Genomic DNA, 57,181 nt, shown 5'->3' with positions numbered 1-57,181 from the left:
GCTTCCAATGTGCGTGCAGCTTTCACCAAATCGGGTGGTGCTTTGGGTGAAACAGGTTCTGTTTCTTTCATGTTCGACCGCGTTGGCGAAATCGTCTACAAGCCAGAAGCAGGCGACGCAGATGCGATCATGGAAGCTGCCATTGAGGCAGGCGCTGACGACGTTCAGTCAAGTGAAGAAGAGCATGTGATCATCTGTGCATTCGAAGACATTGGAGAGGTCTCCAAGGCGCTGGAAACAGCACTTGGTGAAGCCGAATCTATCAAGACTGTCTGGAAGCCGCAGAACAGCACCAATGTGGATGAAGAAAAGGCGCGTTCCGTGCTCAAGCTCATCAACACATTGGAAGATGACGATGACGTGCAGAACGTTTATGCCAACTTCGAAGTATCTGATGAAGTGATGGCGAAACTCAGCGCTGAGTGATTCTTCATATAATTGATCAATAAAAAGAGTCCGGCTCTATCAAGCCGGACTCTTTTTATTGGCGGGTGCACGCATAATCAGCGCATAAAAAAACCTCGCCGGAGCGAGGTTTTTTAAACTTTTGCATTTTCGGTTTTTGATCAGCGAAGCTGTAATCCCGAAACTGCCCGAGGCATTTGAAATTAAATACCCAGATTGCCGAAGCGATTCTTGAACTTGGACAGACGGCCACCGCGGTCAAGCAAGGTCTGAGCATTACCGGTCCATGCTGGATGGGTGGTAGGATCGATATCGAGGTTCATCGTATCGCCTGCTTTGCCCCATGTTGAACGGGTCTGGTATTCTGTGCCATCGGTCATCACGACCTTGATGGTGTGGTAGTCGGGATGGATATTGGCTTTCATCGATATATTCCTGAAAGATTGATAGACGATCATGCTTCAATCCAGTATCAGACTGTAGCACTTTCGCCCAATGGCAGTTATGAAGGCGCACGCCATAAGGCGACGGCTTCCAAAAGGGTTGGCGAGCCTATACATCAGCCATACGATAATAACAAGGCGCAATCGCAATAATGGTCGCAAAGCATCCGGAAAAAGTCAAGAAAATGTCAGAAGAAGTTAACAATAAGCCTAAGAGATCAGTAAAACCCCTGCGGCGTATGTTGCCATTTTTAGCCCGTTACAAGCTTCTGGTTTTGGGTGCACTGGTTTCTCTGGTTGCTGCTGCCACCACAACGCTGATGGTGCCGATAGCCGTGCGCCGTATGGTGGATAATGGTTTTTCGACCGATAATACCACTTTCATCAATAATTATTTCGGCATGTTGGTGGTGCTGGCGCTGATGTTGGCACTGGCCTCGGGCATGCGTTATTTTTTCGTGATTACGCTTGGTGAGCGTGTTGTGGCCGATTTGCGCAATGCAGTTTTTGATCATGTGACGAGATTGTCGCAGGATTTCTTTGATCGTTCCAATTCCGGCGAAATTGTCTCGCGTCTTTCTGCCGATACGACTCAGATCAAATCGGCAGTTGGCGCCACAGCATCGGTTGCGCTTCGCAATATTATCATGGGGCTTGGTGCGGTCGGCATGATGGTGGTAACGAGCCCGAAACTGTCGGCGTTGGTGATTGGTGCGATTCCATTGATCGTGTTGCCGCTGATTGCTTTTGGCCGCTCGGTGCGCCGTCGTTCACGTGCAGCGCAGGATATGCTGGCTCATGCCAATAGCTATGCCAGTGAACAGATCAGCGCCATGCGCACATTGCAGGCTTTCACCAACGAAAAAATGGTGATTGGCCGTTTTGCCAAGGCAGTGGAAAATGCCTTTGCAGCGGCACGTTCTTCCGTTTTTGCGCGCGCGATTCTCACCTCTTTTGCCATTTTTATGGTTTTTTCAAGCGTTGTCGGGGTGTTGTGGTTCGGCTCCAATGATGTGTTATCCGGCACGATGAGCGCCGGACAATTGGGGCAGTTTTTGCTTTATGCTGTCTTTGCTGCGAGTTCCTTGGGGCAATTGTCGGAAGTTTGGGGTGAGTTGGCGCAAGCTGCCGGTGCGACCGAGCGTCTGACCGAAATTCTGGACGAAGTGCCCGCTATTGCAGCCCCTCGTAACCCGGTTGCGCTGCCTGTTCCAGCCCTTGGTGAAATCAGCTTTGAAAATGTGGTTTTCCATTATCCGGCGCGTCCTGAAAAGGCAGCGCTCAGTGGCCTTAATTTCAGCGTGAAGTCTGGCGAAAGCGTTGCGATTGTAGGGCCATCGGGTGCTGGTAAGAGCACGATTTTCTCGCTTCTACTGCGTTATTATGATCCGCAATCGGGTGTTATTCGTGTTGATGGCGTGGCGCTTCCTGAAGCAGATCCGCTGGCGATCCGTGGCCGCATGGCGGTGGTGCCGCAGGATGTGGCAATCTTTGCCAGTACTTTGCGTGAGAATATCGCTTTTGGACGACCTGACGCTTTGGAAAAAGATATTATTGCTGCTGCCAAAGCAGCCTTGGCGCATGATTTCATCATGGCGTTGGAAAAAGGTTATGACACAATGGTGGGCGAGCGCGGCATGACCCTTTCCGGTGGTCAGCGTCAGAGAATCGCTATTGCGCGCGCTATCCTGCGTGATGCACCCATTCTGTTGCTGGATGAAGCGACTTCGGCGTTGGATGCTGAAAGTGAAATGCTGGTGCAGAAGGGCCTTGAGCATTTGATGTCAGGCCGCACCACTTTGGTGGTGGCGCATCGTTTGGCGACGGTGTTGAAAGCCGATCGCATTTTGGTGGTGGATGATGGCCGCATCATTGAAGAAGGCACCCATGCTTCACTGGTGCAAAAAGACGGCGTTTATGCCCGCCTTGCCAAGCTTCAGTTTGAAGCTGGTGCTGGCGTCTTCTCCAAGGAAAGTATTTTTGTCAAAGAAGATGCTGCCGTATAGTATAGTGTATAAGCATTGCTGAAATAAAAAAAGCCTTGGGAGGTCACAACATTCCCAAGGCTTTTTTCATGTTCATCGTTCGGTGAGTTTCAATTCGATACGCCTGTTTCTGGCACGTGCATCACTATCATTCGAATCATCCAGTGGCTGATATTCGCCAAAACCAGCTGCAACCAACCGGTTGGCCGGAACACCATTGGCGATCAGATATTTGACCACCGATGTGGCGCGCGCTGAGGACAGCTCCCAATTGTCGCGGAAACGTCCGGTGCCGGAGAGCGGAATATTATCGGTGTGGCCGTCTACACGTAAAATCCAGTTGATGTCATCCGGAATTTCATTGTTGAGCGTGATCACCGCATCGGCAAGCTTTTTCATCTCAATGAGACCTGCCGGATTGATATCGGACGAACCCGTCGGGAAGAGCACTTCGGATTGGAACACAAAGCGGTCGCCAACAATGCGGATATTTTCTTTGTCGGAGAGAATCTCGCGCAACCGCCCGAAGAAATCAGAGCGGTAGCGGTTCAATTCCTGCACCCGTTGGGCTAGCGCCACATTCAACCGTTTGCCCAGATCTGCAATCTTGGCATTTGATTCTTTGTCGCGTGCTTCAGAGGCATTGAGTGCTTCTTCCAATGCACCGATCTGGCGTCTGAGTGCGGCAATCTGCTGGTTGAGAAGTTCTACCTGTGAGAGTGCGCGGGCGCTGATCTGCTTTTCCTGATCAAGATTGGCGTTCAAATCTCCAATTTTCTTGTCTGCTGCTGCCCCTGCACCGCTACCTTCATTGAGCAGGCTTTGCAAACGTGAGCGTTCGCTTTCAGCTGAAGAAAGGGAGGCTTGCAGATTGGCGATTGTGTCTTGCAAATCTTGGGCGTTGCCGCGTTCCAGGGACAAAAGCTGTGTCAACTCGTTGATCTGGCTGTTGAGGCGCGCCAACACATCATCTTTGTCACTGACTTCGCGGCTGAGCAAAAATTGCGCCAGCACAAAAACCGTGAGCAAAAACATGATCGCCAGCAGCAATGTTGATAGAGCATCAACAAAGCCCGGCCAGTAATCGACTTGCCGGTTTTGCCGGCGGTTGCGTGAAAGAGCCATCTTTAACGGCTCCCGCCCGAAGGATTACGGTTGGTTTCATTGAGCGCTTTGTTAAGCTTGTCTAATGTTTGGCGGATTGCCTGCTGGTCTTCCGCTTGACGTTCTGCCCAATCGCGCATCAATTGTTGTTCACTGCGCATATTTTTTACCAAAGCGTGGATGCCTTCAGCCAAGTTGGCAAGGGCCGCAGTGGTGCGCTGGTTCGGGCTGCCATTTTCCTGCATCGATTGCAGGCGGCTGGCAATGTCGCGGATGTCTTCGGTTGAACCTTGTGCATAAGCGCCACCTTGGTTCAAATCGGAACCTAAATCAGTGACCGAAGACAGCCAGTTTTCCAGTTCGGTATAGAAACGGTTTTGCGCGCGTCCTGCCTGCAAATCGAGAAAGCCCAAAATCAGCGAGCCGGAAAGGCCAAACAGCGATGAGGAAAAGGCGGTGCCCATGCCGCTCAAAGGTGCCTGCAAGCCTGCCTTCAATGCGTCCAGCACATCGCTGGTGCTGCCTGAAGCCGGATCAAGGGTTTGGATCGTATTGCCGATAGAGCCGATGGTTTCCAGCAAGCCCCAGAATGTACCAAGCAGGCCTAAGAATACCAGCAATCCGATGAAATAGCGGGAAATATCGCGGCTTTCATCAAGACGGGTGGCAATCGAATCAAGAATGGAGCGCATCGAGGTGGTGGAAAGCGCCATGGATTGCTGATGACTGAGCAATGCGCGCATCGGTGCGAGTAAAACCGGCGGTCGCGAAGTGTTGCCATCATCACCGCGGCGCAGTGAGTTGACCCAGCGGATTTCCGGCATCAGGCGAATGACTTGTCCGAAGGCCAGCAAAATGCCTGCGAGCAAAACGCCTAAGATCAGGCCGTTCAGGCCTGGATTGGTGACAAAGAACATATGGATCTGGCGGGAGAGAACTGCTGCCAGAAATGCCACGATGATCAGGAAGATGATCATGGTAATCATCACCATCCGCGGCGTCGACATGGGGATGGACATATAATCCGCGTTGAAATTTCTGGTGAAACTTTGGGCCTGCTGGTCGCGCTTTTCAGCCTGCATCACTTATCTTCTCCACTGCCGTCCGATTCATTTATCTTGAAGCTAGCTTATAATTTATAGACTGTGAAATAGGGTAATCTTTTGTCGGCAATTATAAATGCCGGAAAATCAACATATGCATTTAATTTTTAAAAGAATATGGGCATTTAATTTGTCACAATTTTAAAATGCAAAATTGGGATTTCGCCGCAAACAAAAATCGTGTCTCTTAATCATATTCGCAATGAACAATGACTATAGGAAACTATGATTGACGGCTGTTGGTTTTCAGACAGCATGATGGCTGTAAATGCAGATCATCAAATCGTAGCTTTTAAATTTAAATTTTTATATCAAATTTTTAGCATTAAAAATGCCGGCCTCTCACGAAGCCGGCATTTTTAAACGACAAACTGACGTTGAAATCAGATTGGTTTTTTCAATGTGGCCATCAGTGCTTTATGAATGGCTTCATTACCTGCAACAATGCCTTTGGTGGCAAACATATCTTGTCCGCCGTTTTTGTCGGAGACAAAACCACCGGCTTCACGGATCATGAGAATACCTGCGGCCATATCCCAAGGCTGCAAATCATCTTCCCAGAAACCATCAAGACGACCGGCGGCAACATAAGCCAGATCAAGCGCTGCCGCGCCCATACGGCGGATACCGGCGGAATCCGCCATGATATTGCGCAGTTCCACCAGATAGTGGCCATGATGGCCGCGGCCGATATGCGGAATGCCGGTGCCGATCACGGCATCAACCATTTTACCACGCGCTGCGACACGCAAACGACGGTCGTTGAGGAAAACCCCGCCGCCACGTTCTGCGGTGTATAATTCGTCCATTGCCGGATTGTAAATCACGCCGGCAACGATCTGCCCCTGACGTTCAAGAGCAATCGAGACGGCAAACATCGGAATCCCGTGCAGGAAATTGGTGGTACCGTCAAGCGGGTCAATGATCCAGCGATGCTGGGCGTCACTGCCTTCAACTGCGCCGGTTTCTTCCATCAGGAAGCTGTAATCCGGCCGCGCTTTTTTCAGCTCGGTGAAGATGATCTGTTCTGCCTTGCGGTCTGCCTGACTGACATAGTCGCCAGGGCCTTTAAGCGAGACCTGAAGGTTCTGTACCTCACCGAAGTCACGGGCGAGTGAGCGTCCGGCCTTCATCGCGGCCTGAACCATAACATTGAGTACGGCTGAACGCGCCATGCCTAATCCGTCCTAATTTTCTGTTCTGATCAGTTTTGCGATCAGCGTGGCTGACTTAAGTCAGCTGGCTCGCTGATTATGCGCGGCTGATATAGGTTAATTCGTTGGTATCGACGATAACGCGTTCACCTGATTCAATAAAGGGAGGAACGAGAATACGGATGCCGTTTTCAAGAATTGCAGGCTTGTAGGAAGAAGCCGCAGTCTGACCTTTAACAACAGGATCAGCTTCGGTAATGGCCAGAGTGACCTGATCCGGAAGGCGGATACCGATCGGACGCTCTTCGTGCAATTCAACGGTGACCATCATGCCATCCTGCAAAAATGCAGCGCGGTCGCCAACGAAATCTTTAAGCAGTTCGAGCTGTTCATAGGATTCGGTGTCCATGAAAATCAGCGCTTCGCCTTGCTCGTACAAGAAGGAGAAGTCCTTTTGTTCAAGACGGACGCGTTCAACAGTTTCAGCCGCGCGGAAACGTTCGTTCAGCTTGGTGCCGTTGATGAGGTTCTTCAGTTCAACCTGATTATACGCGCCGCCTTTACCAGGCTTAACCGCATTGGTTTTAACTGCTACCCAAAGACCGCCGGCATGTTCAATAACATTGCCTGGGCGGATTTCATTACCATTGATCTTCATAAAATTGATCCGGAAATAGCGTGAAAGGGAAGTGCGGATTGCTAGGATAGGCCAATACCGCAATAATCGACTTTCCAAGACCACAAAAAGCGGATTTTGGCAAGCTTAAAGCATGTTTTAGCCAATTTGCCCCGCTTTTCGTGTGCTGGAAGGCTGGGTTTAAATCACGCAGCACAGAGGCTTATGCTTACTGGCGCAGGCCCTGGCTTAGCGTTCGGGCGCGTTCAATCTGTTCATCTTCCAAGCCATCCAGCATGGAATCAAGATCAAAGGCTGTGAGGCCTGAGCGGCGGGCAACAAAATACCAAGCCGCTGCCATCACCGTATTGCCATCGGTTCCCAGACCATCACGATAAAGGCGGGCAAGGCGCGCTTGGGCCGCGACATTGCCGTTGCGTGCCGCCTGCAGCATCCATTTGAAGCCTGCATCAAAATCGCGCTCGCCGCCACGTCCTTCCACCAACCATGTGGCCAGATCAAGCTGGGCCGTGTCGTAGTTTTTTTGTGCCGCACGCAACAAATAAACGCGCGCTTCTGCTTCATTCTGTTTGATAGCAGCGGTGCCATTCGCTAAAATCTGGCTAACAGCATATTCGGCATCCGACAGATTGTTTTGTGCGGCTTTTTGGAACCACGGATAGGCAGCTTCAATGCCCTTCTCACCGGGGTTATTCTGCATCAGAATTTGCGCATAATTAAATTGCGCCATGGCATTACCGGCAATTGCTGCCTTTTTCATCAATGCTTCAGCCTGTGTACGGTCAGCTTTCACATGTTTGCCATCAAGCAGCAGCACTGCATATTGAAATTGTGCATGCACATTATCTTGTGCAGCGGCTTTGCCATACCATTGGGCTGCCAGTTTCGGGTCAACCGGTACGCCCAGCCCGCGGGCATAAATTTCGCCAAGGAGTGTTTGTGCCGCAGCATCACCGGCTTCTGCACGGGGTTTGGCAAGGCTTAAAGCAGTAAGGTAAAGCCCGCGTTGATAAGCACCAAAAGCCGGATCAGCAGGACGCGCACCAAAGCGGCTCGGATCAATCTCAATCAGTTCATCGGTGGTTGCCGGTTGCGGCAGCATATTTGGGCGGTGGGTTTTTCCGTCCGCTTTTGCTGTTTTTGCAGGCATTGATGGTTCAACTGCGGCAAGGGACGGCACAGCCGCCATTGCCGCGACACTGATGAAGCTTAAAAGAAATGACCCGAATATCTTCATGTAATCAGCTCTCAAATTGAGGAGCGTGTTCATCCAGCAGGCGGTTGGCTTCTGCCACGGCTTCTGCCGGATTGTCTGCCTGAAACACGCAAGCGCCAAGAGCTACAAATTCAGCACCTGTTTCTGCGGCGGGAATAATGCTCTGCAAATCGCTGCCTGCCTGCACAATGGCTGGAATCTCAACCATTTGCGCCCACCATTCGCCAAGGCTCAGATTGCGGGGATGGGCATCCGGTTTGTTGTCGGCGCCGATCTTACCAAAGAAGACAAAGTCAGGCTGCAATTCGCCAATGGCCAAACAAGAATGGCGATCACGTAAATTGCCGGTACCGACAATGAGCTTTGGTGTGTAGCGCTCAATGGCTTCGGCAACGGTTTCCTTATTGCCTTCAATATGAAGACCATCGGCACCCACGCGCCCCGCAATACGGGTGTCATTGAGAATAAGTGCTGCCGCACCTGCTGTTTGAATAAGCGGCACAGTTTTTTCAGCAAAAGCCTGAAACTGTGTTTCATCCGCATTGGTGGTATCGAGAATAACACTGGCAACATCGCCGCCTGACAAAGCCTGTTCCAGCTGTGCGGTTAGTTTGGCAGCGTCGTTCAATGGTGGTGTCACCAGAACAACACGACAGCGGTTCTCAATAAGGTGGGTAGGGGCGTTATTTTTACTCATGGAACCAGCTTAAATCCTTAAATTTTGATCGAATTCGGGCATAGAGCAAGTCAATCCTATTGAACAGCCCCGATCATGTCTGTTGTCACTTTGTTATAATGTGGAAGGAAAGTTGATTTTCATAAACCCTAAACTGCCCCAATCCTGCGCTATATTAAAGTCACTGATATGTCTGCGATACCTGAATAATCAATGTTGTGCAAAGCAGTACGGCTTTTTTCAGGTGAAATTAATATTCGGATTGTCGTCACGCTTTCTGATTTTTGATGCGGGTGGAAAAAGTACGGTGGGTTTCACCGGTCTGACGATGACAATTTGAATTGATGGGGTAGGGATAATATGACTAATACTATTACCGGAAAACGGGACAGTCGTATTGATGTCTTCAGAGCGTTGGCATTGCTGACTATTTTCATCAATCATGTGCCCGGCACAGTTTATGAAAATTTTACGCATAAGAATCTCGGTTTTTCCGACGCGACCGAAGCCTTTGTGCTGATTTCCGGTATGGCCGTAGCCCTTGCATATGGCAATAAATTCATCTCCGGTAATCGTTTGCTGTTAAGTATCAAAATGTGGCGTCGTGCGGGTGTGCTTTATGTTTCGCATATGATGACCACTATGGTGACAATTGCGATTTTTGCCGGTGCCGCCATCCTTTTCTCGCGCCCTGAATTTTTAAATCAGATCAATATCGGCCCGTTGATGGAAAAACCGGCAGAAGCAATGACAGGTCTGGTTATTCTCGGTCACCAGCTTGGCTATAATAATATTCTGTCGATGTATGGGGTATTGTTGCTGATGACGCCTGTTTTATTAATTCTGGCGCGTATCAGTCTGCCGCTTTTGCTGGCTGTGTCGGGTGCTGTTTGGTTGGCTGCCGGTGTTTATCATATCGCGCCGCCAAACTTTCCTAATGATGGTGTTTGGTTTCTTAATCCGTTTTCATGGCAGTTTCTGTTTTCAATCGGTATTGCCGGAACCATCCATGTGCGTAATGGCGGTGAAATTCCGCTGCGCGGCTGGATGATCGTGTTGGCCGCAGCCTATCTGGTTTTGGCGCTGGTTTGGGTGCGCTGGCCTTTATGGGGCGTGGATGTATCTTACGGCCTGCCGGCTGTACTCACCGGTTTCGACAAGACTTTCCTTTCATTGCCGCGTTTGTTGCATATTCTTTCCATCGTCTATTTGCTTGCGGCGATTCCGGCGCTCGCCAATCTGGCACGTACTGCCCATGATCATCCGCTGGCAATTATGGGCCGCCATTCGCTGCCGATCTTTATCGCCGGAACTTTGCTGGCAATGGTGGCGCAGGTGATGAAGCTGGTTAATCCGGGTGGTTTTTGGGATGACACCCTGCTGATTGCTGCTGGTATCGTGGCGCAATTTGCTTTTGCCTATTATCTGGAATGGCTCTCTTCACTGAAGCATAAGGCCAAAACCAATGCTGCATCCGCGATGCCGCAGCCTGTCAAGGTGAAGCCGGAGCTAAATGCAGAGCCAAACCCAAAGCCTGCCTTCGGAACGGTATGATAATGTTTTTCAGATGTTACTAATCGCTAAAATGAACGAATAAATTAACCCTCCGTTAATCTTAACGCGGTTTAATCACTGATATCCGGTTTGGCCGGATTTTGACTGAAGTGGTTTTACCACTTTGTCTGACGCCTCCCTGTTAAAACTTCAAGGGCCGCTTATGCGGCTCTTTTTTTATGTTTTTCATAGCATTAGCGAAATAGAATCGTTTTTTAACGATTGGTTACTTTTTTCGTCAAAATTTCTCTCCCTGTGGTTATTAACCCAAAATTAAACATATTGTTGCGCGACCGTGTATGAGTGTGCAGTTTGTGGTGGAGTTTCGTGTTGCAGCGGTTTCATCCGCATCCGCAACATGATCGAACAGCAGCTCAGACATTGGTTTTCGTGTCCGTCAGACGGTTTGGTTATGCTGAGTCGACATTGGTGGGCACTCATAAATATGGGCTTGGGCGCATTTTTTGATGCGAGCAGGTCGCGGGATGGTGGAAAAGTGATCACAGAGCAGCAATCATTGCATCAATCGTTGCCGGGCAATACAATCCGTTTGGCGGATCGCAAAGTCTATTCGGATTCTTTTCTGCCGTTTTACCGTGAAGGTATGGATTTGGTGGAAGAGGCGGCAAGCTATCTGGACGGAGATGGTCGTGAAGAATCACGCGGTCTTTCCAATGAAGCGGCTGCACTTTACGCCTCCGAATCCATGCGACTGACCAGCCGGTTGATGCAGATCGCTTCCTGGCTTTTATTGCAGCGTGCTGCGCGCAATGGTGAAATGTCGCGCGCTCAAGTGACCGCTGAAAAAAACAAGTTGCGCCTCAACACACCTTCCGCAGAACAAAGCATTGCGGGCTGGAGCGAAATGCCGGATCGTTTTGTCGATCTGATCGAGCATTCATTGCGCTTGCAGGAACGCGTGCGTAAAATTGATCAGGAAGTTTACGGTGAGCTTTTGTCTTTCCGTCCGCCTGCTCAGCAAAATCCGGTGTCGCAGCAGCTGGTTTTATTAAAAACAGCTTTTGGCGCTTCTTGATATTTTCAGATAGTTTGAGCGATCTTCGGTAATTTGTTTCTCTTTTGTTCACATTTGTGCTGTTAACTGAGTGCAATAGAGCTAGAGTGAACATATGAAACAGGCGATTCGCATCATTGGCATTGATCCGGGCTTGCGCAATACCGGTTGGGGTATTGTCGAGTCACTGGGTAATTCTTTGCATTTTATTGCATCCGGCACGATTAAATCCGATGCAAAGCTCGATCTGGCCTCGCGCTTGTGCCAGTTGCATGAAGGCTTGGCCAAAGTTCTGCACGAGCATTGCCCGCATGAGGCAGCCGTTGAACATACATTCGTCAATAAAGATGCGACTGCGACCTTGAAATTGGGGCAGGCGCGCGGCATTGCGCTGCTGGCACCGGCGCAGGCCGGATTGCCTGTGGCCGAATATGCGCCCAATGCCGTTAAAAAGGCGGTGATCGGCGTTGGTCACGGCGAAAAACAGCAAATTCACATGATGGTCAAAGTTTTAATGCCGCGCGCGCGTTTTGATACAAGTGATGCAGCGGATGCCTTGGCAATTGCCATTTGTCATGCGCATCATCGTGAAAGTCTGATTGGAAGCCTGCGGATAGCCGCAAGCGCTTGATTAAGGATTGTTGAATGATTGGCAAGCTTAAGGGCGTTGTGGATGAAATTGCCGAAGATCACGCCATCATTGATGTGCATGGGGTCGGCTATGTGGTTTTTTGCTCGGCGCGCACATTGGGCAATCTGCCCTCAACCGGTGAAGCAACCATTTTGCTGATTGAAACCTATGTGCGTGAAGATGCTTTGCGCTTGTTTGGTTTTGGCACTGCCTTGGAGCGTGAATGGTTTCGCTTGTTGCAAAGCGTGCAAGGGGTGGGGGCGAAGGTGGCGCTTGCGGTTCTTGGTGCTTTGACCCCGTCTGAACTTGCCAATGCGATTGCGCTGCGTGATCTGGCGATGTTGAGCCGTGCACCGGGGGTTGGCAAAAAAGTGGCCGAACGTCTGGTAACAGAATTGAAGAATAAAGCGCCGGCTTTTGCAGGTGAGGCATCCGGCTCGATGGGACTGAAACAAGAAATTGGCGAAGGCGTTGCATCCAGTGCAGTGAGGGATGCGGTGTCTGCCCTTGCCAATCTTGGCTATTCGCGCGAGCAGGCAGCCAATGCTGTGGCGGCAGCCATCAAACAGGTTGGTGATGATGCCGATTCGGCCAAACTGATCCGGTTGGGCTTGAAGGAATTGTCGCAGTGAGTGTTGATTTGATTTTCACTTCACGTGTAAGGCGTTAAGTATGGATGATACAGATCGTTTGATTTCGCCGGATAAACGTGGTGAGGACACTGACGTGGCCATGCGCCCGCAATCGCTTGACGATTTTGTCGGCCAAGCAGCGGCGCGTGCCAATTTGAAAGTGTTTATCGAAGCGGCGAAAGTGCGTGGCGAAGCACTTGACCATGTGCTGTTTGTCGGCCCTCCCGGATTGGGTAAAACGACGCTGGCACAAATCATGTCGAAAGAGCTTGGCGTGAATTTTCGCTCAACATCGGGGCCAGTGATTGCCAAGGCTGGCGATCTGGCAGCACTTTTGACCAATCTGGAAGACCGTGATGTTTTGTTTATTGACGAAATTCATCGCTTGAGCCCTGCGGTTGAAGAAATTCTCTATCCGGCAATGGAAGATTATCAGCTTGATCTGATCATCGGCGAGGGGCCGGCGGCACGGTCGGTTAAAATTGATCTCGCCAAGTTTACACTTGTTGCGGCAACCACGCGTTTAGGGCTGTTGACCACGCCTTTGCGTGATCGTTTCGGTATTCCGGTGCGGCTTAATTTCTATACGGTGGAAGAGCTGGAATATATTGTGCGCCGTGGTGCGCGCTTAATGCAAATGCCGATTGCCGATGATGGCGCGCGTGAAATTGCACGCCGCGCACGCGGCACACCGCGTATTGCCGGTCGTTTGTTGCGGCGTGTGCGTGACTTTGCGCTGGTGGCAAAAGTGGATGTCATCGACCATAAAATTGCCGATGAAGCTTTGTTGCGCTTGGAAGTTGATGAGCGCGGGCTCGACCAGCTTGACCGCCGTTATCTTGATATGATCGCGCGCAATTTTGGTGGCGGACCGGTCGGTATTGAAACCATTGCGGCGGGTTTGTCAGAGCCACGTGATGCGATTGAAGATATTATTGAGCCATATTTGATCCAGCAGGGCTTTTTGCAGCGCACTCCGCGTGGTCGTGTTTTGACCCATATTGCCTGGGAGCATATGGGCTTGCCGACACCAACGGATATGGCGCAGTCGCAATTCGGACTATTCCAGGAAGACTAAGCATGACCGAGACAAAATCAGCCAGTGAAACAATCAGTGAGGCGATTGCCGGTGAATTGCATGCAAACGGGCATCGTCTGTTGGCACGGGTTTATTATGCCGATACAGATTTTTCCGGCGTGGTTTATCATGGTCGTTATCTGGAATTTTTCGAGCGGGGGCGTACCGACTTCTTGCGTTTGAAAGGTGTGCATCACACCGAGCTTGCGGCAGGTTCGTTGGGTGAAGAACTGGTCTGGGTTGTGCGACGGATGGAGATTGACTTTAAATCTCCGGCAAAAATTGATGATCTGTTGCTGATTGAAACCAAAGTCGCCGATGTTAGTGGCGCGCGTATTCATATGCAGCAGAAAATCACTTGCGAGGGCAGGCTGTTATGCGCGGCTTTGGTTGAAGCGGTGATGATTACGAAACAGGGCAAGCCGCGCCGCTTTCCGGCAGAATGGCGAGACGCGTTTTTGGTATCCCAATAAGCGCAATTCGCGGTGCTGTATAAGCAAAACTTGCAAAGTGCTGGCTTCAGGCGACGATTTTAGAGTCAAAATGATTCAAAAATCACGGTTTTTTTCAAGTTAATGCGAATCGTAACCCATCTTTAACCATAATAATTCATTATTCATGCTGACGGAATCGGTTGGAATGAAGGTTTTTGCGTAACGCCTTCGTTTCACCAAAATTAACCGTAACAAGGCAATGGGTCAGTGAGGCTGTAGTGATGATGCGACAGTGGTCAGAAGTTGCTGCGGACGATGTTGGTTTTGCGTGCGGCGACTGCATACTGATTGTTTAAAGTTTGCGCAAAAAGAATTCTCACCCGTTTGATGCGGGATGAAACGAAGATGATTTTGCGAGCCGCCCGGTCAGATAAAGCCGGGCGTTTGGATTCGAGGACGGTGTACTTATGGAAAATGTAGCGCTCGCAGCTCCCACTGCTGATGTTACACTTTGGGGCCTGTTTATGCAGGCAAACTGGGTCGTAAAATTTGTGATGCTTGGTCTTCTGGCAGCTTCTGTCTGGACCTGGGCGATCATTATTGACAAGTCCCTCAGCTACACCCGCGCGCGCCGTGCGCTGGATCGTTTTGAGCAGGCTTTCTGGTCTGGTCAGTCACTGGAAGAGCTTTATCGCAATTTGGGCGAGCGAACGACCACGGGCATGAGCGCAATTTTTATGGCGGCCATGCGGGAGTGGAAGAAATCCTTTGAAAAAGGCGCCCGTTCCCCAATTGCATTGCAGATGCGTATTGATAAAGCCATGGATGTGGCGCTGGCGCGTGAAAACGACATTTTGGAATCCCGCTTGGGCTTTTTGGCAACCATTGGTTCGGCCGCACCATTTATCGGTCTGTTCGGTACGGTTGTTGGTATTATGAGCTCGTTCCAGGCGATTGCAGCTTCTAAAAACACAAACCTCGCAGTTGTTGCACCTGGTATTGCTGAAGCGCTGCTTGCAACAGCTATTGGTCTTCTTGCAGCTATTCCGGCGGTTATTGCCTACAATAAACTGTCGGGCGATGCGGCAAAAATCACCGGTAGGCTCGAAGGCTTCGCTGATGAGTTTTCTGCCATACTATCGCGCCAAATTGATGAAAAGCTCACACCTCGCAATTGAGGTTTTGTGAAAGCTTTCATGTGAAGACGTATTTGAAGTTCAGGAAATAATCATGGGCATGTCGGTTGGTAATCAGGGAATGTCAGGCGGGCGCCGCCGGCGCGGACGTAAGAAAGCTCTTATGAGCGAAATCAACGTCACGCCGTTTGTTGACGTGATGCTGGTGCTGTTGATCATCTTCATGATTTCGGCGCCATTGCTGACGGTTGGTGTGCCTATTGATCTGCCTGACACACAGGCTAAAGCCATGAATGCAGATACGCAGCCGATCACTGTTTCGGTTAATGATAAAGGCGAGATTTATTTGCAGGAAACTGAAGTAGCAATGGATGAAGTTGTTGCCAAATTGGAGGCAATTTCCAAGACCGGTTACGATGAGAGAATTTTTGTGCGCGGTGATAAATCCGCCGATTACGGCACCGTGATGAAGGTCATGGCACGTATTTCCGCCGCCGGTTTTAAAAATATCGGCTTGGTCACCCTCCAGGAGCAGGATAGCTGACGGTATCATGAAGGCCGGGCTCACATCCTCCGTGGTTATCCACGTTGCAATTATCGGTATGGGATTGGTTACATTCTCATCGCCGCGGGCGTTTGACGTCTCTGATTCAGAAGCTTTTCCTGTCGATATCGTGCCGATTGAATCGATTACGCAGGTTCAGCAAGGTGAGAAATCAGCACCTAAGAAAGAATTTTCTGCGCCAAAGCCTACCACGAAACCGCAAGCCGTTGATCAGGCTGAAAATGTCGGTGATCAGGACATTGATCTGAAAACGCCGCCACGACCAGATGAAAAACCGAAAAACGTGGAAACGGCAGATGCGGCAAAAGCCGAACCTAAGCCTGCCGATAAACCGGAACTAAAACCTGAGCCGAAGCCTGATCCGGCACCAGAAACAAAACCACAGCCGGTGCCAGCCACTGAAGTGCAGCAAAAGCCTGAGCCGAAGCAGGAGGTTAAACCTGATCCGGTAGCAGAAGCCATTGACAAGCAGGCGGAAATCGCGCTCGACAATACGCCGAAACTGCCGGAAAATGTGCCGACCCCTCAGGCCAAGCCGCAGCCACCGCAGGCACAGACTGCCAAAACACCGGATCGTAAACCGGTTGAGGAACCTAAGAAGACTGCAAATAACAGCGCATCGTCACAGGAAAAAGACGCAATCGCTGATGAAGTGGCAGCCCTTTTGAACCGTGAAAAAGCAGCCGGTGGCGGTGCTAAACGCTCAACCGATCAGGCGTCGCTCGGTGCTAAAAAGACCACTGGTGGCTCGAAGCTGAGCCAGAGCGAAATGGATGCATTGCGCGGCCAGATCCAGCGTTGCTGGAACGTGCCTGCCGGTGTGGCCGATGCGCACGGTCTGGTCGTGACAGTGAAAATGCGTCTGACCGAAAGTGGCGAGATTGAAGGGGCACCTGTGGTGACTTCAGGCGGCGCTGATAGTGGTGTCGGGCGAGTGGCTGCTGAAAGCGCCAAACGTGCAGTGATGCGTTGCGCACCATATAATCTGCCACGCGATAAATATGATTCATGGGCCGATGTGATTGTGAACTTCGACCCGAGCGAGATGTTCTAAGTAAGCATAATGTGCTGCCGTTTTTGAAGAATGGCAGCAGATAGCGAATAACTGAGCAGTTGAAACGATTTTTGAAATAAGACAGATGAGGCCCCGGTCATCATGAAAAACAAGATCATGAAGATAAAAATACGGACGATCTTTGCAGCTGTCGCTGTAATGGTCACCGCCAGTATGGCCGCGACTTTGCCGGCACGCGCGGTTGTTGAGATCAATATTAACAAAGGTAATGTGGAGCCGCTGCCGATTGCTGTGACTGACTTTCTCTCCGGAGATCAGTTGGGTGCCAATATTTCGGCAGTGATTGCTGCTGATCTGGAGCGATCAGGTCTCTTTTTGCCAATCGATAAAAAAGCTTTTATCGAAAAAATTTCCAACCCGGATGCCGCTCCACGCTTTGAAGACTGGAAGGTCATCAATGCACAGGCTCTGGCCACAGGCCGTATCACCAAACAGCCGGATGGCCGTTTGAAAGCAGAGTTTCGTCTTTGGGATACATTTGGCGGACAGCAGCTCACCGGCCAGCAGTTTTACACCACACCAGAAAACTGGCGCCGAGTAGCGCATATTATTGCCGACGCGATTTATGAACGCCTGACCGGTGAAAAAGGCTATTTCGATACCCGCATCGTTTATATTGACGAATCCGGCTCTGCTTCCAAGCGCGTCAAGCGTCTGGCGATTATGGATCAGGACGGTGCGAATGTGCGCTATCTTTCCGACGGTCGCGATATGGTGCTGACACCACGTTTCTCGCCAAACCGTCAGGAAGTGACTTATATGTCCTTTAGCGGTGATCGTCCACGCGTTTATTTGTTGCAGTTGGAAACCGGTCAGCGTGAAGTAGTTGGTAACTTTCCCGGCATGACCATTGCCCCGCGCTTCTCGCCCGATGGCCAGAAGGTCATCATGAGCTTGTTGCAGGATGATGGCAGTGCCAATATTTACACGATGGATCTGCGTTCACGCACCACCACACGTTTGACCAATTCACAGGCGATCGACACTTCTGCGTCTTACTCGCCTGATGGTTCGAAGATCGTATTTGAATCTGACCGCGGCGGCCGACAGCAGATTTATGTGATGGGTGCCGATGGTTCCAATCCGCAGCGTATTTCCTTTGGTAATGGTAGCTATTCCACACCGGTCTGGTCACCACGCGGCGATCTGATTGCCTTTACCAAACAGTCGGGCGGCCAGTTTTCCATTGGTGTGATGAAGCCTGATGGTTCTGGCGAGCGTTTGCTGACCACAGGTTTCCATAATGAAGGCCCGACATGGTCGCCAAATGGTCGTGTGCTGATGTTCTTCCGTCAGCCACGTGGTGCAGGTGCCAAGCTTTACACTGTCGACGTTACAGGACGTAACGAACGCCAGATCCAGACCCCGAATGGCGGTTCAGATCCGGCATGGTCGCCACTGCTCGAATAGTCGCGGTCACAACTAAAAAAATCAAAGTGGGGTTTGTTTAAATTTTAGCCTAACCCCGTTTTTAAAAAGCTCAAAGTCTACGACAGTGCCGATTATTTTCTAACCATTGCGAACATGTAAGCGTTTGAGGCTTATATGCAACGCTTGCTAAAATGCGAACATTATTGAATAATGAAGGCCGTATTTGCTTTAAACAGGCCGTTTTTCTGCCTTAATTACCCTTCATGTGCAGATCGAAGCGCGACTGGATAAAGTAGTCGTAATAAAATGTTAACCTTACTTTTTCAGCATAATTTAACCTCAATATGATTATTGGGCTCTAACGCTGAAACATTAACTTTAAGGAGCTTCGGCCCATGCGCCGTTTCCAGTCGATAGCCCGTAGCCCGCTTATTATGGCTCTTTTCATGACACTGGCAGTTGCCGGTTGCGCATCAAAGAAAAACCTTCCCAACAATGCCGGTGACCTTGGTCTTGGCGGAGTGGCCACCCCTGGTTCCCAGCAGGACTTCACGGTGAATGTTGGCGACCGCATTTTCTATGATCTGGATTCGTCGGTTATTCGCGCAGACGCACAGCAGACCCTGACCAAACAGGCACAGTGGCTTGCTCGTTACCCACAATATTCGATCACCGTTGAAGGTCACTCGGATGAACGCGGCACCCGTGAATACAACTTGGCACTGGGTCAGCGTCGTGCAGCAGCTGCACGTGATTTCCTCGCCTCCCGCGGTGTAGCAACCAACCGTATGCGTACCATTTCTTATGGTAAAGAACGTCCGGTTGCAGCATGTGACGATATCTCTTGCTGGTCACAGAACCGCCGTGCGGTTACTGTCCTGAACCAGTAATTTAAACGGTCAGCTGTAAAAGCAGCTGGTTGTATGTGAATATGAGTGATAAAAAAGCGGCTCTTGAGCCGCTTTTTTTATTTTTTACATGATTAAGTCGATGGCTAACAAACTTTAGCCGAATTCAACTTACTCATGATATGGAATGAAAGATCGCCGTTCATGAGCTGTTAATTTTGTGATTGGCGGTAATTTGAAACAATCAGTCCATTGCATGAGGCAAGCAGGGAATGAAAACTTTGACCAAACATATGACCATCACGGTGGCAATGCTGTCGCTTTTGGCCAGTAGCCCGGTTTTTGCCGCTGGCGCCGGCATGAGGGTGGAACCGGTTCGCGACGGTCTTGTTCAATTAGCACAGGCTGCTGATCCGCGCGTCAGCCAGTTGCAGGAACAGGTGCGTGATCTTTCCGGCAAGCTGGAAGAACTGAACTTCCAGATTCTGCAAATGCAGGAGCAAATGCGCAAGCAGCAGGAAGATAACGAATATCGCTTTGAAGAGCTGGAAAAGAAAAAACAGACTGACGCTGGCGGTGCATCCGGCAGTAAGGCAGCTTCTGTTGCTCCTTCCACACAAAAAGACATGGCGGCGGCATCGGAAGATGCCGCGTCAACCTCTGAAAAATCCACCGATGCAAATAGCGCCGATTCCGTGGCTATTGGTTCCAGTGCTGATCACTCCCAGCAAGGCAGTGGTACACCTCCACGCCAATTGGGTTCAATCCGCATGGATGCCAATGGCAATGTAATCGGCGAGACAATGGATGTAGAGCCGGAATCAGTGCCGGAAGAAGCTTCGCGCCTTGGTCGGGAAACGGCATCAATTGTTCTACCGGATGCTGATAATCCCAATGCACTTTATGAGGCGGCTTACCAATATATTTTGTCCGGCGATTATAAAGCGGCCGAGGCAGGATTTCGCGCCCATATTGATCGCTATCCGGCTGATCCGATGACAGCAGATGCGCGTTATTGGTTAGGGGAGGCACTCCTTGGGCAAAAACGCTTATCAGAAGCGGCAAGCGTTTTTATTGACACACAGCGCGACTATCCTGATTCGAAGCGTGGTGCAGAAAACATGCTAAAACTTGGCATTACCTTGCAGGCGATGGGCAATCATGATGTAGCTTGCGCTACATTTGCACAAATTCCTTCGCGTTATCCAAGTTCAACTCCCGCGGTTATGGCCAGTATAGATAAGGCGAAAGCAGCAAGCGGTTGTTAAGTGCAGTTGCGTGACCATTATGGAAAGCATCTGCAACCAACTAAATTTGGAAAATGAGAAGGCAATTATTGCAGCTGTTTCAGGCGGCAGTGATTCAATTGCACTTCTCGTATTGTTGCAAGACTATTTGAACCAATTAGCAGTGACACAAGCCGTGCCGCAATTGGTGGCGGTGACTGTTGATCATGATTTGCGGGCAGAATCAGCGGCTGAAGCGCAAGCGGTTGCGCAATTTTGTGCTGAACGAAAAATCTGGCATATCACCAAGCTTTGGAACGCAGACAAACCTGTCACGGGAATTTCCGTCGCCGCACGCGAGATGCGTTATCATTTATTGATGGAGGCAGCACGTGAGGTTGGCGCTTCGATGATTTTTACCGGTCACAGTCAGGATGATCAGGTAGAAACTTATATCATGCGCCAATCACGCCAAACAGCTACGATGGACGGCAGCATGCCGGATATGCGCGGCCTTGCTGGTATGGCAGCTTTTAGTTTGCTTGCAAAAGAATTTTTGCTGGTGCGCCCTTTATTGCATATGCGCCGCGAAGCTTTGCGCGATCAATTGAGAGCCAGAAATATCGGCTGGATTGATGATCCAACCAATTTAGACATTCATTATGAGCGACCGCGCATCAGGCAAACCTGCAAAGAAAGTGAACATGTTCACTTTCTGGAATTAATCGGTCAGGCTGTGCAAAAACGGCAAAAGATTAATCAGCAGGCGGTTGATTATTGGGATGAGCATTCCGAGCTTTTGCTACAGGTTGCGCCTGATATAGCTTTGCTTGACAGGGAGCTTTTGGCTAAGCTGCCGCGAGAAGCAGCTTCGGTTTTTATTGGTTTTGTTCTGGCGCTGACAGGTGGCCGAAATCTTCTGATCCGCACACAAGATCGCAATCGCATTTTAAAACAAATGCTGGCAGCAGAGATGGCATCAAAGCGTATGAATTATGCTGGTTGCATTATTGAAACAGGTGTGCGCCATCATCGCATCTGGCGTGAGCAGCGTCATTTACCGGTGATTATTGTTGAGCCTCAATCTGTTGAATTATGGGATCAGCGATATTTGATTGAGAATAAGACAGATGAACCGGTAGAACTTGGCCCTGTCGGGATGCAAGATTTTCATGTTTTTTGCTTGAACTATGGTTTGAACCGACAGGATTTTTTCCAGCCTGCAGTCTTTTCTTCTCCCGGTCTTTATATAAAGAATCAGTTGTGCGCTTTACCTGCATTGGGTTTGGGTGGCGTTGAAATGGGTGATATTTCCGTCTCGAAACACTATGCATTGCTGGATAATGTGTTGACGGGGCATGATTTTATACTGGCAGAACGTTTTTATCGACAATTCAATGGCGATGAACTTAACCCTGTCGCAAATATTTGCAGAAAGTTTCATAAGAATCGACTTTGATTGTGCAGATTGCCTTGGCAATGCCGTTGTTCGACCCTATGTTACTGTTTGAATATTGTTCCGGATTGCAGGAACGTCGAGGTTATCGATTGGACCCGTTATGAACCCGAATTATCGCAACTTCGCCCTCTGGGCGATCATTGCTCTACTTTTAATCGCTCTGTTCAACCTGTTTCAGAGCCCCGGTCAGCGCACGGCATCGCGTGAAATTCCCTATTCGCAATTTATAGATGATGTGTCCAACGGACGCGTTAAATCTGTAACAATTACCGGCCAGCGCGTTTCCGGCTCTTACGGCGATAATAGTTCGACATTCCAGACCTACTCACCGGGTGATACTGGTCTTGTGTCGCGTTTGGAAGAAAAGGGTGTGACAATTACTGCGCGCCCTGAAAGCGACGGTTCCGGTTCACTGTTTGGTATTTTGCTGTCATGGCTGCCGATGATCCTGATCTTGGGTGTATGGATTTTCTTCATGCGCCAGATGCAGGGTGGTTCACGCGGGGCTATGGGTTTCGGAAAATCAAAAGCAAAATTGCTGACCGAAGCACATGGTCGTGTGACCTTTAAAGATGTGGCCGGCGTTGATGAAGCCAAAGAAGATCTGGAAGAAATTGTAGAATTCTTGCGCGATCCGCAGAAATTCCAGCGCCTTGGTGGTAAAATTCCGCGCGGTGTTTTGCTCGTGGGCCCTCCGGGAACCGGTAAAACCTTGCTGGCACGTTCTGTTGCCGGTGAAGCCAATGTACCATTCTTTACGATTTCCGGTTCAGACTTCGTGGAAATGTTTGTGGGTGTTGGTGCCAGCCGTGTCCGCGACATGTTCGAACAGGCGAAGAAAAATGCGCCTTGCATTATCTTCATCGACGAAATTGACGCTGTCGGTCGTCATCGTGGCGCAGGTCTTGGCGGAGGTAATGATGAGCGCGAACAGACATTGAACCAATTACTGGTTGAAATGGATGGTTTTGAAGCCAATGAATCGATCATCCTGATCGCGGCTACCAACCGTCCCGATGTTCTTGATCCTGCACTTCTGCGTCCGGGTCGTTTTGACCGTCAGGTTGTGGTGCCAAATCCGGATGTAACCGGACGTGAGCAGATATTGAAAGTGCATGTGCGTAATGTGCCTCTTGCTCCGAATGTCGATCTGAAAATACTTGCGCGCGGTACACCTGGTTTTTCCGGTGCTGATCTTGCCAATCTTGTCAATGAATCTGCTTTGATGGCTGCGCGTCGCAATAAACGTCTTGTCACTATGCAGGAATTTGAAGACGCAAAAGACAAGATCATGATGGGCGCGGAGCGTCGTTCTTCTGCAATGACGCCGGAAGAAAAGACGAATACCGCTTATCATGAAGCCGGTCATGCGATTGTTGCACTTAATGTGCCGAAAGCGGATCCGTTGCATAAAGCAACCATTATTCCGCGTGGCCGTGCACTGGGTATGGTGATGCAATTGCCGGAAGGTGATCGTTATTCGGTAACCTATACTTGGATGATTTCGCGCCTTGCCATCATGATGGGTGGCCGTGTGGCGGAAGAGCTGAAATTTGGTAAGGAAAATGTCACTTCCGGTGCATCTTCCGATATTCAGCAGGCAACCAAACTGGCCCGTTCAATGGTGACCCAATGGGGATATTCCGACAAGCTTGGCTATGTAGCCTATGGTGAAAATCAGGAAGAAGTCTTCTTAGGCCATTCAGTGGCAAGAACACAGAATGTCTCGGAAGAAACCGCCCAGATTATTGATGCTGAAGTCCGTCGTTTGATTGATGAAGCTTATGCAGAAGCAACCCGTATCATGACAGAAAAGCGTGAAGACTGGATTGTTCTTGCTGAAGGTCTTCTCGAATATGAAACGCTTTCAGGTGATGAGATCAGAAATTTGTTGGCTGGTAAAAAGCCGAGCCGTGATGCTGGCGATGACACACCAACCCGTGGTTCAGGTGTGCCGAAGGCGGGCGCCACTGCTCCTAAAAAGGGTGGCGAAGCAGGCGATGAAGGCCATATTGAGCCGGAACCACAGCCAAACTAATTTAAAAAGGCCGGTTTATCCGGCCTTTTTTATTGCCTGTTTGAATATGAAATCAGTTTTTATCTTTTTTTGTATTTTTGTCTTTACGGGCAGAGCATTGATTAATATGAGTTTTATGAATGTAAGTGGTATTATTAAAGCAATTAATATAATTCCATATTTTCATTGAAAAAGAGTGTTATTGCCGTTTTGCGGCAGTTCTGCGATAAAATGCGCAATTACTGACCGTTGATATTTCATCCGGCAGCTCACGGGATAAGGCGAAATCATGAGTCGCAAATATTTTGGTACAGATGGTATCCGCGGAAAAGCCAATAGTTTTCCGATGACGCCCGATATCGCTATGAAAGTGGGCATGGCAGTCGGACATCTTTTCCGCAATTCCGGTCAGGCGCGTCGCGTCGTCATTGGTAAGGATACGCGCCGCTCCGGTTATATGCTGGAAAATGCGCTTGTCGCAGGTTTTACCGCCACCGGCATGGATGTGTTTTTGTTGGGGCCAATCCCGACCCCTGCTGTCGCCATGCTTTGCCGTTCATTACGTGCTGATATCGGTGTGATGATTTCTGCCTCGCATAATCCGTTTTATGACAACGGCATCAAACTTTTTGGCCCGGACGGTTTCAAGCTTTCAGATGCTCTCGAACTCCAGATCGAAAAAATGATTGATGAAGATATGAGTTCGCTTCTGGTCAGTCATGGCGATGTGGGTAAAGCCAAGCGCGTTGATGGCGATATTTACCGCTATATCGAATTTGCCAAACGCACATTACCACGCAACCTTTCTCTGGAAGGTTTGAGAATTGTTGTCGATTGCGCCAATGGTGCTGCCTATAAAGTAGCACCTGCCGCTCTTTGGGAATTGGGTGCTGAGGTCATTACCATTAATGACAAACCGAATGGCATCAATATCAATGAAGATTGTGGCTCGACCCATCCGATTGGTCTGATTCGCAAAGTTCATGAAGTCCGCGCCGATGTGGGTATTGCACTTGACGGTGATGCTGACCGTGTGCTTTTGGTGGATGAAACTGGAACCGTAATTGACGGTGACCAGTTGATGGCGGTGATTGCGCAGTCCTGGGCGCGGAGTGGTCGTTTGCAAGGTGGCGGCATTGTTGCCACCATCATGTCCAATCTTGGCCTAGAGCGTTTCTTGGGCGATCATCATTTGTCGCTGGCGCGCACCAAAGTAGGTGATCGTTATGTGGTTGAGCATATGCGTGCCAATGGTTTTAATGTTGGTGGCGAGCAGTCCGGACATATTGTTTTGTCGGAGTTTTCGACAACCGGCGATGGTCTTGTCTCAGCATTGCAGATTTTAGCCTGTGTGCAGGAAGAGGGACGACCTCTGAGCGAAGTCTGTCGCAAGTTTGAACCGGTGCCGCAATTGTTGAAGAATGTGCGTTTTAGCGGCGGCAAACCGCTGGAAAATAAGCAGGTGAAATCAGCGATAGAAGATGCGCAAAACAGATTGGGCGATAATGGACGTCTGGTCATTCGTCCGTCCGGTACCGAACCTTTGATCCGTGTGATGGCCGAAGGTGATGACCGTCAACTGGTTGAAACAGTGGTCGATGACATCATCAATGTGATTTCTTCAATTAGAACAGCTGCTTGAATTGAAATTGATCAATATTTTTTAATTCGCCGGATGATCACTCATGTGATTATCCGGCATTTTTTATAGCTGTTGTCTATCAGTAAACCTTAATATTTATGGTAAAAAAACAAGGTTAAGCAGCGTTTAACTTTTTAACGGTAAGGTAGCCTCAAAATAGATTGTTGCATCGTTTCGCGATGTTACACAGTGGTGAGGCAGATATGAAACATACTCTGAAATATGGCTTAACGGTCACAATAGCATTAATTGGCTCCGCGAGTTTTTCAACGATCTCGCAAGCTGCAGATATCATTGAACCACCGGTCATTGAATTGCCCCCTCAGCCGGTTTCAACCGGTGGTTGGTATCTGCGTGGTGATGTCGGTTATTCGAAAACCAAGTATCGGGGTGCGAAGTTTCCGACCTACACGACAGATAATAATTGTGGTGATCCTTGTGTGATTCAAGGTGACGACGGCCATGTTTCAGGTAAATTGAAGGGTTCTTTCCTTGTCGGTGGTGGTCTTGGTTATCAAGTAACCGATTATTTCCGTACTGATCTGACACTGGATTATACCACCCGCTCATCTTTTGACGGAAGCCGTGGTACATGGTGCGGTGGCAACAGATGTAGTTCATCAGACAGCAGCAAAATGTCTGCCCTGTCATTGCTGGCAAATGCTTATATTGATATTGCCAATATTAACGGCTTCACCCCTTATGTGGGTGCTGGTATCGGTGGAACTTATGTCAAATGGGGTAATGTCATTCAGCAGAATCCAGGACAGGCCAATCCGATTGAGCTGGATGGTGCTTCTAACTGGCGTTTCACTTGGGCACTGATGGCCGGTGCATCATATGATCTGACACATAATCTGAAACTTGATGCCGGTTATCGCTTCCGTCATGTCAATGGCGGCAAGATGAGCGAAGGTGCATATTCAAATGGCCCTACCTATGACAAGGGCTTCAATATTCATGATGTTCGTGTTGGTCTGCGTTATCAATTCGACAATTGATTGTTGAACTGCATATACAAAAAAAGCAGGCCGTTAAGCCTGCTTTTTTTTATGATTCGTTTTATTAGCGCCTGACAGCGCGTCCAATCGCAATCAGGATACAGGCACCAATAAAGCCGGCAATCAGATAGCCGATCCAACCTGTGAGAATAATGCCGAAAAGACCGAGCAGGAAATTGGCAACGACCGCACCGATGATGCCTAAAATAATGTTCATGAAAACACCGTTGTTGCTTTTCATGAACATTTCGGCCAGCCAGCCAGCCAGACCACCAATGATAATCGCTGCAATCCAGCCGATTTGTGCATCTTCCATGAAGTGTCTCCCGCTATTGTTGAATTAAGCTTGTTGTTTGAAGATAACGTAAGACCGGCATGTATGGTTCCCTCAGTTTTTAAATAAACTGCACTTATTGCGTAGTTTTAAATTATTTTATTAAGCATCTTGCGCTTGAGGTCTGTTTCCAGTATCTCGGTAAGTGGGCCACGTCTCCCCAACGAGACGCGTGCTATCTGTGAGGATAGGAAACAACATGACCACGATTACGAAGCCGGACACCCGTCCGCTTAATCCTAATTTTTCTTCTGGTCCCTGTGCAAAACGTCCCGGCTGGTCGCTTGACGCGCTCAGTGGTGCACCTCTTGGCCGTTCGCATCGTGCGAAAATCGGCAAGAGCAAGCTGAAACAGGCGATCGACCTTACCCGTCAAGTTTTGAACGTCCCTGCCGATTATCGTATCGGCATTGTCGCGGCATCTGATACCGGCGCTGTTGAAATGGCGCTTTGGTCTATGCTTGGCGCGCGCGGCGTTGACATGGTTGCATGGGAAAGCTTCGGTGCCGGTTGGATCACTGATGTTGTCAAACAACTCAAATTAGAAGATACCCGCGTATTTGAAGCGCCATATGGTGAAATCGTTGATTTCGCTCAAGTCGACTTTGATCGCGATGTTGTCTTTACCTGGAACGGCACCACTTCGGGTGTGCGCGTTGCCAATGGTGATTTTATTCCGGCAGACCGCAAAGGTCTGACCATTTGTGATGCGACTTCTGCTGCCTTTGCACAAGATCTCGCATTTGAAAAGCTCGATGTCGTTACTTTTTCGTGGCAGAAAGTGCTGGGTGGCGAAGGTGCGCATGGTATTATTATTTTGTCACCGCGCGCGGTCGAGCGTTTGGAAACTTATAAGCCAGCATGGCCGCTGCCTAAGATTTTCCGCCTCACGAAAGGCGGCAAGCTGATTGAAGGTATTTTTGCCGGTGAAACCATCAACACGCCTTCGATGCTCTGCGTTGAAGATTATATTGATGCACTGGAATGGGCGCAGAACATTGGTGGTTTGCAGGCTTTGATCGGCCGTGCTGATCGCAATTTTGCAGCGCTTGATGCTTTTGTTGAAAAGACCCCTTGGATTGCCAATCTGGCTGTGAAGCCGGAAACCCGCTCCAACACCTCTGTCTGCCTGACCATTGTTGATGAAGCTGTGCTGGCACTGCCGGCCGATCAGCAGGCAGCTTTTGCCAAGGGTATTGTTTCTGTCCTGGAAAAAGAAGGCGTTGCCTTTGATATCGGTGCTTATCGCGATGCACCTTCGGGCTTGCGTATCTGGGTTGGTGCCACAGTAGAGACATCGGATGTCGAAGCTTTGACGCATTGGCTCGAATGGGCTTTCCAGAGCCAAAAAGCTGCCCTCAAGCAGGCTGCTTAATCAAGCTTTTCAAAAGTGGGATGGTAACTGAGTTGGGACTTTTATCATCACCGCTTTTTCTCACATTTCCTTATTTGCAAAAATTCAGTGATGGAGGCCATGATGGCACCGCGCGTATTGGTATCTGATAAATTATCACCAACTGCTGTTCAGATCTTTAAAGATCGCGGCGTTGAAGTGGACTATTTGCCTGATCTTGGCAAAGACAAAGAAAAACTGCTGGAAGTGATCGGCCAGTATGATGGTCTGGCGATCCGTTCCGCCACCAAAGCGACGGAAAAACTGATTGCTGCGGCAACCAATCTTAAAGTGATTGGCCGCGCCGGTATTGGTGTTGATAATGTGGATATTCCGGCTGCATCGCGCCGTGGTATCATTGTCATGAATACGCCTTTTGGTAATTCGATCACCACTGCGGAACATGCGATTGCATTGATGTTTGCAGTTGCCCGCCAATTGCCGGAAGCGGATGTTTCGACACGCGCAGGTAAATGGGAAAAGAACCGTTTTATGGGTGTTGAAATCACCGGTAAAACATTGGGTGTGATTGGTTGCGGTAATATTGGTGCGATTGTTGCTACCCGCGCCATTGGCCTCAAAATGAATGTGGTGGCTTTTGATCCGTTCTTGTCGGAAGGCCGGGCGAAAGAGCTGGGCGTTGAGAAAGTTGATCTCGACACATTGCTGGCACGCGCTGATTTCATCACGCTGCATACACCACTGACCGATAAAACCCGCAATATCATCAATGCGGAAAATCTGGCCAAAACCAAAAAAGGTGTACGCATTGTCAATTGTGCCCGTGGCGGACTGATTGTTGAAAAAGATCTGATCGAAGCATTGAAATCCGGTCAGGTTGCGGGTGCGGGTGTCGACGTTTTTGAAGTTGAGCCTGCAACCGAAAACGAACTTTTCAACCTGCCGAATGTTGTTTGCACTCCTCATTTGGGCGCTTCAACATCTGAAGCACAGGAAAATGTGGCTTTGCAGGTTGCCGAACAAATGTCGGATTACCTGATCAAGGGCGCTGTTACCAATGCGATCAACATGCCGTCGATTACAGCAGAAGAAGCACCGTTGCTCAAGCCTTTTGTCAAACTGGCTGAAGTGCTTGGTGCTTTTGTGGGGCAAGTGACCGACGAACCTATTCAGGAGGTTGAAATCCTGTTTGATGGTGCGACTGCCAATATGAACACCCGTGCTTTGATGAGTGCAGCATTGGCTGGTCTCATTCGCCCGCAGGTATCGGACGTCAACATGGTTTCGGCGCCGATTATGGTCAAAGAACGCGGCATTATTGTTTCCGAAGTGAAGCGTGATAAATCCGGCGTCTTTGACGGCTATATCAAGCTGACAGTTAAAACCACATTGCGCGAGCGCTCCATTGCCGGTACTTGCTTCTCTGATGGCAAGCCGCGCTTTATCCAGATTAAGGGTATTAATTTGGATGCGGAAGTTGGTCGTGATATGCTTTATGTCACCAATGTCGACATTCCGGGCATGATTGGTTTGCTGGGTACAGTGTGCGGCAAGCATAAAGTTAATATTGCAAACTTTGCTCTGGGACGCGATAAGCCGGGCGGTGACGCAATTGCATTGCTTTATGTTGATGGTCCGATTCCGCCGGCAATGCTGGAAGAACTGGCTGAACAGCCTGCCATTAAAGCAGCGCGTCCGCTGGAATTTAATGTTGAAGAAAACTGATTAAGAAATGAGAGACGGGATGGAACAATTTGTATGGCGCAACATGCGTGACACGGATGTGTTTGCTGTCACTGACGTCGCGAATAGTGTTCATCCCGATTTCCCTGAAGATGTTTCTGTTTTTCAGGATAGATTCGATCTTTATCCGGCAGGTTGTTTCGTGCTGGAAGCTGATAATCACATTGCCGGTTATGGCATCAGTCATCCGTGGGCTTTGAATGAAGCACCTGTATTAAACTCTTTATTGCAGGTTTTGCCCCAAAATGCTTCGAGCTATTATTTACATGATGTAGCGCTGACCGAAATGGCGCGCTCCGGCGGTAATGCTTCCAAATTATTGAAATTGATGGTGCAACAGGCACAAAATGATGGCTTTGACGCCATGGCGCTGGTAGCCGTCAACGGCTCGCGTCCGTTCTGGGAACGACAGGGATTTTCTGTTCGTGATGTGGCAGCACTTGCCCAAAAACTGAAATCTTATTCGGATGATGCGCATTATATGGTGCGTCTTCTCGACAATATTTAGATTTTTTTCTTCATTTAGCGCAATCAAGAGTCGCGCTTTTCTTAATCTGTCTGTATAGAGACGAGGGATCAGCACCTTGTTGTTCAAACCAAGTGTGCGTTGATCCTTGGATTTCTTTTTTCACGGGCAAAATCCGGACCAAGGAGTTTCTTCAATGGCAAATGTGGTTGTCGTCGGGTCGCAATGGGGCGACGAAGGCAAAGGTAAAATCGTCGACTGGCTGTCGGAACGTGCTGATGTCATCGTGCGCTATCAGGGTGGCCATAATGCCGGCCATACGCTCGTCATTGATGGCACGAGCTATAAATTGTCGCTGCTGCCTTCAGGGCTTGTGCGCGGTAAGCTCAGCGTTATCGGCAATGGTGTTGTGGTTGATCCGCACCATTTTGTTATGGAAATTGAAAAACTGCGTGCACAGGGTGTCGACATCAATCCTGAAGTGTTGCGCGTTGCTGAAAATGCACCGCTGATCTTGTCGATCCACCGCGATCTGGATGCGATGCGTGAAGGCGCGACCGAAGGTCTGAAAATCGGCACTACCAAGCGCGGTATTGGCCCGGCCTATGAAGATAAAGTGGGTCGCCGTGCGATTCGCGTCATCGATCTGGCAGAACCGGAAACATTGCAGCCGAAAGTCGAACGCCTGCTGGCGCACCACAATTTGCTGCGTCGCGGCATGGGACTGGAAGAAATTGCAGTTGAAACCATTCTGGAAGAACTGACTTCAGTTTCAGAACAGATTCTGCCTTATATTGATCAGGTCTGGCGCTTGCTGGATGAACGCCGCAAGGCTGGTGATCGTATTCTGTTTGAAGGTGCGCAGGGCGCGCTTTTGGACAATGACCACGGTACCTATCCGTTTGTGACTTCATCAAACACCGTTGCCGGTCAGGCTGCTGCTGGTTCGGGTCTTGGCCCAACAGCAATCGGTTATGTTCTGGGTATCACCAAAGCTTACACAACCCGTGTCGGCGAGGGGCCTTTCCCGACTGAGCTCGACGATGAAATCGGTCAGTTTTTGGGTGAAAAAGGCCATGAATTTGGCGTTGTTACCGGTCGTAAGCGTCGTTGTGGCTGGTTTGATGCGGTGATTGTGCGTCAGACAGTGCGCACTTCCGGCATTACCGGCATTGCATTGACCAAGCTGGACGTGCTCGACGGACTTGATGAAATCAAAATCTGCGTAGCCTATGAGCTGGATGGCAAGCGCATTGATTATCTGCCGTCTTCGATGGGTGCGCAGGCACGTGTGAAGCCGATTTATGAAACATTGCCGGGCTGGTCAGAAACCACTGCCGGTGCGCGCAGCTGGAATGAACTGCCGGCACAGGCCGTTAAATATGTTCGTCATATTGAAGAGCTGATCGGTGCGCCGGTGGCGATGCTTTCAACAAGTCCAGAACGTGAAGATACTATTCTGGTAACTGATCCGTTTCATGACTAAGATTGAGCCATGACTTCGATTAAAAGCCCCGTTTCAGAACAGAAACGGGGCTTTTTCTATAAAAAAATCCGGCTATCTGTCGTTTAAGTATGGTCGGCTCTTTGCTTTTGTTCAATAATTATGATTATTGGATGGTTTATCCCATATCTTTTACAGAGAGTTCGGGCTTGATAGCATGGCAGATTTTGTAGCGGTACTAAAGAAGACGATTGACGCGCAGGCAGATCCCACACCTGAATTGCGTCAACGCGTCTATGCAAAAGCACGCGCGACGATCGAGCAGAAACTGGTAACAGCCAATGCGCCTGAATCGGTTTCGATACGTCAGCGTCAGATGCTGGAAGATTCGATCAAAGAGGTCGAAGCATTTTATGCCCCAGCACCGGTTGTTGAACCAGAGCCGGAAATCGAGCCGGAAACCAAATTTGAGATCGAGCCGGAAATTACAAAACCTGCTGATCCGCTTGAGGACTTCTTAAGCGAAAGCGCATCAAGTGCAGAAAGCGATGAGGGGACTTTAACCGCCGCTCCTGATTTTACTGCCGGTAATCGTGATAAAGACCAAGACACAATTGCAGGCAATGGCTCATTGCCGGATGTCGATCTTGATAAAGATCGCTTGGCAGACAGTAGCTCCAAGCCGCGCTCCCCGCGTAAACCCGCTTTCAATGACGCATTGGAAGACAAGCGCACCCATAAAGGTTTGATCATTGGTTTGATTGCTGCATTTGTGATTGGTGGCGGTGGTTATGCAGCCTATGTTAATAAAGACACGTTGAGCGAACTGGCTTCAAGCCTTGGTCGTGGTGAGCCGGATGCACCTGTTGCAGGCGGTACAGATACACCTGCTACGACCGACAAGCCTGAGACACCCGATATTGGCGGTGGTACCGAGACCGGCACCGGCACTGAAGCGCCGGATGCACCAGAGCCAAAGCTGACACAACGTCTCTTGCCGGATGGCACGGAAGTGGATGAGGGCCCGGCGGGTGGTGTTGCTTCTGATCTGGCCGAAGGTAAATCGACTACAGCGCTGAACCAGAATTCAGCGACCGGTCAGGCTCCTGTCAGTTCCGGTGGTACCGAGCAAGCTGGTGCAGGTGTTGCGGTCGGACAAAAAGCATTCTTCTATGAAGAACGCTCCGGCGCTGAAGATGGCTCGGCACAGTCTGGTAGCGTTGTCTGGTCGGTGGTGCAGGATTCGCCGGGTGATGGTGAGCCGGAAGAGCCTGCTATCCGTGCGGAAGTCACCATTCCCGATACGCAGATGCGCATGCAGATGACTATCCGCCGCAATGCGGACAAATCATTACCTGCCAGCCATTTGATTGAGATGATGTTCTTTGTACCGGACGATTTCTCTGGTGGTGTCGTTGATAATGTTCAGCGTATCACCTTCAAGGATACAGAGCAGGCAGCCGGTAATCCGCTGATCGCGATCTCATCGAAGATTGCTGACAACTTTTTTATCGTAGCACTCAATGATGCACGTACTGCTGTTGATACCAATCTGTCGTTGATGCGTCGTTTACAGTGGGTGGATATTCCGATCACTTATCGCAATGGCCGCCGCGCGCTGCTGAGTCTGGAAAAAGGCGTACCGGGTGAGAAGGTCTTTAATGACGTGCTGAAAAGCCAGTAAGGTTTTTCAAGCTGGGTTGAGACAAAATAAAAGGCCGCGAAAGCGGCCTTTTTAATATGCGGAAATTTAAGAACAGTCAGGCTTTAAGCATTAGCCTGATTGCTGATTGCTCCCATCGCCTGATTTTGTGTAGCCTGATGTTGGCTGAGTGCTGCTGCTTGTACAGCTTCCTGCACTTTTTCAAAGGCGCGCACTTCAATCTGGCGCACACGCTCGCGGCTGATGTTGAATTCGGCAGAGAGCGCTTCAAGTGTCACCGGTTCGTCAAGCAGACGACGTGCGTAGAAAATACGCTGTTCACGCTCGTTGAGATTGCTCATTGCCTGTTCCAGCATCGCACGACGGTTTTCGAGCTCGTCCTGCTCAATCAGCATGGTTTCTTGACTGTCGCTGTTATCAACGAGCCAATCCTGCCATTCACCTGATTCGCCTTCAGAAGCGCGGATCGGCGCGTTGAGCGAAGCATCACCCGACAAACGGCGGTTCATCGACACAACTTCTTCTTCACTCACATTTAGCTTTGTAGCAATATGGGCAACCTGATCAGGGTTCAGATCACCGTCATCCAGCGCCTGAATTTTGCTTTTCATTTTACGCAGGTTGAAGAACAAGCGTTTCTGATTGGCGGTGGTGCCCATTTTGACAAGGCTCCACGAGCGTAAAACATATTCCTGAATGGAAGCCTTGATCCACCACATCGCATATGTGGCAAGACGGAAACCACGTTCCGGCTCAAACTTTTTAACGGCCTGCATCAGGCCGACATTGCCTTCGGAGATAACCTCACCGATCGGCAAACCATAACCACGATAGCCCATGGCAATTTTGGCAACCAGTCGCAAATGGCTGGTGACCAGTCTATGGGCAGCTTTCGGGTCGGCATGTTCATGATAACGCTTGGCCAGCATATATTCTTCTTGCGGCTCAAGCATTGGGAAACGACGAATTTCTTCGAGATAACGGGTAAGTCCACCGTCACCGGAAGTGATACTTGGAAGATTGACCTGGGCCATGAAGCACCCTCCTTCTTGGTTGCAGGCTCCCATTTGGCAAGCCCGGCTTACCGGTGCAAATTGCCAACCGGTTTTAGATTACAGTATAGACTGAAATCAGGCGAAAAAACGATTAAAAGAAATGCACAGTCTGTCACTCTTTCGTTAACGCTCACGTCTGACAAAAGTTCCATTGTTTTTGATTTTGATGAATAGACGGGAACAGTGTTCATACGTCACTGCTTGATATGACAGGTGAAGCCATATGTTTTGGTAAACTATACTTACAAGTAGGAATAAAAAAACTGCCTTCAAGGGATGAAGGCAGTTTTTAATTATCAACCGTGCTGATCTTTGCGGAATTGATCAATCAGATTTTGAAAGTCATCCGGCAAGGGGGCTTCAAAACGCATCAATCGCTCATCAGCGGGATGGGCAAAGGCGAGCAGACGGGCATGAAGTGCCTGACGCGGGAATTTCTGCACCGCTTCGCGCAGATCGTCCGGCAGCTTGTTGGCTTTGGTTTTAAAAGCCCCGCCATAATCATTGTCCCCGACAATTGGTGTGCCGGTATAGGTCATGTGGACACGAATCTGGTGGGTTCTGCCGGTCTCCAACTGGCATTCGACGACAGAGGCAAGCGCTGTGGCATCTTCTTTTGCGGCAAAGCGTTCCAGCACTGTGTAATGGGTCACAGCATAGCGTGCGTCTTCGCGATCTTCTTTGACGACCGCCTGCTTGGTGCGGTCGCGGCTGGAACGTCCAAGATAGGTTTCAATCGTGCCTTGCGGACGCTCCGGCAAGCCCCAGACAAGCGCCACATAGGCACGTTCCAGATCACCGGTCAGGCCGTGATCAGCAAATTGTGCCGATAAATGTTGATGCGTTTCATCATTTTTGGCAATCACCAGCACACCGCTGGTGTCTTTATCCAGGCGGTGGACAATGCCCGGACGCAACTCACCGCCAATTTGTGACAGATTATTGCCGCAATGATATATCAAGGCATTGACCAGGGTGCCGGTCATGTTTCCACTGCCCGGGTGGACGACAAGGCCGGCAGGTTTGTTGATGACAAGCACATCGTCATCTTCATAGAGAATGTCGAGAGGAATATTTTCTGCCTGGGGTTTTGTTGATTGCACTTCGTCAAGCGTGATGGTGACAACCATATCTTCGCGTAACTTGTGTTTGGATTCGCGAATTGTGGTTCCATTTACGGTTACACGTCCGTCGGCAATCAGTGCCTGAATGCGGTTGCGCGACAGGTCAGGGGCAAGCTCTGCGCTCAGCCACTGGTCTAATCGTTTGCCAACGGCGTCTGCTCCGGCAATTATCTCTTTCAATCGTCTCGTCCCTTCGTTATCACGCGGCATGGGTGCATGAACCGGAGTTATTGAATGCAGGATCCAAATTATCCTCGATATCAGAATCAACACGATCCACGATATGAGGAACAGCAAGCTTATTATCCCGATCCCAATCAGGAGCCACCACTTGATCCGGCCATGGAGCGCGTGAGGCGCAAGATGATCCGGTTACTGGCTGTCTCAATCGGAGTTATGCTTATTGGTCTTATGGCTGTGCTTGCAGCCGTTGTCTACAAAATCAATAAAGCGCCTGACACGCCGGAGCAAGAGGATCTGCGCTCCGATATTCCTGGACAGACTACTGTGGTACCGGAAGAACCGTTCAAGATGATTGAAACGCAAATTACGCTGCCAGAGGGCACAAGATTGCTGTCTCAAAGCCTGTCCGGCAATATGATTTCGCTTGAAACCCTGCTTCCTGACGGCGGGACGGAAATTATAGTCTATGATTTCAAAGAATCACGCATCGCTGCGCGTATGATTTTGGGTAATGTAGAATAATCAACAGGCGTTTTTGCAAGCTGGCCGCTGAAAATGATGAGTTTTGAGCGACGGCTTGTGTAAAAACTCAAAGAAATCAAAATAATCGGAAGAAAATGCATTTTTTTCCGATTATTTTTTCCAAAGCAGTTGCGCTTTGAAAATAAGCCGATTATATCGGCGTCACAGTCAAGTGATTGCCTCTCAAACGAAGCAGCTACTTTACTCACAAGCATCACAAGATGCGCGTGCGCCCATCGTCTAGCGGTTAGGACGCCGCCCTTTCACGGCGGAAACAGGGGTTCGATTCCCCTTGGGCGTACCATTTTCTTTCCTTTAAATTAAAGCATGACTTTTTATCACAAGATTTTGTGTGACCTTGCACATTTAAAAGATTGTATAAAATATTGTGCTTGATATTCCCTTGAGCATATTTGCAACAAGCGGCGTGTCGGTGCATAATCCGGCCATGAACACAATGACCACATCAAACGATTACGAACAGCAGCTTCGGCAGGCAGGCGTTAGAATTACACGTCAGCGACGGATTATTCTGAATATTCTTTCTGATTCGGAGGATCATCCCGATGCGCTGGAAATTTTCCGACGTGCTGTGGAAATTGATAACAGCATTTCATTGTCGACCGTCTATCGCACCATGAAATTGCTGGAGGAGCAGGGGGCAATCCACAGGCATGCTTTCAATGGCGGGCCATCACGCTTCGAACATGCCGGCTCAGAACATCATGACCATATTATTGATATGGAAAGTGGTGACGTCGTGGAATTCCATTCGGAAAAGATCGAGCGCTTGCAAGAAGAGATTGCGCGTGAGCTGGGTTATGAAATTGTTCACCATCGGCTTGAGCTTTATTGCCGTAAAATTGCAAAATAAATTTTCACATTATTGATGACATACGACGTTCTAACACTCAGTTGGGGCGAAGGGGCATTAAACCTTTTTCAAAGGTCGAAATGATTCTTGGCAATGGTCAGACGATAGGTGACACCCAATTCATTTTTCAAATATTCCGCTTTGCCATCAACCACGGAAGGAATAATGCGCTCTAAAACAGCAGAGCCAAAACGCGGCGGTGAACTTTCATCAATGGGGATGCTGTAAAAATCCGTTTCGTGCCATTCAAAGACGAGCTGATCATCGCCATTCGGTGTCTTGGCTGCTCTCATGCCAATGGTCACATGATTCTTGGATTGCGGATTAAGACCGCCATAGGATGTGGCATTGACGATCAACTCGTGCAGAGCCAAACCTAAATGTAAGGCGGCGCCCGGGAATAGATAAGGATTTTCGCCGGTGACGTGCAAACGACCGTCATTGATATGGGTATATTTTTCAACCTGTGAGCGGACGAGGTCGCGGAAAAGCGCGCCATGCCAATTGGAATCAGTCACCAAATCCTGAGACTGTGAAAGCGACTGGATACGCCCGCGGAATTTGTTCAGGAAACCGTCAATCGTATCCGTAAAGCGGGCGGTTTGTGCCGCAACACTTTGAATGATGGACAGAAGGTTTTTGGAGCGGTGGCTCACTTCCCGCAGTAAAGCTTTGAGTATCTGTTCACGCCGTTTTAATTCACTGATATCAACCATTGTCGTGAGAACACCGGCCAGCATACCATTGTCATGATAATCACAATCAATATAAAATTCATACCAACGTGAAGAATTACCGGTGTGAATGTTTAATTCCACCATTTGTGGCGTTGCAGTGGTGATCGCTTCTTCGCGCGCGGTTGCCAGTCTGGCCGCCGCTGCTTCACTCATCAGTGTTTGATCCGTACAACCATTAAACCATTTATCTTGCCATATAAGCGGCAGATTTTCCGACCATAAATATTCGAGGCTCGCTGATTGATAGAGGATGCATACGCGTGCATTTTTCATCGAACGGGAAAGCGAACGTAGTCGGGATAATTCACTTGGCTCTATGAGTTTAACTTGAACGCCTTCACTTGTGCCCCCCTCTTTCATAAGTGCAGTCATTCCACTTGTATTTGCTGTTGAGCTGAAACTATTTGCTCTCATTGCACTGCCTTGATGAAAAAGACTTATCTGCTCCATAGAAAGGGGCAAATATGTGTATTTTTATATAATTTTTTAAACTTTACGGATGATGCCTGCAACCAGCGATAAAACCAGCAATGCAAGGAATACAAAAAATAATATTTGTGCAATACCTGCCGAAGCACCAGCAATGCCGCCAAAACCCAGCGCACCTGCCACAAGTGCAATGACCAGAAAAATCATCGTATAATATAACATAGTGACGTCCTTTCCCGTTTTATTCCCCAAATGTTTCATTGGCTATAAAACGCAGTAAAAAGACTTTGGTTCCTTGAAATTTTAATAAATGGATTATTGGTGTACAGCCATTGTCATATAAGAACGGTGGCCGGGCGCCGGAGAAAGCCGGCGCCGGACTTGATCAGACATCGGCATATGTCTGTTCGTTAAAGAAAAGTGCCTGACTGATAAGCGCGCGTACCATGTCCGGATTAAATGGTTTACTGACGAGAAAAGTTGGCTCCGGACGGTCACCGGTCAGAAGACGTTCGGGGAAGGCAGTTATGAAAATCACCGGAATAATGTCATTTTTGAAAATGTCATTGACCGCATCAATACCGGAACTGCCGTCTGCCAATTGGATATCAGCCAGCACCATAGCCGGTTTTTCGCGTTCATAGAGCGCTACCGCTTCGCTACGGGTTCTGGCAATGCCGACCACTTCATGACCAAGGCTTTGTACAAGCTGTTCGAGATCCATGGCAATAAAAGGTTCATCTTCGATAATCATCAGGCGTGTGGCCACCTGACGGGAGATTTCTTCGGAAGCCTGTTTCAGCAGTTTGCCGAGTTCTGTTTCGTCAATGTCGAGAATTTCGGCTGCCTCTTTTTCACTGAAGCCTTCAACGCTAACCAGCAAAAAAGCCATCCGCGGACGTGGCGCAATAGACTTCAGATTGGCGGCAGCGCGGTTTTCCCATCCTTGAGCGGAGGAGGAGGGACTAATATTTATGTTTGCCTGGTTAAACAATCGGGTGAACAAGCGGTAAAGCCCGATACGATCTGCGGAGGTTTCCGGGAACAGCGCGACATCTGCAATGAGCGCTTCTAACGTGGAAGCGACATAAGCATCCCCAGCCGTTTGTGTGCCTGTCAGTGCACGGGAAAAACGGCGCAGATATGGGAGATGAGGTGCGATTCTTGTAGAAAGGGGCATTATCAGACTCCTCAAAGGCCATTTAGGCTTGTATTATTGGCATTATTAGACGCATGCTGCATTAAATATTTGTTTCTTGGGGAACAATAAAGTTATTCATGCATTAAAGATTATGATTGCGGCATTTTCAATTAGCGGCCAAATTTATATTAAAACGGAACAGCAGAGCTTATGACCATAATTAAAAAAAGTCAGGCCACGGATGATGCGGCAAAAGAAACGCGCGTTTCGGCAGTTGAGGAATTAGGACCTAATTGTGAGGTTGGCAGCAAACTGCGCGCACTTTATGCCTCTATTCAGGATGAAACCATACCAGACAGGTTTTTGGACCTGCTGGAAAAGCTTGATGCTGCCGAACAAAAGTATCAGGATAAACAAGATCAAAGCGGGGGCAGCTGACAAATGGTTGATAGCGCATCGGTTTTTAAAAGAGACCTTCTGGCGGCGCTACCAAATTTGCGTGCCTTTGCAATTTCTCTGATAGGGCAGACTGATAAAGCAGATGATTTGGTACAGGATACGGTTTTGAAAGCTTGGGCCAAACAGGATAGTTTTGAATCCGGTACCAATATTAAAGCCTGGCTTTTTACCATTTTGAGAAATGAATTTTACAGTCAAATGCGCAAACGCGGGCGTGAAGTGCAGGATAGCGACGGCGTGTTCAGTGATAATCTGGCGGTTCATCCAGAACAATATGGCTCATTGGACATGAAAGATTTTCGTAAAGCACTTAATTTATTACCTGATGATCAGCGTGAAGCAATTATTCTGATTGGTGCTTCCGGTTTTTCTTATGAAGAAGCTGCGATTATCTGTGACTGTGCAGTGGGAACGGTGAAAAGCCGCGTATCACGTGCCAGAACGCGTCTACAGGAGCTGCTTGATATCAATGGACAAGCTGATTACGGACCTGATGCGGTATCGGCGCATGTGACAATGAAGAGTTTTGCATGAAATCTTATTAGCGGATGGACAATACCGCTTATAAACTTAAGTTCATAAAGAATTAAAATTTTACTGCTTGATAAAGTTTTATAAGTGCGCTCTTGTAAGTGAAAGAGCAATTCTGTTGTTTGGCATAGATTGTGTTTTTAGTATTATCAGCAGATATACAGCAAAAAATAAAAAAGAAATGGCGGGTTGCTGCAATCAGCATTTCTCTCGCACTGGTTTTGATATCTGCAACCAGCACTGTTTATTTGACGATTGGTGTAACCCGGCAAATTGATGATATCAAACATAGCTATGAGTTGTCGCAACAAGTAGATATGCTTATGCGTCTGGCATTCAATCTCGAGGCTAACCGCAAAGGTTATTTGCTGACACTTGAAGAGCCTTATCTCGATTCCTATCAATTTTCGTTGCGCTCGCTGCAAGAGACATTGGATGTTATCGAAAGCATTGTTGTTGATGATCGGGATAAGACAGCGCGTGTTACCGACATTAAAAATCTGATTGGCCGTGTTGATCAAGACGTACGCTATACAATTGATATGGCCAAAAATAAGCGGCTTGATGAGGCTTTGGATAGAGTCCGGCAGGATGAAGCCGCTATCTTTCTGGCACAACTTGATAAAGTCGTCTCGCTTTTTTTAAGTGATGAAAGTGTGCAGCTAGCAGAGCGTAATAAACAAATTGACCGCACCCGCAACATGTTGACTGCTACTTCAATGCTGGCACTTTTGTCGGCTGTGGTGCTTGTTGTCTTGTTGTTCAGCCGCTTGCAGCGTTCAGTGCGCCGTCTCAATGAAGGCCATATGGTGCTGCGTAGTGAAAATGAAGAATTGGAACAAAAAGTTCAACAACGCACCGCCGAGTTGCTACAGGAGCGGGAGGTTGCCGAGCGTGAACGCAGCCGTGTCGAGGTGCTTTTACAAGACAGCAATCACCGGATTGGCAATTCTCTGGCGCAGGTATCATCGCTTTTAAGCCTGCAAATGCGCCAAATTGATAATGATGATGCACGTAAAGCTCTGGATTCTGCGCGTGCGCGTATTCACACAATTTCCATTGCGCACCGTCGGTTGCGTTTGGGCAAGGATCTGGAAACCGCACGTGTTGATGAATTTTTGCATGCTGTGGTTCAAGATATTATTCAACAGTCGAATAATTTTGGCGATAAAATTAAGTTTAAAACCGATTTTTCATCTCAAAGTTTTCATGCGCGCGATGTGACGACCATCGGGATTATTTTAGGCGAACTCGTCACCAATTCGCTCAAACATGCGTTTCATAACCGCAGCGCAGGTGAGGTTTATATCCGCTTTCAACCCGCTGAAGATGGCAAGTTTTGTCTTGTTGTCAAAGATGACGGCAATGGCTGGAACGGCGAAAAGAAATGTGCCGGTCTTGGGGCCATTGTCGTTGAGCAGTTAAGTCAGCAATACGGGGGCAAACCACATTATTCCGAAAAACATGAAAACGGCACAGCGGTAACTATTAAATTTACGAGCCTGAAGCCTGCCGAATAAATGAAAACGGCCATGCCGGAAAATCCATGGCATGGCCGTTTTTTCATATTTTCATAATCGAGCTGGTTCAAGCGCGATCATTGTTTTTTTTATCACGCAGCAATGAAGTCAGTGCCATAGTTGCCAATGGCAAGGCAGCGGCCAATATCGGGCGTTTAAGCACAGCTTCAACGGCTGCAAGCGATGCAGTTGCCACGAAAGCTGATTTATCGGCTTCGAGGCGTTCACGCCGCTTTCGCTCAGCTGCTGCATTAACACTTTTGATAATGAGCCATGCCACCAATGCTACTATAAAAGCACCTGCTGCCATGATGAGAGCAGCGGCAAGTGGACTGCCGAGTGTTGACAGATAGATAAAACCTGCAAGCAAGAGAAAGACGAAACCAATTGCCGCAAATATGCCGATGATAGCACAGGTGATGAACCCGCGTTTGGCCTGTTGCGTGGTTTCACATAATTCTTGCTTAAACATGGATATGATTAAGGGCGACAATAAACGCAGCATGATCAGCGACGCAAGATTGCAAGCAGATAGCCGACACCAACAGCCGTTGCGAGAGATGCAATCGGACGCTCGCGTACGGTTTCCAGCAATTGGTCTTCAATATTTTGTGCGCATGACTTCAGCTCGCTCATGGTCGTTTCACCATGTTCTACCGCGTCTGCATAGACTTGCGAAGCATCACGCTTGGCATCGCGGAGTTTTTGTTGCCCCAGTTGGGAGATTGTTGCTGCAATGGATGCAATATCCTGCTTGAGCTGTTCAATCTGTTCCTGAAGATCGGTACTGCCGACATCTGTCATTTCTTCAACTTTCTGGGTGACCTTATCTGCTGCACGTGCCATGTTTTGGCCTCCATAAATGAATAAACTCTTTATTGTTAGCATGAGGCAATAGAATGCCAACATATACTATATGAGGAATAAGTGCTTTATTACTCTTTTAGTTAATGTCGTCATGACAAAAAAGTTCCCATAAATCTATTTTAATTAGGGCATAAACCAAAACATGACTTGCATAATCATGTTATTGGGGACTATTAAGGGGCAATAACTGTCTTTAGAGCTCTGTTATCCGGTGCGGCTGAAAGGCAGGGGATGAAACTAAGTGTTCAGCTAAGATTAATGAGGGTTCCTGTGTCTGTAACCATTAAACACGCAATGCAGCAGTTTGGTTTTATATTACTAGCCGCTGGTATTGCGAGCTCGCCGCTGTTGAGCGGTCAGGCTTTCGCGCAGGAAACCCCTTCTAGCTCATCCGGAAATACTGAAACTCCGGCGCCAGTTCAAACAGCTCCTGCACAGCCAGCTGCGACCCAAGAAGCTCCGTCACAGCCATCGGCTGCGCCTGCAGCGCCCGTTGCTCCTGCAACATCAGAGCCTGCAGCGGCACCAACAAATACGCCTGCATCCCCCGCTGCATCTGGTGCGCCGTCTGAAAATAATTCAGCGCAGCCATCGGCCACCGAGCCTGCACAGGGAAATATCCAGACTGATGTTACTCCGCAGGCAACACCTGCAGATGTGACGCCGATTCAGGCTGCACCTGCTTCCGGAGATGAGCCAGCGCAGGAGCGTGATCATACGCTGCCGCAGGATCTTTCGCCTATGGGCATGTTTATGGCAGCTGATATCATTGTTAAAACAGTGATGGTTGGTTTGGCTCTTGCATCCTTGCTGACATGGACTGTATGGATTGCTAAATCCCTTGAATTGGCCATTGCACGACGTAAGCTGAAAAAGGTGATGAAAACCATTGGTCATTCAGCATCGCTTGCTGATGCAGCCCGTACCCTTGCCAGTGAAAAGAGCCCTGGTGCGATTCTGGTTCATGCAGCACAAGATGAAGTGGAAGCAAGTGCCCCAGCTGTCGTTCTTGCGGGCGGTGAGGGTGTCAAGGAACGTGTTGCTTCCAGATTGTCACGTATTGAAGCTGCTGCTGGTCGCAGACTTTCCAAAGGTACCGGCGCTTTGGCAACCATTGGTTCGGTCGCGCCATTTGTCGGTTTGTTTGGTACTGTTTGGGGTATCATGAACTCCTTCATCAGCATTTCGGAATCACAAACAACCAATCTGGCGGTAGTAGCACCTGGTATTGCGGAAGCATTGCTTGCAACGGCAATTGGTCTTGTTGCCGCTATTCCTGCCGTGGTTATCTATAACGTCTTTGCACGTTCCATCACAACATATCGTCAAACATTGGCTGATGCGGGTGCTGGTGTCGAACGTCTGGTCAGCCGTGATCTTGATTTTGCGCTGGCTAAACGTCGTGCACAGCTTTCCAAGATTGCAGCGGAGTAAGTTTCATGGCCGGAAAGTTACGCGATTTAGATGATGATCTTTCCCTGAATCACGAGATCAATGTTACGCCTTTTATTGACGTTATGCTTGTTCTCCTGATCATTTTCATGGTTGCTGCTCCCTTGGCAACCGTGGATGTGAATGTGGATTTGCCGGCATCGAATGCGGCGTCCCAGCCACGCCCTGATTTGCCGGTTTATGTGACGTTGAAAGATGACTTGTCACTCAATATTGGCAACGATCCGGTAAACCGGGAAGAAATCGGTGGTTTTCTGGACAAAGTTTCAGAAAATAATAAAGATACACGTATCTTTTTACGTGCCGATAAGGTTGTCGGTTATGGTGAGCTGATGCGCGTTATGAATTTGCTGCGTGAAGCGGGATATCTGAAAATTGCGCTGGTTGGTCTTGAAACTGTCAGTGCACCGGATAATTCAGTTCAAAACGACAATGCAGGTGAAACACCTGCCCCTGCTCTTAACGGATCGGGGACGAACTAATGCTGAAAATGCCGCCTGAACATCCGCGTATCAGACCGGTTTCCATGGACGATACCCGTTCAGGATGGGTGGATGCTGCGCGTTGGATTGGTGCTGGTGCCATTGTTTTATGCGCGCATGCCGCTGGTGCTTATGTCGTGCATTCAATGCAGCCTGAAGACGTCATGGATGGCTCTCCTCCCGCAGCGATCATGATCGAGTTTGAGCCGGAGCCTGAAGCACCGATAGCAGAAGATGAGGCTGATGTTGTGCAGCCTGATATGGTGCAGGAACTGGCTGAAGTGGAACCGGAACCAGAGCCGGAGGTTGAACCGGAGCCAGAGCCGGAGCCTGTCGTGGAGCCGGAACCGGAACCAGAACCCGAGCCGGAACCAGAAGAAATCATCCCTGATATTGTGGAAGCACCAGAGCCGGAGGTTGCTGTACCGCTTCCAGCTGAAAAACCGGTTGAACGCCCGAAACCTGTTGAGAAAAAACAGGAAAAACCAGTCGAAAAACGTGTTGAGAAACCAAAACCTAAGAAAACCGAAAAAGCACCTGACAACAGCAGAGCGGCAACACCGTCTGTTGCGGCCAAGGACGGCGCAAAAATTGCGGCCAACCGCAATGGTCAGTCTGCCGGCAATCCGGGTATTAGTTCGGACAAATGGGTCTCAAAATTGCAGGCGCATTTGGAACGTCAGCGTCGTTTCTTGTCACGCGGTATGGGATCGGGTGCCAAGGGCATTGTGAATATCAGCTTTGTGATCGATCCGTCCGGTCAGGTGCTTTCGGCACGTGTTTCCGGCTCCTCTGGCGATCCTAAACTTGATCAGCTGGCACTGCAAACTGTACAGCGCGCATCACCCGTACCAGCCCCACCGGCAGCGATGGCTAAATCGCGTATGCCGATTACAGTTCCGATCCGCTTTACCGGACGCAGCTAATGCAATTGAAATAACGCCTTGTGGCACTATTCGCTGGATAGTGCCACAGCCGGCAATAATCTTGAAGCTTTGCGGGCAGGCAGATAACCAAAGATCAGACCAGTTGCGAAAGCCGAGCCAAAAGCCAGTAAAACAGGGCTGAGGCTATATTGAATGGTCAGCCCCATGACTTCGGCGATAAAAGCAATCGTCAGGCCGAACATAACACCCAATACGCCCCCAATACTTGAAACGACCAATGCTTCAGTGATGAACTGCATAAGGATGTCGCGGCGTCTGGCACCTGTTGCCATGCGCACACCGATTTCACGGGTGCGTTCGGTGACACTCACCAGCATGATATTCATGACACCGATTCCGCCAACCAGCAGCGAAATAGCCGCAATAGAACCTAAAAAGATTTTCAGCGTATTCGATGTTTCGGTAACGGCATCACGAATTGAAGACATATTGGTAATCATAGTGTCTTCACGCTGATGGCGCTCATTCAGCAATGCCTGGATTTGATCTTGGGTTGCATCGATCAGTGCATCATTTTCCACTTGCACGGTAATGTTGCGGACATGTCTTTGACCAAACAGGCGCTGATTTCCGGTTGTTAGCGGCACAATGGCAATGTCATCCTGGTCATTACCACCCATGCCGCCGCCTTTTTCCGCCAGTACTCCAATCACCTGAAACGGAATTTTCTGCACCAGAATATATTTGCCGATCGGGTTTTCGCCATTGGCAAACAAGGTGTCTGCGACCGTTGAACCAAGAGCGATAACTGGCGCATAGGTATTGAGATCATTGTCATTGATGAAGTCACCCTGTTCCATTTTCCACGATTTGGATGTGGTGAAAGCAGGAACCGTGCCGGTCACAGAGGACTGGTAATCCACATTGCCATAGCGAAGCGTGACGCTGGCACTGGTTTCAGGAACAGCAAATTTGACATTGGGCAGTTGTTCAATCGCGGTTGCATCTTCGGGAATAAGCGTTGCAATGCCGCCGCTGCCACGGAAATTGGCCATGCCGGGACGAATCAACAACAGGTCGGAACCCATGGCATTGATTTGATCGAGAATCGATTTTTGAGCGCCGCCGCCAATGGCAAGCATGGCAACTACAGAGCTGACACCGATAAAAATACCAAGCAAAGTGAGGATGGTTCGAAATAAATTGGCTCGAAGCGCACGCAAGGCCATTTTGATCGATTCACTTAAATCACCCAAACCAATCAGGCTTTTTTTATCCTGATGTTCGATAGATTGCCGGCTTGCTTCTGTCTGGATAATTACCGGCTTTATGGACTTGGTGGTATCGGCAAGAATATGGCCGTCTTTAATTTCAATCAGACGGTCTGCTTGTTCTGCCACTTCGCGTGAGTGCGTAATGACAATGATAGTGTGACCTTGCGCATGCATGGAGCGCAACAGAGCCATCACATCATCACCACTTTTACTGTCCAGCGCACCGGTTGGCTCATCGGCCAAAATGATGCGTCCGCCATTCATCAATGCACGGGCGATGGAAACGCGCTGTTGCTGACCGCCCGAGAGTTGGTTAGGCCGATGATCAAGCCGGTCGGCAAGGTTTAAGGTGGTGAGCAGTTCTTCAGAGCGTGCCTGTCTTTCGCTCAAAGACATACCGGCATAAATGGCCGGAACTTCGACATTTTCCTGCGCCGTGGCGGTGGGAATAAGATTATAATTTTGGAAGATAAAACCGAATGTGCGTCTTCTTAATGCTGCCAGTTCATCGGGGGCAAGATCAGCTACATCTTCACCTTCCAGCAGGTAATGACCGCTGCTTGGATTATCCAGACAGCCTAATATATTCATCAAAGTTGACTTGCCGGAACCGGATGCACCGATGATGGCGACAAATTCACCCGATTGGATTTCCAGCGAAATACCATGCAGTACTTCCACCGACAGATCGCCATTGTGAAAGGACTTGCGGATATTATTGAGTTTGATCAATGCAGACATGAGGCGGCTCCCTTAGAACATACCCGGTCTGAAATTATTTCTGCGATTGCCGGATTGCCCGCTTGCTGCATTGTTGATGATAACAGTTTCGCCTTCTTCAAGCCCGCTGATGACCTGCGCCTGAACACGGTTACGAATACCGACTTCAACGGTTTTTTCTTGTGTGGCACCAGAGGGTGTGACGACTGAAACTGTTGCACTGGACGAGCCGGTTTTACCATTACCGCTTGGAGCATCTTTCAAAGCGGAAACCGGCACCAAAAGAGCATCTTTGGCCGCATCATTAATGAAATAAACCTGAGCACTCATATCGATTTTGAGTTCGTCATCAGGATTGGGCACGTCAAAAAGCGCATAATAAAGCACGACATTATTGAGCACTTCCGGAGTCGGTTTGATCTGGCGCAACTTGCCCTGATAGCGTTTGCCCGGTTGGCCGAGCAGGGTGAAATAAGCTTCCATACCAATTTTGAGGCGGCTGATATCGGCTTCGGACACCTGTGCTTCGACACTCAGTATGGTGAGATCGGCAACGGTCACAACAGTTGGCGCACTTTGCACGGCATTGAGCGTTTCACCTTCTTTAGCCGGCTGGTCGACGATGGTGCCATCCATAGGACTGTAAATTTTGGTATAGCCGAGATCGACTTTCTCGCTCTCGACTTGTGCCTGTTGTTGGCGAATTTGCGCGCGCAGCGATTTAACATCTGCTTCGGCCATTACCTGATCGGCATCGGCTTGTTCAACCGTTGCCTTTGAGACACCGCGTGTGGCGAGCAAAGCACGCTGACGATCAGCATTCAGTTTTTTAATCTTGGCTTGTGCTTCGCGGCTTATGAGCTGTGCTTCCAGATTTTCAAGCTGTGCACTGCTCATTTCGACGCGTTTTTCAATCGGAGCCGGATCAATTTCGGCCAATAACTGACTTTTTGTTACCTGATCACCGACCTCGACCTTGACCGATTTGAGCTGGCCGGAAACCTGTGCGCCAACATTGACACTGCGGAGCGCTTTTAATGTTCCAACAGCTGTAATGGCATTTTCAATGTCACCGCGCACGACTTTTTGGGTCAGTTGCGCCGTGCCTGTTCCTTGGTCCGCCCCTGAACTTTGCCAGTACCAAAATGCGCCACCTGCAACAATGACAGCGATCAGCAACCACTTAAGATAAGCGGGTTTACGTGATTTTCGATGTTTGTTCTGTGCTGTTTTCAGAGCAGGGGAAGGCGCAATAACTGGTTGATCATTCATCGGGTAGAAATAACCTTATGGATATTGAAATCGCTTCATAGCAGAGATAATGGCTATTAGAGGGTTCTGCATATGTTGCAAATATGAGCTTTTGGCACACCTTGGATGCGAATTTTGTTAATTTATTGATTTAATTGGTGGAAATTGAATTGTGAACTTAAGTTTAAATATAATTAATGTAGATTTTAAAGGCGAAACACCGGAAAAATGGCAAAATAAAGCTTTTTCCGGTGTTTTTATTTTATTGTAATCAGGCGGTACCGGTTGAACCAAAGCCGTTTGCGCCACGCCCTGTTTCGCTGACAGTGGTTTTTTCGACGATTTTCGGCTGGATGACGGGCGCAAAAACGGCCTGTGCAATACGCATGCCACGTTCAATGCGGAAATCATCATCACCAAGGTTGATCAGCAGGATTTTAATTTCGCCGCGATAGTCGGAATCAATGGTGCCAGGGGTGTTGAGGCAGGTGATACCGTGTTTAAAGGCGAGACCGGAACGCGGACGAATCTGCACTTCATAGCCTTCCGGAATTTCAAAAACGAGACCGGTTGGCACCAAAGCGCGACGACCAGGCAACAACACGATCTGGCGATCGGTCGGCACGGCTGCACGGATATCCATACCTGCCGAACCGCTTGTTTCATAGCTTGGCAGATCAAGGCCGACGGCGCTTTCAAGGCGAATAATATTGAGCGTCGGCTGCGACGCGGTGGTGGAGGTAGAATTGGTCATGGGGGAGGCCTTTCCATCAAAGGAGATGAACTTGAGGTCGCTCATAACGTATATAGCGCTAAACTTATATCAGAAAGACGCGCGAGGTGAAGAAAGCCCAGAACTTTTTTCATCTTAATTTTTTCTTGACCTGAATTTACATTATTTTTGCCATTTTTGTCTGGAAATTCTGACGTCAGATCATGCCGAGCGCCTTTTCAATCCTTATAAATCATGGGGCTTGGCGTTTTGTGCGAAGCATGATCTTATAGATGTGCTTTAATCTGGATCAAATCAATGTGCCGTTGGGCTGCTTATCTTGGACCTGAAGTCTATCTGGAAGATATTATTGCATCGCCCTGCCATTCGCTGATTGCGCAAAGTCATGAAGCAACGCAGGCAAAAACCCGCACCAATGGAGATGGTTTCGGGGTGGCTTGGTATGGCAATCGCATTGAGCCGGGTCTCTATCGTGATATTTTGCCGGCATGGTCGGATCAGAATTTAAAGAGCATTTCCCGTCAAATCCGTTCGCGGTTGTTTTTAGCCCATGTGCGTGCATCAACCGGCGGATTGACAAACCGTTCCAATTGTCATCCGTTTGTGTCGGGTCGCTGGAGCTTCATGCATAATGGCCAGATCGGGAATTTTGATCATTTGCGCCGCCGGTTGGAAGCGCATTTGTCCGATGATGTTTATAAGCTCAAGCACGGAACAACAGATTCGGAACTGATTTTTCTGCTGATGCAGGAATATGGCCTTGATCGACATCCGATGATAGCCTTACAAACAACCGTCAATCTGATTGTCGAGGAAGCTCAAAAAGCTGATGTTCCGCCGTTTTTGCGTCTGACAGCCGCTTTTTCCGACGGTAATCAGCTTTATGCCGTGCGCTATGCAACAGATAAATATGCGCCCTCACTTTACACCAAAGCGCTGTCGGCTGTGTCGGGTATGTGCGTGGTGTCGGAGCCTTTGGATGATGAGGCGGATAACTGGATTGCGGTACCCGCCAATAGTTTTTTGACTGTAACGCCCAATGAACAGATTGTTATACGTTCGTTTGCATCTGATATTTTGGCCAAAACCGCTTAATTTTTAAGCCGAACCAATCAAAACACCGGCGGCGAAAACGAGTGCGCCGCCAAGCACCACCTGAAAAGCTGCGCGCAAGAACGGTGTTTCCATATAGCGCTTCTGAATATAGGCAATCGCCCACAGTTCAATAAAGACGATGAAGATGGCGAGATAAGTCGCTGTCCAGAAATCGGTAATCAGATATGGCAGCGCATGGCCAAGACCACCGATGGTGGTCATGATACCGCTGGCAAGACCGCGTTTGATCGGTGAACCACGACCTGATAATTTACCATCATCGTGGGCAGCTTCGGTAAAGCCCATTGAAATACCTGCACCGACAGAAGCAGATAAGCCGATGAGGAAAGTTTGCCATGTGTCTTGGGTGGCAAAAGCGGCAGCAAAAATCGGTGCCAGAGTTGAAACCGAGCCATCCATCAAGCCAGCAAGACCGGGCTGGATATAGGTCAGGATCAGTTGCTTGCGCTCTGCTGCTTGTTCTTCATCCTGAACGTTTGTCGGGGTGAGTTCTGATTCCAGCTCAATGGCACGATGTTCGTGCTTTTTCTCATCCTGCGCCAAGTCACCCAGCAATTTACGGGTGCTTGCATCGGTCACATTTTTGGCGGCTTCAATGTAAAAGCGGTAGGCTTGCTCTTCCATCTGTGTTGCCATTGCGCGCACTTTTTCAATGCCGAGTGGGCGCACCAGCCAATCAGGTTTGCGGTCATAATAGCCACTGACATGTTCGCGACGGATGAGCGGAATATGTTCGCCAAACCGGCGACGATGTTGCTCGATCAAACTGTCGCGATGGCCATGTTCTTCTTCTGCCATTTGTTCAAAAATCTTGGCCGATTGTGGAAACTCTTCCCGCAAACCATCGGCATAAGCCTGATAGATGCGCGCGTCATCTTCTTCTGATGAAATGGCGAGTGCCAAAATTTCCTGTTCGGAGAGCGAGCTGAATGAACGACGGGATGGGCGGAGAAAACGTGAAAACATAATATACCTACAGTTTAGAATAATTCTAAACTAGTGATTGTTCGTCGTGATGTCAATTCTTGATGAGGGTTGCCTTTGGCATTTGGACATTTTCAAAACAGAAAAAGAAAAAGTCCGAAAACACACGTTTCCGGACTTTTCAGTTTTAATTCTGCATCAACAATTAGCTTGCGGCTTTAAGCTCCAGACGACGGGCATGCAGAACTGGCTCAGTGTAGCCGTTTGGCTGCTCACGTCCTTTGAACACGAGATCACAAGCGGCCTGAAAAGCGATCGACTTATCGTAGTCAGGCGCCATCGGGCGGTAAAGCGGATCGCCCGCGTTTTGCTTGTCAACGATGGCAGCCATGCGTTTCATGGTTTCCATTACTTGTTCTTCAGTGACAATATTATGATGCAGCCAGTTGGCAATGTGCTGTGCTGAAATACGCAATGTCGCACGGTCTTCCATCAAGCCGACATTGTTGATATCCGGCACTTTGGAACAGCCAACGCCCTGATCAACCCAGCGTACAACATAACCCAAAATACCTTGGGCATTATTGTCGATTTCGGCCTGAATATCTTCCGGTGTCCAGTTTGGACGGGTAGCGACAGGCACGGACAGAATGTCTTCCAGCTTCGCGCGCGGGCGCTTTTTCAACTCTTCTTGTACGGCTGCCACATCAACAGTGTGATAATGGGTGGCGTGAAGGGTTGCAGCGGTCGGGGAGGGAACCCAAGCGGTGGTGGCGCCGGCTTTTGGATGGCCGATTTTCTGCACCAGCATTTCAGCCATCAGATCCGGCATGGCCCACATGCCTTTACCAATCTGCGCGTGACCCGAAAGACCACAGGCCAACCCGATATCAACGTTGGAGGCTTCATAGGCAGCAATCCATGCAGACTGTTTCATGTCGCCCTTGCGGATCATCGGGCCTGCTTCCATCGAAGTGTGCATTTCATCGCCGGTGCGATCAAGGAAGCCGGTATTGATGAAAACAACGCGGTCTTTGGCTGCGCGGATGCACTCTTTGAGATTGATGGTGGTGCGGCGTTCTTCGTCCATGACACCCATTTTGAGAGTGTTCGGCTTTATGCCGAGCATTTCTTCGGTGCGGGTGAAAAGTTCGCTGGCAAAAGCCACTTCTTCAGGTCCGTGCATTTTCGGCTTAACAATATAAACCGAACCGGCGCGCGAGTTCATGTGACGACCATTTGGCCCCACATCATGCAGTGCAATCAAGCCGGTGAAGGCTGCATCCATGATGCCTTCCGGCACTTCGTTGCCTTGGCTGTCAAGAATGGCCGGATTGGTCATCAGGTGACCAACATTGCGCACCAGCATCATCGAGCGACCTGGCAAGGTGAGTGCGGAACCATCAGGAGCAGTATATGTGCGGTCGGCATTGAGACGGCGGGTGACTGTCTTGCCGCCTTTTTCGAAGCTTTCTTCCAGTTTGCCGTTCATCAGGCCGAGCCAGTTGCGATAAACGGTCACTTTATCTTCGGCATCAACCGCAGCAATGGAATCTTCGCAATCCTGAATGGTGCTCAGCGCTGATTCAAGCACTACATCGGCAATATGTGCCGGATCGGTTTTGCCGATCGGATGGTCTGCATTGATGATGATATCGGCATGCATACCATTTTTGGCAACTAGCACGGATGATGGGCTTGAAGCATCACCATTATAACCTTTGAACTGGCTGGCATCTGTCAAACCGGTTTCACCGGCAGATGTGGTGACAACAAGTTTGCCGTCTTTAATACTTAAAGCGGTAACATCAGCCCATTTGCCTTGAGCAAGCGGGGTGCTCTGGTCGAGGAAGTTTTTTGCCCATGCAATAACTTTGGCGCCGCGCTTTGGATTATAGCCGCCGGATTTTTCTGCGCCGTCATCTTCCGAAATTGCATCGGTGCCATAAAGCGCATCATAGAGCGAACCCCAACGCGCATTGGCGGCATTGAGCGCATAACGGGCGTTCATCACCGGCACAACCAGCTGTGGGCCTGCCAGTTCGGCAATTTCCGGATCAACATTGCTGGTTGAAACTTTGAAATCCTCGCCTTCCGGCAAAAGATAGCCGATCTCTTTCAGGAAGTCCTGATATTCGGCCTGTGTGTAGGCTCTGTCGCGATTGGCTTTATACCAAGCGTCGATTTTTGCCTGCATTTCATCGCGTTTTGCCAAAAGGCTACGGTTTTTCGGGCCTAAATCATGAATGATGGCCGATAAACCTTTCCAGAAAGCATCGACGGACACATTGGTGCCTGCAATTGCTTCTTTTTCTAAGAATTCAGCCAGAGCAGGGGCAACCCGCAGGTTTTCAATCTCGACATAATTGGTCATGACAGGCTCTCCGATATCAATGCTAAGATTTAACTTGTAAAAAGTCTTAACCACTTGAAGCGCTTCAGGAGCTTTTCGTCAATACGGTATAGATGAACATCATTTGTGCCATTATGGAATAAATAGCGTACCTATATATAAGTGATGTGCTGTTTCTGCTCTGTTATGGTATGGCATTGCATTGAAAAGCGGGGTTTTTAAACAATTGCGTATTGATACAATTGAAGATGTGCAAGCAGGTTTGGAAGCCTTGCTACAGCTTGACCCGCGACTGCAATCTATTCGTGATCATGCGGGGCAACTGCCCTTACGTCGAAATCCGGCTGGGTTTGAAAGTCTGGCTTCAATCATTGTGGGGCAACAGGTTTCCATTGCCAGTGCAGCAGCAATCTGGACGCGTTTCAAGCAGCATATTGATCCGTTGACACCGGAAAACTATCTGGAGCAGGGGGCGGACGTTTGGAAACTGACCGGTTTATCGCGCCCGAAGCAAAAGACATTTCATCATTTATCAAATGCACTGATTGAAGGGCAGCTTGATTTGCCGTCCTTAACGGCATTACCGGTGGATGAAGCGATGGCTAAGCTTACCGCCATTCACGGTATCGGCCCATGGACGGCGGAAGTTTATTTGCTTTTTGCCGAAGGGCATGTCGATATTTTTCCCTCCGGTGATGTGGCCTTGCAGGAGGCCGTGGCGCGTGCATTTGGTTTGGATACCCGCCCCAGTGCAAAAGAATTGAGCCTGTTGGCCAGCGCTTGGTCGCCTTGGCGCGGGATCGCGGCGCGTTTATTCTGGGCTTATTATGCGGCTTCAAGAGGCAAAGAAGCCGCTCCCGTTCTATCGGTTATGTGAGATTTACATCACTTACCCACATATCTGTGCGTGATTGCTGCCTTTTTTCGTTTTTTGCTTCACATTTCTGTAACAGCAGCCTTACATTATCACTTCAGGTTTCTGCTGGGGCGGTTCCTATTTAGTCCGTGGTATTTCGTGAGCCGTTCTACGTTTTATTTCTGCGCGTTTTTGTAAACCATCACGCTTCATTCAGCACGATGGCCAAATGCTTGATAGAACTGTAGGAGGTGTTACTTGACTATAGCTGTTTCTCCCAACGGCTTGCCGGCATTGGTGCTGAATGCGGATTACAGGCCGCTCAGCTATTACCCTTTATCATTGTGGTCATGGCAGGACGCGATCAAGGCAGTGTTTCTTGATCGGGTCAATATCGTTGCCGAATATGAACATGAAGTGGCATCGCCTTCCTTTTCCATGCGCTTGCCAAGTGTGATTTGCCTGAAATCTTATGTGAAGCCGCCGCGTTATCCAGCCTTCACCCGCTTTAATGTCTTCCTGCGCGATAAGTTCGAGTGCCAATATTGCGGCTCATCGCATGAATTGACGTTCGATCATGTTATTCCGCGTTGCCATGGCGGTGAAACCACATGGGAGAATATTGTGGCGGCTTGTTCGCCCTGTAATTTCAGAAAAGGCGGCGTGATGCCGGCTACCGCCAAAATGTGGCCGCGTCAAAAACCATATCAGCCGAGTGTGCAGCAATTGCATGCGAATGGGCGGATGTTTCCGCCCAATCATGTGCATCAAAGTTGGCTCGACTTTTTATACTGGGATGCCGAGCTGGAGCCTTAGTTCAATTTAAGCTTTACGGGTAGAAAACGCGCCAAAGAAACCGATGACCGCAAAAAGCAGGCTTGCTACAATATTCCAACCCGGAAATGACAGGCCGAGAAAGTGGCCGACCGCTTCATCACAGGCAGCAGGGCGGATCTTGTTGATATTGCCAAGCAGACTGCCAGCTTCAGTGGTGATTGACATTGATGCGGTGCTGCAATCAGCAGGGCCGGGCCAATATTTCAGCTCAACGCCGGTGTGGAAAATTGCAAGCATCAACCCGTAACTCATCAGCAATGCGCCAATCAGCAAAAGCACACGGGTCAGCACAGGTGACCACTTGGCTTTGGCGAAAAGAAACGCGGCAGCCATCAGCGGGATGCCGACATAATAAGGAGTGCGTTGTTCAAGGCACAATTTGCACGGCATAAAACCGCCCCAATGTTCAAATGCCAAAGCTGTACCGACTGTGCCAGCCATGCCAATAAACAAAATGGCAGCTGTCGCGGTCTGGATTTTATCCAGCGGATGATTGAGTGCTTTAAGGCTGAGGCTCATTTTTTTGTACTCTTAATTATCAAGCGTGGAAATATTTTACCGCGAAGAAAAGTGCGATCAATATGGCAGCAGCAAGGCCAGCCAGCATTCCAAGACGTTTTTCGATAAAATCACGAATAGGTTCACCGTAGCGTTTTAAAAGCCAGGCGAGGAAAAAGAAACGGGCACCGCGCGCTACAATCGCTGACGCAATAAAAAGCCAGATATTTACACCTGCCGCACCGGACAGAATCGTTACCACTTTAATGGGCGGTAAATGCGCAAGGCCGGATGTGATCAGCAGTAGCAGAATCGTATCTGCACTGGTGGTGCCACGCAAATGTTCAAACGAATCCAATTTGCCATAAAGTTCGAGCACAGGTTTTGCGATCGCTTCATAAGCATAATGACCTAAAAACCATCCGGCTATGCCACCCAGCACGGATGCGACGGTGGCGATGAACGCATAACGCCATGCCTTATTCGGTTTTGCCAGTGCCATGGGCAGAAAAAGCACATCGGCGGGAATCAAAAAGACTGAGCTTTCAACAAAAGCGATGATCGCCAGCCAATATTCGGCTGACTTTCTGGCAGCAAGAGAGATTGTCCAGTCATAAAGGCGTCGCAGCATGGTATGGGTCTCGGATTGAAATCGTTTTTTCACCCCTAGTGAAAAAACGTGATGCAAGCAAGGAAAGCTTGATATGGTCGCCCTTGAAGGCCGAAATTTGTCCCCTATATATAGAGTGTATAAATCAGCCTCATAATCCGCAGTATTTCGATTCCTTGATTGGTTATGGTTTTGTGTTTCGATTTGGTTAATTTTGTTCGTTTTCCCTGTTGAAAAGAAAATTGTAATTTTTGTAAGATTGTCGTTGACAGTTTTAGATTGGTTGCCCTATAAGGCGAACAACGAGGGCGGCGGCGCTGCTAGCGGCAGACAGC

Annotated in this window: 56 protein-coding genes and 1 tRNA gene (1 of these 57 cut by a window edge); 35 read left to right on the top strand and 22 right to left on the bottom strand. The window is 49.1% G+C overall.

Annotation, left to right across the window (positions count from 1 at the left end):
* Positions 1-426: the 3' portion of a YebC/PmpR family DNA-binding transcriptional regulator gene (locus JNC77_RS10685; protein WP_374832278.1), read on the top strand. It extends 324 nt beyond the left edge of the window; the window shows 426 of its 750 coding nt (coding positions 325-750); its start codon lies beyond the left edge, outside the window; the stop codon is at positions 424-426.
* 182 nt (positions 427-608) lie between these two features.
* On the opposite strand, the gene rpmE is transcribed toward JNC77_RS10685, so the two are convergent.
* Positions 609-830, bottom strand: a complete 222-nt coding sequence (gene rpmE / locus JNC77_RS10680; RefSeq protein ID WP_374832276.1) for a 50S ribosomal protein L31 — start codon at positions 828-830, stop codon at positions 609-611.
* Positions 831-1,033: 203 nt separating this feature from the next.
* Between rpmE and JNC77_RS10675 the strand changes: the two genes are divergently transcribed.
* Positions 1,034-2,854 (top strand): ABC transporter transmembrane domain-containing protein, encoded by a 1,821-nt coding sequence (locus JNC77_RS10675; RefSeq protein WP_374832466.1) that lies wholly within the window; start codon positions 1,034-1,036, stop codon positions 2,852-2,854.
* 72 nt (positions 2,855-2,926) lie between these two features.
* Here the strand turns inward: JNC77_RS10675 and JNC77_RS10670 are convergent, their stop codons facing one another.
* The 6 genes from JNC77_RS10670 to JNC77_RS10645 form a co-directional block, all read right to left on the bottom strand.
* Positions 2,927-3,958, bottom strand: a complete 1,032-nt coding sequence (locus JNC77_RS10670; RefSeq protein ID WP_374832274.1) for a peptidoglycan -binding protein — start codon at positions 3,956-3,958, stop codon at positions 2,927-2,929.
* A 2-nt stretch (positions 3,959-3,960) separates the two neighbouring features.
* The gene (locus tag JNC77_RS10665; RefSeq protein WP_374832464.1) at positions 3,961-4,956 is read right to left on the bottom strand and encodes a MotA/TolQ/ExbB proton channel family protein; all 996 of its coding nucleotides are present in this window, start codon (positions 4,954-4,956) and stop codon (positions 3,961-3,963) included.
* A 467-nt stretch (positions 4,957-5,423) separates the two neighbouring features.
* Entirely contained in the window at positions 5,424-6,215 is a 792-nt protein-coding gene (locus tag JNC77_RS10660; protein WP_374832272.1) for an inositol monophosphatase family protein, read from the bottom strand.
* Between the two features lie 76 nt (positions 6,216-6,291).
* Entirely contained in the window at positions 6,292-6,852 is a 561-nt protein-coding gene (gene efp / locus JNC77_RS10655) for an elongation factor P (RefSeq protein ID WP_374832270.1), read from the bottom strand.
* A 187-nt stretch (positions 6,853-7,039) separates the two neighbouring features.
* Positions 7,040-8,068, bottom strand: coding sequence for a tetratricopeptide repeat protein (locus JNC77_RS10650; protein ID WP_374832268.1), 1,029 nt, complete (start codon positions 8,066-8,068; stop codon positions 7,040-7,042).
* 4 nt (positions 8,069-8,072) lie between these two features.
* Positions 8,073-8,744 carry a thiamine phosphate synthase gene (locus JNC77_RS10645; RefSeq protein ID WP_374832266.1) on the bottom strand — a complete coding sequence of 224 codons (672 nt, stop codon included), beginning with the start codon at positions 8,742-8,744 and terminating at the stop codon, positions 8,073-8,075.
* 339 nt (positions 8,745-9,083) lie between these two features.
* On the opposite strand from JNC77_RS10645, the gene JNC77_RS10640 reads away from it, so the two are divergent.
* The 16 genes from JNC77_RS10640 (at position 9,084) to JNC77_RS10565 (ending at position 26,407) form a co-directional block, all read left to right on the top strand.
* Positions 9,084-10,277, top strand: a complete 1,194-nt coding sequence (locus tag JNC77_RS10640) for an OpgC family protein (RefSeq protein ID WP_374832264.1) — start codon at positions 9,084-9,086, stop codon at positions 10,275-10,277.
* A gap of 529 nt (positions 10,278-10,806) precedes the next feature.
* Complete coding sequence (gene rcdA / locus JNC77_RS10635; RefSeq protein WP_374832462.1) at positions 10,807-11,313, top strand: protease adaptor protein RcdA; 507 nt, start codon at positions 10,807-10,809, stop codon at positions 11,311-11,313.
* Positions 11,314-11,407: 94 nt separating this feature from the next.
* Complete coding sequence (gene ruvC, locus JNC77_RS10630; RefSeq protein ID WP_374832262.1) at positions 11,408-11,923, top strand: crossover junction endodeoxyribonuclease RuvC; 516 nt, start codon at positions 11,408-11,410, stop codon at positions 11,921-11,923.
* A 14-nt stretch (positions 11,924-11,937) separates the two neighbouring features.
* On the top strand, positions 11,938-12,555 hold the full coding sequence (ruvA, locus tag JNC77_RS10625; protein ID WP_374832260.1) for a Holliday junction branch migration protein RuvA: 618 nt from the start codon (positions 11,938-11,940) through the stop codon (positions 12,553-12,555).
* A gap of 40 nt (positions 12,556-12,595) precedes the next feature.
* The gene (gene ruvB / locus JNC77_RS10620) at positions 12,596-13,633 is read left to right on the top strand and encodes a Holliday junction branch migration DNA helicase RuvB (protein ID WP_374832258.1); all 1,038 of its coding nucleotides are present in this window, start codon (positions 12,596-12,598) and stop codon (positions 13,631-13,633) included.
* Between the two features lie 2 nt (positions 13,634-13,635).
* Positions 13,636-14,106: a tol-pal system-associated acyl-CoA thioesterase gene (gene ybgC, locus JNC77_RS10615; RefSeq protein ID WP_374832256.1), complete on the top strand. Its 471-nt coding sequence runs from the start codon at positions 13,636-13,638 to the stop codon at positions 14,104-14,106.
* Between the two features lie 428 nt (positions 14,107-14,534).
* Complete coding sequence (gene tolQ, locus JNC77_RS10610) at positions 14,535-15,245, top strand: protein TolQ (protein WP_374832254.1); 711 nt, start codon at positions 14,535-14,537, stop codon at positions 15,243-15,245.
* A 52-nt stretch (positions 15,246-15,297) separates the two neighbouring features.
* Positions 15,298-15,747, top strand: coding sequence for a protein TolR (gene tolR, locus JNC77_RS10605; protein WP_374832252.1), 450 nt, complete (start codon positions 15,298-15,300; stop codon positions 15,745-15,747).
* Positions 15,748-15,754: 7 nt separating this feature from the next.
* A complete protein-coding gene (gene tolA / locus JNC77_RS10600; protein WP_374832250.1) occupies positions 15,755-16,822 on the top strand; it encodes a cell envelope integrity protein TolA in 1,068 nt (355 codons plus the stop codon).
* Between the two features lie 159 nt (positions 16,823-16,981).
* On the top strand, positions 16,982-18,253 hold the full coding sequence (gene tolB / locus JNC77_RS10595) for a Tol-Pal system beta propeller repeat protein TolB (protein WP_374832460.1): 1,272 nt from the start codon (positions 16,982-16,984) through the stop codon (positions 18,251-18,253).
* Between the two features lie 356 nt (positions 18,254-18,609).
* The gene (pal, locus tag JNC77_RS10590) at positions 18,610-19,104 is read left to right on the top strand and encodes a peptidoglycan-associated lipoprotein Pal (protein ID WP_374832248.1); all 495 of its coding nucleotides are present in this window, start codon (positions 18,610-18,612) and stop codon (positions 19,102-19,104) included.
* A gap of 230 nt (positions 19,105-19,334) precedes the next feature.
* A complete protein-coding gene (gene ybgF / locus JNC77_RS10585; protein ID WP_374832246.1) occupies positions 19,335-20,330 on the top strand; it encodes a tol-pal system protein YbgF in 996 nt (331 codons plus the stop codon).
* Positions 20,331-20,349: 19 nt separating this feature from the next.
* Positions 20,350-21,747, top strand: coding sequence for a tRNA lysidine(34) synthetase TilS (gene tilS, locus JNC77_RS10580; RefSeq protein WP_374832244.1), 1,398 nt, complete (start codon positions 20,350-20,352; stop codon positions 21,745-21,747).
* Positions 21,748-21,847: 100 nt separating this feature from the next.
* Positions 21,848-23,785: an ATP-dependent zinc metalloprotease FtsH gene (ftsH, locus tag JNC77_RS10575; RefSeq protein WP_374832242.1), complete on the top strand. Its 1,938-nt coding sequence runs from the start codon at positions 21,848-21,850 to the stop codon at positions 23,783-23,785.
* A 268-nt stretch (positions 23,786-24,053) separates the two neighbouring features.
* Entirely contained in the window at positions 24,054-25,406 is a 1,353-nt protein-coding gene (gene glmM / locus JNC77_RS10570; protein ID WP_374832240.1) for a phosphoglucosamine mutase, read from the top strand.
* A 203-nt stretch (positions 25,407-25,609) separates the two neighbouring features.
* Positions 25,610-26,407 carry an outer membrane protein gene (locus tag JNC77_RS10565; protein WP_374832238.1) on the top strand — a complete coding sequence of 266 codons (798 nt, stop codon included), beginning with the start codon at positions 25,610-25,612 and terminating at the stop codon, positions 26,405-26,407.
* A 64-nt stretch (positions 26,408-26,471) separates the two neighbouring features.
* On the opposite strand, the gene JNC77_RS10560 is transcribed toward JNC77_RS10565, so the two are convergent.
* Positions 26,472-26,723, bottom strand: coding sequence for a GlsB/YeaQ/YmgE family stress response membrane protein (locus tag JNC77_RS10560; RefSeq protein ID WP_374832236.1), 252 nt, complete (start codon positions 26,721-26,723; stop codon positions 26,472-26,474).
* 217 nt (positions 26,724-26,940) lie between these two features.
* Here JNC77_RS10560 and JNC77_RS10555 point away from each other — a divergent pair, with 217 nt between their 5' ends.
* From JNC77_RS10555 to JNC77_RS10535, 5 genes are all read left to right on the top strand, one after another.
* A complete protein-coding gene (locus JNC77_RS10555; RefSeq protein ID WP_374832234.1) occupies positions 26,941-28,116 on the top strand; it encodes a phosphoserine transaminase in 1,176 nt (391 codons plus the stop codon).
* A gap of 102 nt (positions 28,117-28,218) precedes the next feature.
* Complete coding sequence (gene serA / locus JNC77_RS10550) at positions 28,219-29,820, top strand: phosphoglycerate dehydrogenase (protein ID WP_374832232.1); 1,602 nt, start codon at positions 28,219-28,221, stop codon at positions 29,818-29,820.
* Between the two features lie 7 nt (positions 29,821-29,827).
* Complete coding sequence (locus tag JNC77_RS10545) at positions 29,828-30,346, top strand: GNAT family N-acetyltransferase (protein ID WP_374832230.1); 519 nt, start codon at positions 29,828-29,830, stop codon at positions 30,344-30,346.
* A 154-nt stretch (positions 30,347-30,500) separates the two neighbouring features.
* Complete coding sequence (locus JNC77_RS10540) at positions 30,501-31,790, top strand: adenylosuccinate synthase (RefSeq protein ID WP_374832228.1); 1,290 nt, start codon at positions 30,501-30,503, stop codon at positions 31,788-31,790.
* Positions 31,791-31,965: 175 nt separating this feature from the next.
* Positions 31,966-33,432: a transcriptional regulator gene (locus JNC77_RS10535; protein WP_374832226.1), complete on the top strand. Its 1,467-nt coding sequence runs from the start codon at positions 31,966-31,968 to the stop codon at positions 33,430-33,432.
* Between the two features lie 83 nt (positions 33,433-33,515).
* Here JNC77_RS10535 and rpoH read toward each other — a convergent pair whose 3' ends face one another.
* Together rpoH and JNC77_RS10525 are read right to left on the bottom strand one after the other, a co-directional pair.
* Complete coding sequence (gene rpoH, locus JNC77_RS10530) at positions 33,516-34,445, bottom strand: RNA polymerase sigma factor RpoH (protein WP_374832224.1); 930 nt, start codon at positions 34,443-34,445, stop codon at positions 33,516-33,518.
* 317 nt (positions 34,446-34,762) lie between these two features.
* Entirely contained in the window at positions 34,763-35,800 is a 1,038-nt protein-coding gene (locus tag JNC77_RS10525; protein WP_374832222.1) for an RluA family pseudouridine synthase, read from the bottom strand.
* A 24-nt stretch (positions 35,801-35,824) separates the two neighbouring features.
* Here JNC77_RS10525 and JNC77_RS10520 point away from each other — a divergent pair, with 24 nt between their 5' ends.
* The 3 genes from JNC77_RS10520 (at position 35,825) to JNC77_RS10510 (ending at position 37,169) form a co-directional block, all read left to right on the top strand.
* Entirely contained in the window at positions 35,825-36,295 is a 471-nt protein-coding gene (locus JNC77_RS10520) for a hypothetical protein (protein WP_374832220.1), read from the top strand.
* A 229-nt stretch (positions 36,296-36,524) separates the two neighbouring features.
* A tRNA-Glu gene (locus tag JNC77_RS10515) sits at positions 36,525-36,599 on the top strand.
* Between the two features lie 144 nt (positions 36,600-36,743).
* Positions 36,744-37,169, top strand: coding sequence for a Fur family transcriptional regulator (locus tag JNC77_RS10510; protein ID WP_374832458.1), 426 nt, complete (start codon positions 36,744-36,746; stop codon positions 37,167-37,169).
* A gap of 68 nt (positions 37,170-37,237) precedes the next feature.
* Here JNC77_RS10510 and JNC77_RS10505 read toward each other — a convergent pair whose 3' ends face one another.
* The 3 genes from JNC77_RS10505 to JNC77_RS10495 form a co-directional block, all read right to left on the bottom strand.
* Positions 37,238-38,179: a PAS domain-containing sensor histidine kinase gene (locus tag JNC77_RS10505; RefSeq protein ID WP_374832456.1), complete on the bottom strand. Its 942-nt coding sequence runs from the start codon at positions 38,177-38,179 to the stop codon at positions 37,238-37,240.
* A 213-nt stretch (positions 38,180-38,392) separates the two neighbouring features.
* Positions 38,393-38,557: a DUF1328 domain-containing protein gene (locus JNC77_RS10500; protein ID WP_374832218.1), complete on the bottom strand. Its 165-nt coding sequence runs from the start codon at positions 38,555-38,557 to the stop codon at positions 38,393-38,395.
* 163 nt (positions 38,558-38,720) lie between these two features.
* Positions 38,721-39,515: a response regulator gene (locus JNC77_RS10495; protein WP_374832216.1), complete on the bottom strand. Its 795-nt coding sequence runs from the start codon at positions 39,513-39,515 to the stop codon at positions 38,721-38,723.
* 171 nt (positions 39,516-39,686) lie between these two features.
* Here JNC77_RS10495 and JNC77_RS10490 point away from each other — a divergent pair, with 171 nt between their 5' ends.
* The 3 genes from JNC77_RS10490 to JNC77_RS10480 all read left to right on the top strand — a co-directional run bounded on the left by JNC77_RS10490 (position 39,687) and on the right by JNC77_RS10480 (position 41,986).
* Entirely contained in the window at positions 39,687-39,914 is a 228-nt protein-coding gene (locus tag JNC77_RS10490) for a NepR family anti-sigma factor (RefSeq protein ID WP_374832214.1), read from the top strand.
* A gap of 3 nt (positions 39,915-39,917) precedes the next feature.
* Positions 39,918-40,469 (top strand): RNA polymerase sigma factor, encoded by a 552-nt coding sequence (locus tag JNC77_RS10485; protein ID WP_374832212.1) that lies wholly within the window; start codon positions 39,918-39,920, stop codon positions 40,467-40,469.
* A 131-nt stretch (positions 40,470-40,600) separates the two neighbouring features.
* The gene (locus JNC77_RS10480; RefSeq protein ID WP_374832210.1) at positions 40,601-41,986 is read left to right on the top strand and encodes a sensor histidine kinase; all 1,386 of its coding nucleotides are present in this window, start codon (positions 40,601-40,603) and stop codon (positions 41,984-41,986) included.
* A 67-nt stretch (positions 41,987-42,053) separates the two neighbouring features.
* Here JNC77_RS10480 and JNC77_RS10475 read toward each other — a convergent pair whose 3' ends face one another.
* Together JNC77_RS10475 and JNC77_RS10470 are read right to left on the bottom strand one after the other, a co-directional pair.
* Positions 42,054-42,491, bottom strand: coding sequence for a phage holin family protein (locus JNC77_RS10475; RefSeq protein WP_374832208.1), 438 nt, complete (start codon positions 42,489-42,491; stop codon positions 42,054-42,056).
* Positions 42,492-42,493: 2 nt separating this feature from the next.
* Complete coding sequence (locus JNC77_RS10470; RefSeq protein ID WP_374832206.1) at positions 42,494-42,832, bottom strand: ElaB/YgaM/YqjD family protein; 339 nt, start codon at positions 42,830-42,832, stop codon at positions 42,494-42,496.
* Positions 42,833-43,147: 315 nt separating this feature from the next.
* On the opposite strand from JNC77_RS10470, the gene exbB reads away from it, so the two are divergent.
* The 3 genes from exbB to JNC77_RS10455 are packed head-to-tail and all read left to right on the top strand — an operon-like array spanning position 43,148 to position 45,713.
* Entirely contained in the window at positions 43,148-44,287 is a 1,140-nt protein-coding gene (exbB, locus tag JNC77_RS10465; protein WP_374832454.1) for a tonB-system energizer ExbB, read from the top strand.
* Between the two features lie 5 nt (positions 44,288-44,292).
* Complete coding sequence (gene exbD, locus JNC77_RS10460) at positions 44,293-44,787, top strand: TonB system transport protein ExbD (RefSeq protein WP_374832204.1); 495 nt, start codon at positions 44,293-44,295, stop codon at positions 44,785-44,787.
* Positions 44,787-45,713 (top strand): energy transducer TonB family protein, encoded by a 927-nt coding sequence (locus JNC77_RS10455; RefSeq protein ID WP_374832202.1) that lies wholly within the window; start codon positions 44,787-44,789, stop codon positions 45,711-45,713. The genes exbD and JNC77_RS10455 overlap by 1 nt, the downstream gene beginning before the upstream one ends.
* 26 nt (positions 45,714-45,739) lie before the next feature.
* Here the strand turns inward: JNC77_RS10455 and JNC77_RS10450 are convergent, their stop codons facing one another.
* The 3 genes from JNC77_RS10450 to dut form a co-directional block, all read right to left on the bottom strand.
* Positions 45,740-47,689 carry a MacB family efflux pump subunit gene (locus JNC77_RS10450; RefSeq protein ID WP_374832200.1) on the bottom strand — a complete coding sequence of 650 codons (1,950 nt, stop codon included), beginning with the start codon at positions 47,687-47,689 and terminating at the stop codon, positions 45,740-45,742.
* 12 nt (positions 47,690-47,701) lie between these two features.
* Positions 47,702-48,940 (bottom strand): efflux RND transporter periplasmic adaptor subunit, encoded by a 1,239-nt coding sequence (locus tag JNC77_RS10445; protein ID WP_374832198.1) that lies wholly within the window; start codon positions 48,938-48,940, stop codon positions 47,702-47,704.
* A 250-nt stretch (positions 48,941-49,190) separates the two neighbouring features.
* On the bottom strand, positions 49,191-49,673 hold the full coding sequence (dut, locus tag JNC77_RS10440) for a dUTP diphosphatase (protein WP_374832196.1): 483 nt from the start codon (positions 49,671-49,673) through the stop codon (positions 49,191-49,193).
* Between the two features lie 276 nt (positions 49,674-49,949).
* Here dut and JNC77_RS10435 point away from each other — a divergent pair, with 276 nt between their 5' ends.
* Positions 49,950-50,747 carry a class II glutamine amidotransferase gene (locus JNC77_RS10435; RefSeq protein WP_374832194.1) on the top strand — a complete coding sequence of 266 codons (798 nt, stop codon included), beginning with the start codon at positions 49,950-49,952 and terminating at the stop codon, positions 50,745-50,747.
* 3 nt (positions 50,748-50,750) lie between these two features.
* On the opposite strand, the gene mbfA is transcribed toward JNC77_RS10435, so the two are convergent.
* Both mbfA and JNC77_RS10425 read right to left on the bottom strand, forming a co-directional pair.
* Positions 50,751-51,734 carry an iron exporter MbfA gene (gene mbfA / locus JNC77_RS10430; protein ID WP_374832192.1) on the bottom strand — a complete coding sequence of 328 codons (984 nt, stop codon included), beginning with the start codon at positions 51,732-51,734 and terminating at the stop codon, positions 50,751-50,753.
* Between the two features lie 163 nt (positions 51,735-51,897).
* Entirely contained in the window at positions 51,898-54,066 is a 2,169-nt protein-coding gene (locus JNC77_RS10425; RefSeq protein ID WP_374832190.1) for a malate synthase G, read from the bottom strand.
* A gap of 205 nt (positions 54,067-54,271) precedes the next feature.
* On the opposite strand from JNC77_RS10425, the gene JNC77_RS10420 reads away from it, so the two are divergent.
* A complete protein-coding gene (locus JNC77_RS10420) occupies positions 54,272-54,922 on the top strand; it encodes a DNA-3-methyladenine glycosylase family protein (RefSeq protein ID WP_374832188.1) in 651 nt (216 codons plus the stop codon).
* A gap of 237 nt (positions 54,923-55,159) precedes the next feature.
* Positions 55,160-55,717, top strand: a complete 558-nt coding sequence (locus tag JNC77_RS10415; protein ID WP_374832186.1) for an HNH endonuclease — start codon at positions 55,160-55,162, stop codon at positions 55,715-55,717.
* A gap of 6 nt (positions 55,718-55,723) precedes the next feature.
* On the opposite strand, the gene JNC77_RS10410 is transcribed toward JNC77_RS10415, so the two are convergent.
* Positions 55,724-56,257, bottom strand: coding sequence for a disulfide bond formation protein B (locus JNC77_RS10410; RefSeq protein WP_374832184.1), 534 nt, complete (start codon positions 56,255-56,257; stop codon positions 55,724-55,726).
* Positions 56,258-56,276: 19 nt separating this feature from the next.
* Positions 56,277-56,867: a YqaA family protein gene (locus tag JNC77_RS10405; RefSeq protein WP_374832182.1), complete on the bottom strand. Its 591-nt coding sequence runs from the start codon at positions 56,865-56,867 to the stop codon at positions 56,277-56,279.
* Between the last annotated feature and the right edge of the window lie 314 nt (positions 56,868-57,181).

This window comes from Paenochrobactrum pullorum, from assembly GCF_041929845.1.
GTDB lineage: Bacteria > Pseudomonadota > Alphaproteobacteria > Rhizobiales > Rhizobiaceae > Paenochrobactrum > Paenochrobactrum pullorum.
This window is presented reverse-complemented; position numbering and strand designations above follow the sequence as displayed.

Excerpts from the sequence above, each read along its gene's own strand:
- rpmE (WP_374832276.1), bottom strand. The coding sequence starts at position 830 with ATGAAAGCCAATATCCATCCCGACTACCACACCATCAAGGTCGTGATG.
- JNC77_RS10675 (WP_374832466.1), top strand. The coding sequence starts at position 1,034 with ATGTCAGAAGAAGTTAACAATAAGCCTAAGAGATCAGTAAAACCCCTG.
- JNC77_RS10670 (WP_374832274.1), bottom strand. The coding sequence starts at position 3,958 with ATGGCTCTTTCACGCAACCGCCGGCAAAACCGGCAAGTCGATTACTGG.
- JNC77_RS10665 (WP_374832464.1), bottom strand. The coding sequence starts at position 4,956 with ATGTCCATCCCCATGTCGACGCCGCGGATGGTGATGATTACCATGATC.
- JNC77_RS10660 (WP_374832272.1), bottom strand. The coding sequence starts at position 6,215 with ATGGCGCGTTCAGCCGTACTCAATGTTATGGTTCAGGCCGCGATGAAG.
- efp (WP_374832270.1), bottom strand. The coding sequence starts at position 6,852 with ATGAAGATCAATGGTAATGAAATCCGCCCAGGCAATGTTATTGAACAT.
- JNC77_RS10650 (WP_374832268.1), bottom strand. The coding sequence starts at position 8,068 with ATGAAGATATTCGGGTCATTTCTTTTAAGCTTCATCAGTGTCGCGGCA.
- JNC77_RS10645 (WP_374832266.1), bottom strand. The coding sequence starts at position 8,744 with ATGAGTAAAAATAACGCCCCTACCCACCTTATTGAGAACCGCTGTCGT.
- JNC77_RS10640 (WP_374832264.1), top strand. The coding sequence starts at position 9,084 with ATGACTAATACTATTACCGGAAAACGGGACAGTCGTATTGATGTCTTC.
- ruvC (WP_374832262.1), top strand. The coding sequence starts at position 11,408 with ATGAAACAGGCGATTCGCATCATTGGCATTGATCCGGGCTTGCGCAAT.
- ruvA (WP_374832260.1), top strand. The coding sequence starts at position 11,938 with ATGATTGGCAAGCTTAAGGGCGTTGTGGATGAAATTGCCGAAGATCAC.
- ruvB (WP_374832258.1), top strand. The coding sequence starts at position 12,596 with ATGGATGATACAGATCGTTTGATTTCGCCGGATAAACGTGGTGAGGAC.
- ybgC (WP_374832256.1), top strand. The coding sequence starts at position 13,636 with ATGACCGAGACAAAATCAGCCAGTGAAACAATCAGTGAGGCGATTGCC.
- tolQ (WP_374832254.1), top strand. The coding sequence starts at position 14,535 with ATGGAAAATGTAGCGCTCGCAGCTCCCACTGCTGATGTTACACTTTGG.
- tolR (WP_374832252.1), top strand. The coding sequence starts at position 15,298 with ATGGGCATGTCGGTTGGTAATCAGGGAATGTCAGGCGGGCGCCGCCGG.
- tolA (WP_374832250.1), top strand. The coding sequence starts at position 15,755 with ATGAAGGCCGGGCTCACATCCTCCGTGGTTATCCACGTTGCAATTATC.
- tolB (WP_374832460.1), top strand. The coding sequence starts at position 16,982 with ATGGTCACCGCCAGTATGGCCGCGACTTTGCCGGCACGCGCGGTTGTT.
- pal (WP_374832248.1), top strand. The coding sequence starts at position 18,610 with ATGCGCCGTTTCCAGTCGATAGCCCGTAGCCCGCTTATTATGGCTCTT.
- ybgF (WP_374832246.1), top strand. The coding sequence starts at position 19,335 with ATGAAAACTTTGACCAAACATATGACCATCACGGTGGCAATGCTGTCG.
- tilS (WP_374832244.1), top strand. The coding sequence starts at position 20,350 with ATGGAAAGCATCTGCAACCAACTAAATTTGGAAAATGAGAAGGCAATT.
- ftsH (WP_374832242.1), top strand. The coding sequence starts at position 21,848 with ATGAACCCGAATTATCGCAACTTCGCCCTCTGGGCGATCATTGCTCTA.
- glmM (WP_374832240.1), top strand. The coding sequence starts at position 24,054 with ATGAGTCGCAAATATTTTGGTACAGATGGTATCCGCGGAAAAGCCAAT.
- JNC77_RS10565 (WP_374832238.1), top strand. The coding sequence starts at position 25,610 with ATGAAACATACTCTGAAATATGGCTTAACGGTCACAATAGCATTAATT.
- JNC77_RS10560 (WP_374832236.1), bottom strand. The coding sequence starts at position 26,723 with ATGGAAGATGCACAAATCGGCTGGATTGCAGCGATTATCATTGGTGGT.
- JNC77_RS10555 (WP_374832234.1), top strand. The coding sequence starts at position 26,941 with ATGACCACGATTACGAAGCCGGACACCCGTCCGCTTAATCCTAATTTT.
- serA (WP_374832232.1), top strand. The coding sequence starts at position 28,219 with ATGGCACCGCGCGTATTGGTATCTGATAAATTATCACCAACTGCTGTT.
- JNC77_RS10545 (WP_374832230.1), top strand. The coding sequence starts at position 29,828 with ATGAGAGACGGGATGGAACAATTTGTATGGCGCAACATGCGTGACACG.
- JNC77_RS10540 (WP_374832228.1), top strand. The coding sequence starts at position 30,501 with ATGGCAAATGTGGTTGTCGTCGGGTCGCAATGGGGCGACGAAGGCAAA.
- JNC77_RS10535 (WP_374832226.1), top strand. The coding sequence starts at position 31,966 with ATGGCAGATTTTGTAGCGGTACTAAAGAAGACGATTGACGCGCAGGCA.
- rpoH (WP_374832224.1), bottom strand. The coding sequence starts at position 34,445 with ATGGCCCAGGTCAATCTTCCAAGTATCACTTCCGGTGACGGTGGACTT.
- JNC77_RS10525 (WP_374832222.1), bottom strand. The coding sequence starts at position 35,800 with ATGCCGCGTGATAACGAAGGGACGAGACGATTGAAAGAGATAATTGCC.
- JNC77_RS10520 (WP_374832220.1), top strand. The coding sequence starts at position 35,825 with ATGCAGGATCCAAATTATCCTCGATATCAGAATCAACACGATCCACGA.
- JNC77_RS10510 (WP_374832458.1), top strand. The coding sequence starts at position 36,744 with ATGAACACAATGACCACATCAAACGATTACGAACAGCAGCTTCGGCAG.
- JNC77_RS10505 (WP_374832456.1), bottom strand. The coding sequence starts at position 38,179 with ATGAAAAATGCACGCGTATGCATCCTCTATCAATCAGCGAGCCTCGAA.
- JNC77_RS10500 (WP_374832218.1), bottom strand. The coding sequence starts at position 38,557 with ATGTTATATTATACGATGATTTTTCTGGTCATTGCACTTGTGGCAGGT.
- JNC77_RS10495 (WP_374832216.1), bottom strand. The coding sequence starts at position 39,515 with ATGCCCCTTTCTACAAGAATCGCACCTCATCTCCCATATCTGCGCCGT.
- JNC77_RS10490 (WP_374832214.1), top strand. The coding sequence starts at position 39,687 with ATGACCATAATTAAAAAAAGTCAGGCCACGGATGATGCGGCAAAAGAA.
- JNC77_RS10485 (WP_374832212.1), top strand. The coding sequence starts at position 39,918 with ATGGTTGATAGCGCATCGGTTTTTAAAAGAGACCTTCTGGCGGCGCTA.
- JNC77_RS10475 (WP_374832208.1), bottom strand. The coding sequence starts at position 42,491 with ATGCTGCGTTTATTGTCGCCCTTAATCATATCCATGTTTAAGCAAGAA.
- JNC77_RS10470 (WP_374832206.1), bottom strand. The coding sequence starts at position 42,832 with ATGGCACGTGCAGCAGATAAGGTCACCCAGAAAGTTGAAGAAATGACA.
- exbB (WP_374832454.1), top strand. The coding sequence starts at position 43,148 with ATGCAGCAGTTTGGTTTTATATTACTAGCCGCTGGTATTGCGAGCTCG.
- exbD (WP_374832204.1), top strand. The coding sequence starts at position 44,293 with ATGGCCGGAAAGTTACGCGATTTAGATGATGATCTTTCCCTGAATCAC.
- JNC77_RS10455 (WP_374832202.1), top strand. The coding sequence starts at position 44,787 with ATGCTGAAAATGCCGCCTGAACATCCGCGTATCAGACCGGTTTCCATG.
- JNC77_RS10450 (WP_374832200.1), bottom strand. The coding sequence starts at position 47,689 with ATGTCTGCATTGATCAAACTCAATAATATCCGCAAGTCCTTTCACAAT.
- JNC77_RS10445 (WP_374832198.1), bottom strand. The coding sequence starts at position 48,940 with ATGAATGATCAACCAGTTATTGCGCCTTCCCCTGCTCTGAAAACAGCA.
- dut (WP_374832196.1), bottom strand. The coding sequence starts at position 49,673 with ATGACCAATTCTACCTCCACCACCGCGTCGCAGCCGACGCTCAATATT.
- JNC77_RS10435 (WP_374832194.1), top strand. The coding sequence starts at position 49,950 with ATGTGCCGTTGGGCTGCTTATCTTGGACCTGAAGTCTATCTGGAAGAT.
- mbfA (WP_374832192.1), bottom strand. The coding sequence starts at position 51,734 with ATGTTTTCACGTTTTCTCCGCCCATCCCGTCGTTCATTCAGCTCGCTC.
- JNC77_RS10425 (WP_374832190.1), bottom strand. The coding sequence starts at position 54,066 with ATGACCAATTATGTCGAGATTGAAAACCTGCGGGTTGCCCCTGCTCTG.
- JNC77_RS10410 (WP_374832184.1), bottom strand. The coding sequence starts at position 56,257 with ATGAGCCTCAGCCTTAAAGCACTCAATCATCCGCTGGATAAAATCCAG.
- JNC77_RS10405 (WP_374832182.1), bottom strand. The coding sequence starts at position 56,867 with ATGCTGCGACGCCTTTATGACTGGACAATCTCTCTTGCTGCCAGAAAG.